40 protein-coding genes and 1 pseudogene (1 of these 41 cut by a window edge) are annotated in these 46,242 nt (G+C 60.4%); 23 read left to right on the top strand and 18 right to left on the bottom strand.

The features are described 5' to 3' along the window. The first annotated feature begins 69 nt into the window (after positions 1 to 69). A complete protein-coding gene (locus tag EOS_RS02185; RefSeq protein WP_047844949.1) occupies positions 70 to 522 on the top strand; it encodes a winged helix-turn-helix transcriptional regulator in 453 nt (150 codons plus the stop codon). A gap of 1,096 nt (positions 523 to 1,618) precedes the next feature. Here the strand turns inward: EOS_RS02185 and EOS_RS02180 are convergent. From EOS_RS02180 to EOS_RS47875, 3 genes are all read right to left on the bottom strand, one after another. Next, entirely contained in the window at positions 1,619 to 2,248 is a 630-nt protein-coding gene (locus EOS_RS02180) for an NAD(P)-dependent oxidoreductase (RefSeq protein ID WP_087881860.1), read from the bottom strand. Positions 2,249 to 2,388: 140 nt separating this feature from the next. After that, the gene (locus tag EOS_RS02175) at positions 2,389 to 3,261 is read right to left on the bottom strand and encodes an NmrA family NAD(P)-binding protein (RefSeq protein WP_047844947.1); all 873 of its coding nucleotides are present in this window, start codon (positions 3,259 to 3,261) and stop codon (positions 2,389 to 2,391) included. A gap of 45 nt (positions 3,262 to 3,306) precedes the next feature. Beyond that, positions 3,307 to 3,906 carry a DoxX family protein gene (locus EOS_RS47875; protein WP_235442674.1) on the bottom strand — a complete coding sequence of 200 codons (600 nt, stop codon included), beginning with the start codon at positions 3,904 to 3,906 and terminating at the stop codon, positions 3,307 to 3,309. Between EOS_RS47875 and EOS_RS02165 the strand changes: the two genes are divergently transcribed. The 4 genes and pseudogenes from EOS_RS02165 (at position 3,820) to EOS_RS02155 (ending at position 7,158) form a co-directional block, all read left to right on the top strand. Next, the gene (locus EOS_RS02165; protein ID WP_047844945.1) at positions 3,820 to 4,725 is read left to right on the top strand and encodes a LysR family transcriptional regulator; all 906 of its coding nucleotides are present in this window, start codon (positions 3,820 to 3,822) and stop codon (positions 4,723 to 4,725) included. The genes EOS_RS47875 and EOS_RS02165 overlap by 87 nt on opposite strands. A gap of 278 nt (positions 4,726 to 5,003) precedes the next feature. Then, positions 5,004 to 5,168: a phage integrase N-terminal SAM-like domain-containing protein gene (locus EOS_RS49110; protein ID WP_167348948.1), complete on the top strand. Its 165-nt coding sequence runs from the start codon at positions 5,004 to 5,006 to the stop codon at positions 5,166 to 5,168. 255 nt (positions 5,169 to 5,423) lie between these two features. Beyond that, a pseudogene (locus tag EOS_RS47420) lies at positions 5,424 to 5,735 on the top strand (transposase); the annotation flags it as partial. 640 nt (positions 5,736 to 6,375) lie between these two features. Continuing rightward, the gene (locus tag EOS_RS02155) at positions 6,376 to 7,158 is read left to right on the top strand and encodes a TMEM175 family protein (protein WP_160312456.1); all 783 of its coding nucleotides are present in this window, start codon (positions 6,376 to 6,378) and stop codon (positions 7,156 to 7,158) included. A 166-nt stretch (positions 7,159 to 7,324) separates the two neighbouring features. On the opposite strand, the gene EOS_RS02150 is transcribed toward EOS_RS02155, so the two are convergent. From EOS_RS02150 to EOS_RS43395, 11 genes are all read right to left on the bottom strand, one after another. After that, on the bottom strand, positions 7,325 to 8,098 hold the full coding sequence (locus EOS_RS02150; protein WP_063177453.1) for a 2OG-Fe(II) oxygenase: 774 nt from the start codon (positions 8,096 to 8,098) through the stop codon (positions 7,325 to 7,327). After that, positions 8,095 to 8,400 (bottom strand): Ada metal-binding domain-containing protein, encoded by a 306-nt coding sequence (locus EOS_RS02145; protein WP_047844944.1) that lies wholly within the window; start codon positions 8,398 to 8,400, stop codon positions 8,095 to 8,097. The genes EOS_RS02150 and EOS_RS02145 overlap by 4 nt, the downstream gene beginning before the upstream one ends. Before the next feature lie 21 nt (positions 8,401 to 8,421). Continuing rightward, positions 8,422 to 9,129 carry a 2OG-Fe(II) oxygenase gene (locus tag EOS_RS02140; protein ID WP_047844943.1) on the bottom strand — a complete coding sequence of 236 codons (708 nt, stop codon included), beginning with the start codon at positions 9,127 to 9,129 and terminating at the stop codon, positions 8,422 to 8,424. A 14-nt stretch (positions 9,130 to 9,143) separates the two neighbouring features. After that, positions 9,144 to 10,220, bottom strand: a complete 1,077-nt coding sequence (gene ada, locus EOS_RS02135; protein ID WP_047844942.1) for a bifunctional DNA-binding transcriptional regulator/O6-methylguanine-DNA methyltransferase Ada — start codon at positions 10,218 to 10,220, stop codon at positions 9,144 to 9,146. Positions 10,221 to 10,299: 79 nt separating this feature from the next. Further along, positions 10,300 to 10,944: a DNA-3-methyladenine glycosylase family protein gene (locus EOS_RS02130; protein WP_047844941.1), complete on the bottom strand. Its 645-nt coding sequence runs from the start codon at positions 10,942 to 10,944 to the stop codon at positions 10,300 to 10,302. Further along, a complete protein-coding gene (locus tag EOS_RS02125; protein ID WP_047844940.1) occupies positions 10,941 to 11,498 on the bottom strand; it encodes a methylated-DNA--[protein]-cysteine S-methyltransferase in 558 nt (185 codons plus the stop codon). The genes EOS_RS02130 and EOS_RS02125 overlap by 4 nt, the downstream gene beginning before the upstream one ends. Before the next feature lie 50 nt (positions 11,499 to 11,548). After that, complete coding sequence (locus EOS_RS47870; RefSeq protein ID WP_235442673.1) at positions 11,549 to 11,869, bottom strand: hypothetical protein; 321 nt, start codon at positions 11,867 to 11,869, stop codon at positions 11,549 to 11,551. A 194-nt stretch (positions 11,870 to 12,063) separates the two neighbouring features. Beyond that, the gene (alkB, locus tag EOS_RS02115) at positions 12,064 to 12,714 is read right to left on the bottom strand and encodes a DNA oxidative demethylase AlkB (protein ID WP_047844939.1); all 651 of its coding nucleotides are present in this window, start codon (positions 12,712 to 12,714) and stop codon (positions 12,064 to 12,066) included. A 14-nt stretch (positions 12,715 to 12,728) separates the two neighbouring features. Then, on the bottom strand, positions 12,729 to 13,454 hold the full coding sequence (locus EOS_RS02110; RefSeq protein WP_047844938.1) for a 2OG-Fe(II) oxygenase: 726 nt from the start codon (positions 13,452 to 13,454) through the stop codon (positions 12,729 to 12,731). Continuing rightward, complete coding sequence (locus EOS_RS02105; protein WP_063177452.1) at positions 13,451 to 14,011, bottom strand: methylated-DNA--[protein]-cysteine S-methyltransferase; 561 nt, start codon at positions 14,009 to 14,011, stop codon at positions 13,451 to 13,453. The genes EOS_RS02110 and EOS_RS02105 overlap by 4 nt, the downstream gene beginning before the upstream one ends. 102 nt (positions 14,012 to 14,113) lie before the next feature. Continuing rightward, positions 14,114 to 14,686, bottom strand: coding sequence for a hypothetical protein (locus EOS_RS43395; protein WP_053063724.1), 573 nt, complete (start codon positions 14,684 to 14,686; stop codon positions 14,114 to 14,116). A gap of 369 nt (positions 14,687 to 15,055) precedes the next feature. Between EOS_RS43395 and EOS_RS02095 the strand changes: the two genes are divergently transcribed. Together EOS_RS02095 and EOS_RS02090 are read left to right on the top strand one after the other, a co-directional pair. After that, positions 15,056 to 15,505 (top strand): ester cyclase, encoded by a 450-nt coding sequence (locus tag EOS_RS02095; protein ID WP_047844937.1) that lies wholly within the window; start codon positions 15,056 to 15,058, stop codon positions 15,503 to 15,505. 239 nt (positions 15,506 to 15,744) lie between these two features. After that, positions 15,745 to 16,269, top strand: a complete 525-nt coding sequence (locus EOS_RS02090; RefSeq protein ID WP_152693062.1) for a hypothetical protein — start codon at positions 15,745 to 15,747, stop codon at positions 16,267 to 16,269. 65 nt (positions 16,270 to 16,334) lie between these two features. On the opposite strand, the gene EOS_RS02085 is transcribed toward EOS_RS02090, so the two are convergent. Continuing rightward, positions 16,335 to 16,523, bottom strand: a complete 189-nt coding sequence (locus EOS_RS02085) for a hypothetical protein (RefSeq protein ID WP_047844935.1) — start codon at positions 16,521 to 16,523, stop codon at positions 16,335 to 16,337. 1,368 nt (positions 16,524 to 17,891) lie between these two features. Here EOS_RS02085 and EOS_RS02070 point away from each other — a divergent pair. After that, positions 17,892 to 18,950 (top strand): NHL repeat-containing protein, encoded by a 1,059-nt coding sequence (locus EOS_RS02070; RefSeq protein WP_047844933.1) that lies wholly within the window; start codon positions 17,892 to 17,894, stop codon positions 18,948 to 18,950. A 235-nt stretch (positions 18,951 to 19,185) separates the two neighbouring features. On the opposite strand, the gene EOS_RS02065 is transcribed toward EOS_RS02070, so the two are convergent. Next, positions 19,186 to 21,411 (bottom strand): hypothetical protein, encoded by a 2,226-nt coding sequence (locus EOS_RS02065; protein WP_235442672.1) that lies wholly within the window; start codon positions 21,409 to 21,411, stop codon positions 19,186 to 19,188. A gap of 1,385 nt (positions 21,412 to 22,796) precedes the next feature. Here EOS_RS02065 and EOS_RS02060 point away from each other — a divergent pair. The 9 genes from EOS_RS02060 to EOS_RS02020 all read left to right on the top strand — a co-directional run bounded on the left by EOS_RS02060 (position 22,797) and on the right by EOS_RS02020 (position 35,262). Then, complete coding sequence (locus EOS_RS02060; RefSeq protein WP_047844966.1) at positions 22,797 to 23,798, top strand: GlxA family transcriptional regulator; 1,002 nt, start codon at positions 22,797 to 22,799, stop codon at positions 23,796 to 23,798. A gap of 188 nt (positions 23,799 to 23,986) precedes the next feature. Then, positions 23,987 to 25,462: a mannose-1-phosphate guanylyltransferase/mannose-6-phosphate isomerase gene (locus EOS_RS02055; protein ID WP_047844965.1), complete on the top strand. Its 1,476-nt coding sequence runs from the start codon at positions 23,987 to 23,989 to the stop codon at positions 25,460 to 25,462. Positions 25,463 to 25,505: 43 nt separating this feature from the next. Continuing rightward, positions 25,506 to 26,882: an undecaprenyl-phosphate glucose phosphotransferase gene (locus EOS_RS02050; RefSeq protein ID WP_047844932.1), complete on the top strand. Its 1,377-nt coding sequence runs from the start codon at positions 25,506 to 25,508 to the stop codon at positions 26,880 to 26,882. A gap of 16 nt (positions 26,883 to 26,898) precedes the next feature. Next, entirely contained in the window at positions 26,899 to 28,080 is a 1,182-nt protein-coding gene (locus EOS_RS02045; protein WP_082163186.1) for a polysaccharide biosynthesis/export family protein, read from the top strand. 106 nt (positions 28,081 to 28,186) lie between these two features. Continuing rightward, positions 28,187 to 30,421, top strand: coding sequence for a polysaccharide biosynthesis tyrosine autokinase (locus tag EOS_RS02040; RefSeq protein ID WP_047844931.1), 2,235 nt, complete (start codon positions 28,187 to 28,189; stop codon positions 30,419 to 30,421). Between the two features lie 71 nt (positions 30,422 to 30,492). After that, the gene (gmd, locus tag EOS_RS02035; RefSeq protein ID WP_047844963.1) at positions 30,493 to 31,611 is read left to right on the top strand and encodes a GDP-mannose 4,6-dehydratase; all 1,119 of its coding nucleotides are present in this window, start codon (positions 30,493 to 30,495) and stop codon (positions 31,609 to 31,611) included. A gap of 5 nt (positions 31,612 to 31,616) precedes the next feature. After that, positions 31,617 to 32,573, top strand: a complete 957-nt coding sequence (locus tag EOS_RS02030) for a GDP-L-fucose synthase family protein (protein ID WP_047844930.1) — start codon at positions 31,617 to 31,619, stop codon at positions 32,571 to 32,573. A gap of 57 nt (positions 32,574 to 32,630) precedes the next feature. Next, positions 32,631 to 33,773: a glycosyltransferase family 4 protein gene (locus tag EOS_RS02025; RefSeq protein ID WP_047844929.1), complete on the top strand. Its 1,143-nt coding sequence runs from the start codon at positions 32,631 to 32,633 to the stop codon at positions 33,771 to 33,773. A gap of 151 nt (positions 33,774 to 33,924) precedes the next feature. Beyond that, on the top strand, positions 33,925 to 35,262 hold the full coding sequence (locus EOS_RS02020; protein ID WP_047844928.1) for a glycosyltransferase WbuB: 1,338 nt from the start codon (positions 33,925 to 33,927) through the stop codon (positions 35,260 to 35,262). A gap of 135 nt (positions 35,263 to 35,397) precedes the next feature. Here EOS_RS02020 and EOS_RS02015 read toward each other — a convergent pair whose 3' ends face one another. Beyond that, positions 35,398 to 35,892: a hypothetical protein gene (locus tag EOS_RS02015; RefSeq protein WP_047844927.1), complete on the bottom strand. Its 495-nt coding sequence runs from the start codon at positions 35,890 to 35,892 to the stop codon at positions 35,398 to 35,400. A 252-nt stretch (positions 35,893 to 36,144) separates the two neighbouring features. On the opposite strand from EOS_RS02015, the gene EOS_RS02010 reads away from it, so the two are divergent. Continuing rightward, the gene (locus tag EOS_RS02010; RefSeq protein WP_235442671.1) at positions 36,145 to 36,852 is read left to right on the top strand and encodes an LbetaH domain-containing protein; all 708 of its coding nucleotides are present in this window, start codon (positions 36,145 to 36,147) and stop codon (positions 36,850 to 36,852) included. A gap of 347 nt (positions 36,853 to 37,199) precedes the next feature. Continuing rightward, complete coding sequence (locus EOS_RS02005; protein WP_047844926.1) at positions 37,200 to 38,942, top strand: GMC oxidoreductase; 1,743 nt, start codon at positions 37,200 to 37,202, stop codon at positions 38,940 to 38,942. Between the two features lie 254 nt (positions 38,943 to 39,196). Here EOS_RS02005 and EOS_RS02000 read toward each other — a convergent pair whose 3' ends face one another. Further along, the gene (locus EOS_RS02000) at positions 39,197 to 39,853 is read right to left on the bottom strand and encodes a TetR/AcrR family transcriptional regulator (protein WP_047844925.1); all 657 of its coding nucleotides are present in this window, start codon (positions 39,851 to 39,853) and stop codon (positions 39,197 to 39,199) included. 168 nt (positions 39,854 to 40,021) lie between these two features. Between EOS_RS02000 and EOS_RS01995 the strand changes: the two genes are divergently transcribed. From EOS_RS01995 to EOS_RS01980, 4 genes are all read left to right on the top strand, one after another. Then, the gene (locus EOS_RS01995) at positions 40,022 to 41,149 is read left to right on the top strand and encodes an HlyD family secretion protein (RefSeq protein ID WP_053063722.1); all 1,128 of its coding nucleotides are present in this window, start codon (positions 40,022 to 40,024) and stop codon (positions 41,147 to 41,149) included. A gap of 2 nt (positions 41,150 to 41,151) precedes the next feature. After that, entirely contained in the window at positions 41,152 to 42,690 is a 1,539-nt protein-coding gene (locus EOS_RS01990; protein ID WP_047844923.1) for a DHA2 family efflux MFS transporter permease subunit, read from the top strand. Beyond that, positions 42,680 to 44,233 carry an efflux transporter outer membrane subunit gene (locus EOS_RS01985; RefSeq protein WP_047844922.1) on the top strand — a complete coding sequence of 518 codons (1,554 nt, stop codon included), beginning with the start codon at positions 42,680 to 42,682 and terminating at the stop codon, positions 44,231 to 44,233. The genes EOS_RS01990 and EOS_RS01985 overlap by 11 nt, the downstream gene beginning before the upstream one ends. Positions 44,234 to 44,973: 740 nt before the next feature. Beyond that, on the top strand, positions 44,974 to 46,242 hold the 5' portion of the coding sequence (locus EOS_RS01980) for a TonB-dependent siderophore receptor (RefSeq protein WP_235442670.1). 966 nt of this gene lie beyond the right edge of the window; 1,269 of the gene's 2,235 nt are visible here — the first part of the coding sequence; the start codon lies at positions 44,974 to 44,976; its stop codon lies beyond the right edge, outside the window.

Here is a 46,242-nt window from a genome sequence, read left to right as displayed (position 1 = left end):
TATTGCTTGCAAAAAACAAGTAAACAGCGCGATTTACTTGCGATATGCAAGCGATGTTAATATCTAGCCATGAAGACGACATCTAGAGAAGACATTCGGTCCCATTGCGCAGTGAACTACGGCGTGGAGGTCTTTGGCGACCGGTGGTCGCTCTTGATCATCCGCGACATCGTTTTTGCTGGCAAGAAGACGTATGGCGAGTTCCTGAAATCGGAAGAGGGAATCGCGACCAATGTCCTTGCTTCCCGCCTCGCGTTTCTTGAGGAGCAAGGCATTCTCTCGAGGACACCCAGCCCCGACGATGGGCGCCGTGACCTTTACACGCTGACCGAAAAGGGCCTGGATCTCATTCCCCTCGTGCTTAACATAGTCCTTTGGAGCGCGAAGCACGATTCGAAGTCGTACGTGCGGCGCAGTAAGGAATTCGTTGCTCGATTAAGTCAAAGTCCCTTGCAGGTGAGCGAAGAGGTGAAGGCGCTGGTCCGCAGTGGCGGATGTATGTTTCCTGAGAGCAAGGAATGAGCAAGACGGCAAGCGCGCCCTGTCACATCGCCCGAACGATATGCACACACCACCGGCTGCGAGGTGCAGCGAATAGCGGGGCCGATGTCCGAAACGGTCCTGGAAGCCGCCATTAATGTTTCGCCAACCCCAGCGGCGGTTCAGGGTCGACTTCTGCCCGACGCGGACCGATCAACGGCAGCTCCATGCGCCATTTCACATCGGACCGGGTCCGGCCAATACCTGCCCGTCGACTGCTTCAAATTGACGCCGCAAAGCGGACATTCGAGAACAACTGAAAACGGGTCGTCTTCCGACACACCCATCAATGTCGGCAGAGCCCGCACTCGCATGCTGTCAGGATGAGCGGGATTCACGACTAAGAGGACAGACGCCCTGTCAAGCCATGGCGACGGACGCTGCGGCACACCGCTGGTGTGGGATGGATCGCTCACGCTTCGGCCCGAGGTCGAGGCAGTTGTGCCCGTGCTGGCCGCCTAGGATTACGCCGCCGTGCCGAGCTGGCGACATGACGGCCGCTGGGAGCTGTGGACGCAGGAGGGCAACATCACCAGCGGGCCTAGTGAGGCCTTCGCTTCGCGCCAGGAAGCCCTCGCGGCGGGGCGCGTTTGGCGCGATGGCCTCAGGAAGTGATTTAACGTCCCCTGTACCGGATTGCGGTGGGTCGCAGGCCGAAACCGGGGTTTGGCTTCGAGCCAGTCACCCTGAAAGGTCGCGACCGTCAGCACGCGCGTTGTACGCAGGACCGCATACGGACCGAGCCATCAAGGGGCGGGCATCAAGCCCTGAAGCAACCGGGGGTCTTCGTCCGCGGTTGTTATGCTGGCGCGGATGAAAGGCATAGTCCTCTCCTCTGACCCAGCGCGCCATGACGCCGGGGCAAGTTTGATGAATCATGAGATGGCGCGACGGTCGCCGTCATTTGGGCGAATCCAAATCCAGAACGCTCGCGAATGCTGTTTGGCGCTGCCACCGGTTTCTACCGGCGGTATGCGCGCGACGGGCAGCGCAATCTTGCCTTCCAATCTGTTCATTCGTGACCTCTTGTATGCCTGACTACTAGGTGGTTGAAGAACGTGATCCACGAGACCCGTCCTCACCATAGGAGAACGGGGGTCCGCTTCAACCAGATGTTAGTCGCCAGTTGCTCCACAACGAACCGAGCGACATCGGTGCGTGCGATCTTCCCGCCGTTGACGCCGGCGAGGTCAACGATGGCCCTGACGCTTCCGCGAGCTGGGTCGTTGGTGAGCATCGCGGGCCGGACTATGACCCAATCGAGTGAGCTGGCGCGGATCGCGGCTTCCTGACGCCCCTTGTCTGTGTAGGCATGGCGAAGCAGCAAGGGCTGGAATAGCCGGTCGAATACGAAGCCGCCGTGGCCACGGCTGTCTCCTACCCCCAGGGCGGAGATGCAGATTAGACGGCGCACGCCGCTGCGGGCCATCGCCGGGAGGAGCGCGCGTGTCGCTTCGGTCAGAACGCTGACTTCGCTGAAAGGGCTAATGCCCGTGCCCAGCGAGCTGACGACGGCATCGCAGCCTTTCAAGGCGCGCATCAGGGCGCCTTCGTCGCAGGCATCCCCCTCAATGAGGTCTGCGCCTGGGAAGTCGGGCGCGCGCGCCTTCGAGCGAACCAACGCGACTACGGAATGACCCTTCTCCAAGGCGTCGTGGACGATCAGCCGTCCGGTTCCGCCCGTTGCACCCAAAACAAGAACCTTCATAGTCGATCTCGATAGTTGTTGGTATGAACGCCGCATTTCATAAGGAAATGGGCTCTTTTGGTTGCTCTGCCAGAATCACGATGGGGTGAGAATTTCCGGAGTAGATTTCCAAAGTCGTATCCCATCGCTGATCCGCTGACCTATTCTGTAGCGGCCTTCAGGGCCGCCGCGAAGACATCGCGGGCAGACGTCGCGCCCGGGACGTGCTCCGTACCCTCGACGCCGAGGTCCATCCAGCCTGAGTTGACGGCGTCATACATCGCTTCGGCCGGTCCCGTCTGGCCCTTCGGAACGCCGAGCTGCTCGAACGCTGCCGGCCACCCGGCCCGCGGTACAGCAAAAGCGTTGACGTCGACCTTCAGGACTTCACCCAATTGCGTCGCTATTTCATCCGCACTGACCATCGAACCGAGCTCGATGGCGCGATGCCCCGACCATTCCGGCCCGGTCAGAAGCGCTGCGACTTCGGCGCCGATGTCGTTGGTCGCGACCATGGTCGATTTCCGATCGGTCGGGTTGTAGTAGACGGGGAGCGTGCCACCTTTGGCAACATGCAAGCCGTAGAGGAAGTTTTCGAAAAATCCGCCGGCGCGCACATAAGCGATCGGCAATGTCAGTTCGCGAAATCCTTGCTCCAGAAGCAACAGCGCCGTGATCATCCCCAGCCCGCTGGTTCTGTTCGCCCCCATCGACGAAAGCGCAACCACTCGCGGCGGCGATGCCCTGGTGAGCGCCTCGACATAGTTTGCAATCACGCCCCTGGCTTCTTTGAAATCGGGCGAGGGCGCCCAGACAGCCGGCAACATGACGAACGCGCCTTCGACGCCTTTGAGCGCGTGCTCGATGGCTGCCGAATCATTCCAATCGCCGTCTACCAGTTCCACGCCCTGGTTCGCCCAGTGAGCCGCCTTCTCGCGATTGCGGACCAGCGCGCGTACTTTCTTGCCGTGCACCAACAGATGTTCTGCCGTTGCGCCGCCCACTTTTCCCGTGATGCCCGTTACTAAAAACATATGCTTTCTCCGGATATTGAGGGACAGATGACTGCCCCGGTTGGCTTAACGAATGAGCGGCAGAATGGCTCGGATACGGGAGTTGCGCGCGTAGAGGCCGCCCCATGTCAACGCGCCCAGAACCAGCGAAATGATTTCTGGCGGCGATCCCAACTCACCAATGCGGACATGGGCGCAGATGGCAGCTCCCAAATAGCCCGTCACCAGGATCGCGCCGAGGACGGCGGTAGCCGGGATGGCGTAAAGGATGGCGCAGGCAAGGACGATCGGACCCACCACACGGGTAACGTCCATCGCGAACCCGGTTTCCTGCAACATGCTCGCGATCTGTGCTGGCACGAAAAGCTGAATAATCCCGTCTGCCACCAGAGCGATAACGACAAACGCGCTCATTACCCGGCCGGCCCACAGGGCGCAATGCAAGGTCATAGTTTCAGTCACTTGTTGTTCTCCGATGTGGGTCTCAATTTCGAAGCTTATTGTGTTTCTCAAGTATGATAAACGCCGATAAAGTGAACTAACTGTTCTCTCTAAGATGAACAATACCGAGACGCGAAAATGCAGAATCTCGAACCCCTCCTCATATTCGTAACGGTCGCGGAAATGGGGAGCTTCACCCGCGCGGCCGACAGCTTGGGCATCCAAAAGGGGAGGGTCTCAACGGCTGTCCGGAAGCTGGAAGAAGATGTCGGTGTCAGACTCCTGCACCGGACGACGCGGAGCGTGCAGTTGACAGAGGACGGACGTGCGTTTCATGCGCGCGCCCGCGATCTGCTTGCTGAAGTCGATGACCTGCACTCGATGTTCGCAGGCGAGCACGTGGCACTTCGCGGGCGTCTAAGGGTGGATCTTCCGTCCGAAGTGGCGCGCACCACGATCGTGCCAGCCTTACCGGAGTTCATGGCGACTCACCCCGAGTTGGAGCTGGAGGTGTCGAGTACGGATCGGCAAGTCGATCTGGTTCAAGAGGGATTCGACTGTGTATTGCGGCTTGGACCGATACGGGACGAGACGCTGATTGCCCGCCCACTGGGCCTGCTGCGCATGGTCAACGCTGCCAGTCCCGCCTATCTGGCGCGCCATGGCGTCCCTCGATCGCTAGAGGATCTCCAGCGTCAGGAACATCGGGCGATTCATTTTTCGACGATGCTCGGCTCAAGACCTTATGGATGGGAATATCCGAACGGCGACAGCTACGCGACGCTTCAGTTGCCGGGTACGCTACACGTCAACAACGCGCAGATCTACGAAGCCGCTGCGCTCGCCGGCCTCGGCCTGATTCAGGCGCCACTCCTGGGGATTGGCCGATACATAGAAAGTGGGGCGCTTGTGGAGGTTATTCCCGACTCTCGTCGCCGAGCGCTCGCCGCGTCCCTCGTCGTAGCACATCGGAGCAATCTGTCGCGCCGAGTCCGCGCATTCATGAAATGGATCGAAGTTGTGCTGACGCCGTATCTGGAATGAGGGGTGGTGGATAAACGTTGATCGAGAGTGCCCTAAAATTGACTGCTCCGAAGCTGCCACTCGTCGGGGGCTGCAATGGGTCGGGTACGGAAGTTCGGTATTCGGCCGAGACCCGTGATATTCGGACTGGCCGTGTACTTCCGGGTTCGGCCAGAGGACTAAACCGCTCGCGCGGTATGCACTCCGTTTGAACGTGGTGGTTCTTCATAGGAAACCCGCTCGGTTTCCTATGTTGAGCAATGAGGCAATCCGCCTCGTTACTCGACAGGAGCCGAGCCATGACTACTCCCAGCCCAAGCATCAGTCCGCTACGCCAGCGCATGATGGACGACATGCGCATGCGCCGACTCGCGCCGAAGACTCAAGCCAACTATCTTCGCGTGGTGCGACAGTTCACTGTGTTTCTCGGCCGCTCGCCTGACACAGCCAGCGTCGAGGATTGACGGCGCTATCAATTGCATTTGGTTGACCACGGCGTTTCGCCGATTTCCCTGAACGCGGCAATCACGGGATTGAAGTTCTTCTTTGACGCCACGCTTGGTCGCGACGAGTTAATGGCAAAGATGCATCCGGTGTATTTACCCCGCACCTTGCCCGTCATACTCAGCCGCGATGAAGTGGGCCGACTGATCGCGGCGGCCACTAATCTCAAGCATCAGACAGCACTCGCAGTAGCGTACGGAACAGGATTACGCGCCAGCGAAGTGGTGGCGTTAAAGGTCGGTGAGTTCGTGCGCCGGTTCCTGCTGCACGTGCTACCTGGCGGCTTCCACCGCATCCGCCATTACGGTCTGCTGGCGAACCCCTCGCGGCGCGCGAATCTCGCGAAGATACGCGAGTTGCTGGGCGTCGTGTCTGCCAATATCGGCCGCAGTGCCAACGACGTAGCCACAGTCGCAGTGCCGCCAACCTTCGTTTGCCGGCACTGCGGTTCTCCGATGGTCATCATCGACATACTCCAACGCAGCAGACCTATCCGCGCACCACCGGTTGAGCGAGCCTACGCATGAACGCCATCGTGTCAGGATGCACACATCGACTGTCGGCTCTTCGGCAACGAGAGCCAATAGGAGACACCTGCGCCTATGATTCCAAACCGGCAGTTTGGTGCTGGCCGAGTCGGCGTGACAGCAACTCTCAGCAGCGTCGCTGCCACGATCGTGCCTATCTAGCCTCAGATTTACCCGCGTTTATATCCACCATGTCCCCAATGTGATCGAACAAATCGCCATAGCGCTGAAATGTTCAGACCATGTCGGAGCACTCCGCGGTTTCCTCCCTTGGGGCTTGTAGGACGCCTGCCCGCTGGCGTCTGGGCGAGTTGACGTGCCGACGGATCAGGGCAGGCTTCCTACAACCCTAAACAGAACCGGCCTCTCAACAAGCGTGACTGACCGGCCGCTCAAAACCCTCAAGCGGTCGTTGAAGCACTGCCCCGAAATCGAATTCCAAAGCAAGGAACGGAGCGTCTTGAATCGACGGTTGCGATACATTCTCAGCGACGAAATCCATCATCGAACTCAAGATGCCGCGTCAGTGGTTTAAGGAGTGGTTGAGATCGGCGACGACCATCCCTTTCCCATGCGCTGCTCCGGCCAGACGGGTATGCCTCGAAACGGCCTCAGAATAATTACGCGAAAGGAATTCACGATGCCAGCACTAGAGGAAAATAAACCCTTCATCGGACGTTGGTCGAAAGCCCTCTGGTGCAAGGCCCGCAATGTGTGCAACGCACTCGCCCAGAAGGCAGGTCCGTCGTTTCCGCTCGCACGGCCAAACGTGGAGGCGGCACAGGCCGCCGAGATAAAAAGCGTGTTTGGCCTCCCAGAGACACGCCGTGTGGAAAGCTTCACTGATGCGGCTTTCGCCATCATCATTACGCTACTTGTTCTGGAAATCCATCGCCCGGATGCTGCGCCAGGAAGATTGGGGGAAGAGCTTCTGACGGAATGGTCTTCCTACTTGGCCTATGCAGTTGCGTTCATCTATGTTGGAATCATCTGGCTCAACCATCACTACATGTTCGAGCGTCTCTGTAAGGTGGATCTGACACTCAACTGCATCAATCTCGGCATCATTGGCACCGCAGCCTTGATCCCGTTTCCGACTGGCGTGCTGGCAGGCGCATTCCGCAGCGGTAACCTCATGGATCAGAAGGCGGCGGTAGTGCTTTATGCCTTAATAGCCGGACTGATGTCGGCGTCATGGCTCCCTGCTTTTCGGCATTTGCATCGCCATCCTGAACTCTTGAAACCCCATTTGCCGGCGGCTGCTTTTGCGTCCCAGGTGCTTCGACCGGCGCTTGGCATCCTGCTTTACATCATGGCGGCGGCGCTAGGTTGGTTTGTTCACCCGCTTCTCGCGGTTGGGATCTTCATCTTCGTTGTCGGCTACTACGCCTTGACGAGCCAGGGCATCTATTCAAACCGGTGAATGCCGGGCGAGGTGATTGGAGAGCCATGCGAACCCGCGGGTACCGCGCAGGTGTGTGTGCAGGCGAGACCCGGTTCGTCATACTCGGCCGCCGCCGTCGATGGCGGACCGAGTGTTGGGGCGTACGACTTCGTTTCGTTCTGTGCGGTGGTTTTCCTGCCGAGGACTATCTGGCGTCGTGGAAGATGATGCCCAGTGTATGCCGTTGCCCACGATGCAGCTTGCTGACGCCATGGCGCAAGTTCGCGCGATAGAACCCACGCATGGAGCGCACGGGCCGATGGTTGACGGCGAAGACCGCCGCATCACCCTGCCGCAGCGGTACGACCTCGGCACGACCGGGTTTCTTCGGGTCACTCTCGGTTAGCAGCAGCTCACCACCTTCAAAATCACGCCCCGGTTCGTCGAGCAGGAACACAGCCTGGAACGGGAACACGTGTTCGCCGTACAGATCCTGGTGCAGGCAGCAATAATCGTTTGGCCGATAGCGCAAAAGTAGCGGCGTCGGCCGCTGCTGGCCAGCGCGATGGCAGACCTCGCGAAATTCGGAATGAGTGGCCGGAAAGCGTTCGTCAATGTGCATTGCGCTGTGCCATCGATTCGCGATGGGCGCCAAGTGCGGGTACAACGACTCTCGCAGTCGCCGCACCACGTCGGGCAGAGGATAGCCGAAATATTTATATTCGCCGCGTCCGAAAGCGTAGCGCTCCATCATGATGCGACTGCGGAAGCGCTCCTCCTGCGAGAAATAGCTCGCAACTTCCCGGCACTGACGAGGCGTAAGCAATGCGGGTAGCACAGCGTAGCCGTCGCGCGTGAGGGCATTCTCGAACGGGCTCCAGTCGGTCGCGGCGATCCTGGCCTCCAGCGAATCATGCGGCGTGCTCTCGTGAAGGTTGAAAGGCTCGGTCTGGGCGGGACATGCGGTTTGCGTGATCATGAACGTGTTCTTTCCCCGGTTTTTTCAGTTACTTGGACTGGCTGGCTTGCCTTCCAGGCGGCATATTTCTCCGGCAAGCAGACGGCGCACGGGCGGTAGCCGGCGGCGATGGCGGTGGCTTCATCGAGGAAGAACACGCGGTGCTTTATGTACCCGCCGCAGGCAATGGCATGCAGCGCGGCACGACAGTCGAGACGACCGTAGAGCTTGTTGCGCCGATGGCCGCCGAGGGTGCCCGGCATCAGACTCTGGTACGACTGGCCATTCCGTCCGATCAGCGTGAAGGTTCCAGATTGAGTCATCGTCGTCGCCCTCCCGTGACATCACTGCGTATCGTGGAACGACAACTCCACGCCGATGCGCTCGCCACCACGTACGCGGCTGATGGCATGCTTGAGATTCACTCTGTAAAAGCCTTTGGTTCCCTTGAACGGGCGCTGGGCCGTGCTGATGATGGCTGCGTCGCCGAGCTTGAGAGGTAGAACTATCGGGCGCGACTGCATGCGTGGGCGCTGCTCGGTCATCACGAACTCACCGCCCTGAAAGTCGCTGCCCGGTTCCGTCAGAAGTCCTACGATCTGCAGCGGGAACACGTGCTCGCCGTCATGGCGCTGATGCAAGGCCAGATAGTCATCCACACGTAGCCGGTTCAGATGGGACTGCGGTTCAGTCTGTCCCGCCTGCCGATTGAGTTCCAGAAACTCCTTCTGTTCCGGCGGGTAGCGGTAGCCGCTACCTAGGGTCTCGTTCCAGCGATTCGCGACAGGCGCCAAGTAGCGGTAGAACGTCGCGCGCCATGCCGACCACGGCGCCGGCAGGCCCGCATCGAAATAAAACAACTCACCTCGCCCGAGATCGGAGGAAGCCAGCGATACCCGACGAAGCGTTTTTAACATATCGGTGTGGCGTGCCAGGTCGCGTGCGTGCTCCGGGGCAAGGAGTCCTGGCAGTAGGGCATAGCCTTCGATGTCCAGTTGCGCGGTAATGTCCGGCCAATTCAGTTGGTCAATTGCGGTTGTAGAAGATCCCATGGGAAAAGTCCTGTTTAAGCCTCGGCTTCGCGCCGCAGCAGTTCGCGCTTGCGGTCGACGCCCCAGCGGTAGCCAGCAATATCGCCGTCGCGCCGTACGACGCGATGACAGGGAATGGCCACGGCGATGTGATTCGCGCTGCAGGCCTGCGCTACTGCGCGCACGGCCTTGGGCGCGCCGATGCGTTCGGCTATCTGTGTGTAGCTCGCGGTGGTGCCAGGCGAAATCTCGCGAAGCGCCTGCCACACGCGCTCCTGGAAGGCAGTGCCACGCACGTCCAAAGGCAAGTTCAGGCCCAGAGAGGGAACTTCGATGAACCCCACGACCTGGGCGATCAATTGCTCGAACTCCTCATCGCCACCGATGAGTTGGGCTTTGGGAAACTGGTCTTGCAGATTGCGCACCAACGCGTCCGGGTCATCGTCCAAGAGGATGGCGCAGATGCCTCGTTGGCTCTGTGCAACCAGAATGGCGCCAAGTGAGCATTGCCCCACGGCGAAGCGGATGACCGCCCCGGTACCTCCTGCCCGGTAATCGCGCGCACGCATGCCGAGCAACTGGTCGGAAGCTTCGTAAAACCGGCTGTTGGAATTGAAGCCGGCACCATAGATTGCATCGGTGACCGACGTGTTCGGAAAGACCAGTTCCGCCCGCAGCCTGCGTGCACGCGAGGCTGAAGCGTAGGCTTTTGGTGTCAAGCCGGTTTCGGCCTTGAACACCCGGTGAAAGTGAAAGGAGCTCATGCCGGCATGGGCGGCTAGATCGTCAAGGTTGAGTGCAGTCTCCGCGTCCTCGATGAGGCGGCAGGCCCGTGCCACGAGCGCAGTTCGTTCGGCTGCGGCACTGGTTTGGTCGCCTCGAGCACGGCGGCTCGCGCGATACCCCGCGGCTTCGGCCGCCCCGGAAGAATCGAAGAATTCCACGTTCTCACGTTTGGGGAGTCGTGCAGAGGCGCTGGGTCGGCAGTAGACGCCGGTAGTGCGCACCGCGTAGACGAAAACCCCGTCGGCGCGCGCGTCGCGCGCCTGCAGAGCTTGCCAGCGCTCGTCGTCTGTCACATAAGCTGAAATAGCTGGAGCGGTCGTGTTCATGGAAGTGTCCGGTTTCTCGGTTATGGCGTGAGAATAGGCCGGACTTTGTTCGCAAGAACTCCGATTCTTGCTCACCAATTCAGCGCGCAGGGATGCGCCACAAGTACCAGGCCGCCACGGTCCGCCACGGGCGCCAAGCTTCTCCGATCTCGCGCATTTGGCGGGGAGTGGGGGCTTTGTGCAGGCCTTTGAGGTGCCGGTAGCCCTCGCGTACGCCAAAGTCGTCGGCGGGCAGAATGTCGGAGCGCTGCAGCGTGTAAATGAGGAACATCTCGACGGTCCAGCGACCGACTCCGCGCAGGATCGTCAGGCGCTCGATGAGCGCCTCGTCAGACATGTTCAGCGCCTCGCCGCGGTTCGGTACGATGCCGTCGACGGTGGCTTGAGCAATGCCACGGATCGTGGCGAGCTTGGCAGCCGAGAAGCCGCAGACGCGTTGCAGCTCCGGGTCGGTGGCAAGCAGTTGCCCGGGCGAAGGGAAGGCCGCATCGGGATAAAGCGCCGACAGTCGCGTGAGAATAGCGTCACCGGCTTTCGCGTGCAGTTGCTGGTAGGCAATGGCACGCACCAGGGCTTCGTAGGGTTCGCGGGCAGGCTTGGCTTCATGTCGGCACGGGCCCACGGAAGCAATATGGCGGGTCCAATCAGCATCAAGGCCGGAGAGGAACCCCTCGGCCCGCCGATAGGCCCACGGCGACAGATCGGCGGCGATCGAGGTGGTCAAGATTCGAATCCAGGAAGAGTCGCAGTTTGCTGGGCGACGGGCCTGGGTGGGATCGCCTTCTCGTGTTCGAGCAGCCAGCGCTTTCGATGCAGGCCCCACGCATAGCCCTTGAGCGCGCCGTTGCTGGCGATCACGCGATGGCACGGCACGACGATGGCGATGGGGTTTGCACCATTGGCCGCGCCGATTTCAATGGCTGCGCGCGGGTCGTCGAAGCCCAGTTCCCTCGCGAGCTTGCCGTAGGTCGTGGTAGTGCCCGCCGGTATGCGGCGCAGCGCGGCCCAGACCTGGCGTTGCAGGTCGGAGCCTGCCGTGGCCGTCGGCAGGGCGTCGAGCGCATCCAGCTCGCCCGAGAAATAACGGGCGACGGCCTTTGCGATCTCGTCCGGTGCGGGGGCGTCGTTCAGTTCGACGCTTCCGTAGTGCTCGCGCAGGCCACGATGCAGGTGTGCCTTGTGATCTGCGAAATCGAGCGCACGGATGTGCTGCTGCGCATCGATGACGAGCAGGATGTCGCCGAGCGGCGACGCCAGGCGGCTTAGGAATAGTTGCATGATGTGATCCTCATTTCCTGAGGTGAGTGTCTATGGGTCTTCCTCACCCTTCACCGGATTCGGGTGATACCCAGCTCGCCGAAAAGGTACGATTCACCGCTATTCATGTGTAGTTCGGCATGTCCGGCATCGTTGATCCACCAACGAGCGGCGCCGTTGTCTACCAGCGACTGGCAGTAAGCCTCGACCCGGCACCGCACCTCGGGAAAGTCATTCATCGGACTGGCGGACATCCAGTTCACGGACATGTCCGGCTCCGGGCTCGCAAGTGGCGCAGCCTGCTTCGGTTCACCAACCCGCTCTTCCGGGAACAACGGTTGGGCGTCGGATACTTCGATTCTGGGAAAAAGCGCAACGGTGGCAGCGGTCATGACTGACTCTTAAGGACAATTTTTTGGAGTCCGGTCACTTTACTTCAGCGATCGAGAGAGAAAACTCCGTCTCTTGCTTTGTAATTCCACCCGCTACGACACAACCCCGGTCGAGGGACAACTGAGAGAAAGCCTTCCTGTCGCGCCCCGAACAAAGATTGTCGACGCGTTGATGCGAACCAGCACATGTGCATTCAACTCGCCCTGCGAAATGTGAAGTTGATGCGCTGGCTTCCGAGCAGGGAATGAGGCGCGTCCTTGAGCGGCATCACGCCGTGATAGCGCAGTCGGTCCTCACCGCCCCAAACTGCCACGTCGCCGTGGTGCAGCGGAACCCTGTCCGCCCTGTCCGAGCGCGCATCACCACCGAACAGAAAAGTGGCCGGCATGCCCAACGACACCGAAACAATCGGTGCATCCAAGTCGCGTTCGTTCCGGTCCTGGTGCAGCGATAGTCGGGAACCAGGCAGGTAGCGATTGACGAGGCAGGCGTCTGGGTCAAAATCTCTGAAGCCGGCAGCCGCCGCGGCTTCGCGCGCCAGTGCGGCAAACACATCCGGCATGGCCGGCCAAGGCTTGCCGCTGTCCGGGTCAAGAGCAGTGTAGCGATAGCCATGTCTGTCGGTGGTCCATCCCAGCGGACCGCAGTTGGTCAGCGCGACCGACATGGTGAAGCCACCCGGCGTCACCATGTTGCGAAACGGCGAACATGCCTCGATGTCCGCGAGAGCGGGGATCAGATCGTCCACATAAGGCAGCGCGAACCCGCGTAGTACAAAGGCGCACGGTCCGATCGACTCGCGCTGGTCCGAAGTTGGACTCTGAAAAAGATCGAGCGTTGTCATGGCAGTATTAGCCCCTAGCGTGAGTCGTGGAAAATTAGGCCGACGGTGTGACGAGTTCCGCTCCGGACGAGACTGACGCCATGCCGCATTGCCACTTTCCGCGTGCCGGCGCGTTTGCTCGCTGCCGGTCTCTGGTTGACGGCGAACACTACCGCGTCGCCCTGAATCAATGCGACGACACCAGCACGCTGGCCGTTCGGCGCGCTCTCCGTCATGACGAACTCTCCGCCCGTGAAGTCCTTGCCGGGTTCGGACAGCAGGATCGCCACCTGCAGCGGAAAAACATGCTTGCCATAGAGATCCTGATGCAGGCAGTTGTAGTCTCCGGGACCGTATTCGAGGATCAGCGGCGTCGGCCTCGTCTGGCCGGCCCGATGACATCGGGCAAGAAAAGGATCGAGTTCGTCCGGGTACTGCACTTCGATACCAAGTTGCCGATTCCAGCGATTGGCGATCGGCGCTAAGTGCGGGTAAAGCGTATGCCTCAGTTGCTCGAGCAGCCACGGCAGCGGATAGGCGAAATACTTGTATTCGCCACGTCCAAATCCGTGACGGGCCATTACGATCTGGGCTCGGTAGCCTTCCTCTTCGGCGTAGCGCGTCGCGATTTCTCCGCATTGCTTCGCATTTAGCAGGCCGGACAAGACGGCATTTCCGAGAGCATCGAGCGATTGTTCGATGCCCACCCAGTCGAAGGCCGCCGCCTTTGACTCTTCAGCGTTCCTCGCTCCAGCTTTCATTGCCCGCACTCCTCCACGAGCAATGCGCGCTTGCGATCGACGCCCCAGCGATAGCCTGAAATCGTGCCATCGCTGCGTACGACGCGGTGGCAGGGAATGGCAATCGCAAGCACGTTGGCGGCGCACGCACTGGCTACAGCTCGAACGGCCTCCGGCACCCCGAGATGCTGTGCAATCTCGCTATAGCTGCGCATCTGTCCGGCCGGAATGCCACACAATGCCTGCCAGACTTCCTGCTGGAAGGGGGTGCCGCCGATGTCCAGATTGATGACGCCCTCGGCAATATCCTTGTCGATGAAAGCGACGACCTGGCCCAGTTCGCCCAGCAGCGACTGCCGATCCGCTGTCAGTTCAACATCGGGAAAGGCGACCGCGAGCTGGTCGTACAGCTCCTGCGCGTTCTCGCCGAGGAATATGGCGCAGATGCCTTGTCGGCTCCTGCCAATCAAAACCATACCGCGGACCGTTTGTCCGACGGCATATCGGATTGGGCCTTCGACTTGGCGGCCAGGTGCGCGAAAGTTGTATTTGAACGGGGCGACGGGACGGGTTTTCATGATGTGTCACTCGGTAGTTGAAGGAGTGGTGACAGTCTAGAAATCTTCTTGTCCGTTGAAACTCCGCTCCTTGCGGTTGAATTTCCCTTTGAGCGATATGGCTTACCAGCCTGGATATCTTGCAACGAGGCTGAGCCACAGCGAGAGACATCCAGCGTCACGCATGTACTGCATCGCTTCACCTGCTCGCCAGGTACAGGGGACGCGGCGCAGCCATGTCGAATCGGGACCCGACTGATATAACCAGATGATCGTGGCTGCCATCATCTGCTGTTCTGGAGCCATACCTCGGAATTCCGCCCGCCATCGCGCCATCTCCTCTGGATGATGTTCACCCGTTCGTTCGTTGTAGGCAGCCGGGCAGATGCTTCGGTGGAATTCGCCTTCCTGGCTGGGACAGAACAGCTTGGCCAATTGAAGTTGCCGAATGACCTGCTGCAGGGCGTTGTTGAAGCTCGCAGGACTTCGGCTACCCAATTCCGCGGGCACGCCAAGTGCCTCCAGCTCCGTCGCTTCGTCATCGTCGAGGTCAAGCAGATGCTGCACTAGGCGATCCAGTCGCGTGTCGTTGGAGGGCGTCGATATATGGGCCTGCCGATGCAGCGCCTCGTTGATCGCCGCAGCACCGTTGATGAAGGATTGTTCGGCTGTAGCAGCGCAGGGGTATTTCAACATGAGAGACGTTCTCCGGAAAGCGTCGAAAGTAATATCTTTTGATAGGTAGGTCTCTCCGGTTCTTGCGGTATTCAACTCGACGTCAGTCTTTTGAAGTCACGAGTTCAACTACCCGTATGCAGATGAGACGGCCCAAGGCATGGCGCTTATAGCTTACTGAAGCGCCGGACGCATAGAACCAACCATACTTGTTGCAGCAAGTCCTTCTGCTCTGTTTCTTGCTCCCCGGTTCCGGATGAGCGGCGTGAAACGGATTGTCTGAATCGCACCGCAAGAAACGGGTAGTAGTAGGGAGGCGCGATGGATATTGTTCGTTCCAGGCGAAGCAAACCCGCTTCGCTGCCAATCAAGCTCAGTAAGGAGTCGAACATGTCAAAGGAAGAGGACAACAAGGCGGTCGTAGGTCGCTGGTTCACCAGTTTCTGGGGCGAGAAATGTGACCTCAGCATTATCGACGAGATCGCTGCGCCGGACATGCTGTTGAAATACTCGCTGCATGAGCCTCGTCGTGGTCGTGACGACATCAAAGCGTTCATGACCGCTTTCCGCGAAGCCTTTCCGGACCTCAATTTCTGGGGCGTCACGGACCTCATCGCTGAAGGCGATTACGTCGTTGGCCAATGGGAAGGTGGTGGTACGCATACGGGCCCGGCTTTTAGCGACTTTCTTGCAGGGTCTCTGCCGGCGGCAACTGGCCGCAAGATGCACTTCACCGGCACCACCGTGCTTCGTTTGAAGGAGGGCAAAATCGTCGAAGAGCTCGGTCTTGACGACGGTGTGTCGGCCCTCACGCAACTGGGGCTGATCAAGACGGTATGAGCCCCGGCTGTCGGTCATCGTCGGTGTGGACCCGTCGGCGCGGCGAGTGATCGGGAGCGCAGACCGGCGAGAGTCAGTCTGCGTTGTCCGGTCAGTCGACTCTTCACCCGCACAGCACGGGTCTGGCGCATCGGTCACGAATCATCACTCTCCTCGAAAATTGCCGCAAGGAACGGAGTGCTTCGGCGCTCACGTTCTCCAACCTCGTCAGCCTTCATTAGCCAATTGGGGTTCGTAATATGCGCATTGAGAATCGTCGCGCCCGCGATGAGCCGAATCTGGCTGCTAGCTTTAAAACCGCTGTTATGAGCGTCTCTGGCGCAGTGGTAAGTGTGTGCATCAAATACGCGATGTACGACCGAACCTTTCGGCTCTCTCACTGGTCAACAAAGCAGATCCTCGCGCTCTACAAGTGCCTCGAATATTACAGCGGCGTCCATTACTACGGCTCCGATGTACAGCGCATATCGGACGATCCTAGTCTTTCCGATCTACTGCCAGCCCGGCATCCGGTTCACACAATGGTCAACGAAAGACCGGATCTGACACAGGAAGACTATTCGGAGGCGAACAAAGAATTTTCCGTGAAGTCATTTATATTCGCTGATCACGGTGAAACATGCCGTATTTCTTGCGCTTTCAGCGACCACTTCCATCGCGCCGAGGTGCTACCCGCATATATCGCGATGAACCTGTACGGTTCTCTTAAAGCGGGCATCGATCTGTCGGGTCTCGTCACTGTGGAAGCGGGCGGCTCGGCTTGAGCTCTCGATTAGTCAAGCCCGAACGCGACATCATCAAGATGCACTGCCGCTCTGGCGGTCCGACATTATTCGGTGGTTGGATCGTCAAGGATGGGTTCAGCTCCCTCGCCCTTCTGGATCGACGCAGGTTGGTGGCTGACGTTCGCGGAAGGCATCTGAGGCTGGGCTTCGCGTTGAAGCAGGGCGAGAAGCTCCGGGCGTAATCCGTCCCCTCGATGCGCAACCAAGGCGTGAAAAGAAAGCAATGGCAACATGGTGGACTCCTGTTAATTATATTTACCGTCGTTGATCTTGATCTGTAGCGACTCGCTTGTCGCTTGACGGGATGCGTCCTCTGCAGAGACTTCAACCTATCGCCGCGCGCAGCTAAAAAAACTCCGTTTCTTGCGGTTCAATCTCGCCGTGCGTTGGACCGCGTCGTAATCGAACAGATCGTCCGTTTTAAACGCGAAGGCAGTTGTACTGGCAGCGGACCTTTGTGCGAGTAGCTGGCTCACCTTGCGGAATTGCAGCGCAAGAAACGGATTGTTGCGTCGACTCGCCGGCTCTACCGTACGGATGCAGCTCGGCCAGCTATCGCTCTCGGGCATGTAACGACTGCGCGAAGGTCTCTGGCGCACTTTCATTTTTCCGAAGAGGCAGACTCTCATGACCCACGATGCGCACCCGATGACTGACAACGCCGAGTACCTCGCTCTCGGGCGTGGCGCTTTTATCTTGCGCGGATTCGCGCTACGCTATGGGGACGAACTCCCGCGCCGCGTAACCGAGCTTCAAAAATCGCCACAGGATCGTCGCTCTGTGACGCCGAGTGGACTGAGCATGTCCAGCGAATCAACGACATGTTTTAGTCTCGGCTGGACGACGATCGCGCGAAGCCAAGACCGTCTTCCGACGGACCCGCCGTGCGCTGCAATGCCCGATGTATTGAGGAATTTGGGGCGGGACGCTGCCGCTACTGTCGGCTTCAATGATTTCGCCCCCGACGTCAGCCTGGTAAGCCGAGTTCCAGGTGCGCGCGTCTCTTTGCATCAGGAGATGAGCTGACCAAAAGGAGGCGCGCCAATCGTTGCTTTTACATTGGGAATGGCCAGCGCCGTCCTTTTTAAAAACCACGAATCCCTCGACACGCGCAGAATTACGCTTTGGCACGGAGACGTTCTCGTGTGGGATCAGCAGGCTCGTGACCCGTTTGGCATCGCTTGACTAAGTTCACTTTCGACGTTAGCCCCATCGCATCCGACGGCGCCTGTGATGAGGGCAAATGGGAGCTGCGACGACATTCCAAGTGCGGCAGTTCGAAATCGAAGCGCCAATGACCGCTTGTCGCTTACAACCGGCCATCCCGCGATTTGTGACGCTTGTCTATAAAGGGTCGAAGAACTGAGTCGACCGCATCAGGCAGAGGTCGGCAATTCCAGTCGCTCAGACAAATCGGTTTGGCATATGCGACAGGGGTGTCCCTGACACGCTAGCACGCCGCACTATCGTTCGATATCGGTGGGTGTTGCCTCACATCGCCCGCCAAAACACAGGTCCCAACTGGCGGAAATTTGTTCGGCCTCCGGCCGGCGTCTATGCTTAAACGGCGCATTCGCACACTATGACCCAGGAGGCGTGTCATGAAATCCGCGCTATGTGTCGCCGTCGTCAGCATGCTTTTCGGAGTCCAGCTGGCGCACGCCGCCTGCTCGCACGACGCCATCTTTCTCACGCTCGGTGATCAGATTCGCGGTTACTCCGCGCGCGCCAACGGAGCGACCGAACCCTGCCAGGTGCTGCAAGGGCCGCTCACTACCCTGATGACGGCCGGGGCGACGGTGATCGACAGGAAGGACGCCTTTCACGTTGCGCAGTTTGGCAATGACACCGTCGACATCTTTCCGCGGAAAGCGGAGGGCAATCAGGCGCCTGGTCGCTCGTTCATGCCGGGGATGACAAATGACCTGCCCGGCATCGCGGTGGACTCTCGCCTCAACGACTTCGTCCTGAGCGTTCGTCCCTCGACTGCGGGCGTGATGGTCGTTCCCGCCAATAGCTCCGGGCCGATACCCAATCCGGTCCGCATTACCGATCCAAATATCACCCAATACCAGAGCATCGCGATCGACGGCGACGACAATCTGCTGATCGCGGGTTATGACATACAGGGAACGGCGATCATCGACACGTTCGGCACGAGCCGAAGCGTGACCGCGCCACCGCTTCTGCGCAGCCTCACAGGTCCTAAAACCGACCTGTTTCCGGGCCGCGATGTTTTTTTCTCACAGATCGCCACGTCGATCGCTGTCGATCCTCGTACGGACGAATTATTCGTCTACAACACGACTGCGGATGCGAGCCAGACCCAGGTGAGCATTTTCGCCGCCAAGGCGAATGGCAACGTGCAACCGATACGGACAATCAGCGGTCCAGCCACGGGAATCATCGGCCAACGCTTGCTTCCGCCGGGTAACAGGATCGCCGTCTCGCCGGATGGACGGCTCTTCGTTGCCGAGCCGAACCTTCGCATTCTCGCGTTCGCGCCGGGAGCAAGGGGCAATGTGGCGCCGTCTCAAGTCATCGAGGACTCCACGCCCGGTCCAGCCAACCCCGGAGGGATCGCCTTCCGGTCGGGGCGAGGCGGGCAACAGGATGAAAACGAATGTTCGATGAAAACTGAAGAAGCCGATAGAAAATAATCTGGTCGGACTTGTACCTCTAGCGTCGAACGGTCGCTTTGGTTAAATCTGAAGATCTGTTTACAGGGTCGATCAGCGACAGTCGCGGACGGCCGAGTCCTCGCAGGAAGTGTCGGCCGCCCGGATTTTTTCACGAATTGTGTCAGTAGTTTTTCACTTACCTGGCACATATTGAACTACGAGCGCCCGGACTCATAGTGTCCGGGGCATGTCCACATCCTGCGCAGGCAGGACGTTACCGGAGCACGTACCCTTCGGGCGCGTTGACGTTCGCCTTCATCACGCCGGCATTCTGCGACACCACATACACCGGCGCCTCGGTCAGCGTGAGCGCAACTCGCCCGTTTGCATAAGGCAGCGTGGAAGGATTGCCCATCATGTCGAGGACGGTGACCGTTCCAGACGTTCCCGCCGCATCCACCTGCAACGTGTACCGCACGCCATGCGTCGCGCTGAATCCCGATGCCCCAGGCCATACCGCATTCTCATGCGTCCACAGCGCTGTGACGACCTTGCCGCCGTTCAGCCGCTGGAACGCATAGGCATAGACGCCGGCTGGCGTGCTCTTGAGGGGTCCAAGCGTATTGGTGCCGTCGATAATGCGCGTCATTGCCGCCACGCCCATGGCCGCGGGCTTCGGGCTGATCTGCGTCTGGCCGAAACCGCCTTCCTTGTTGAGGAGATCGAAGAAGATGCCATAACCCACTTCGGGCGGATCGGTCGCGTAGAAGATATAGCTCATGTCCGCACCCTCGCCGAGCAGGATCAGATGCAGCCGTGAGACCAACGCGCCTTGCGCATACAGCACGTTCGCCGACGGCGTCGAGGGTCCGTATTTCGTGCCGATGTCATAGCTGATCCCCGACTCCGTAATGAACAGTTTCGCGCCAGGCTTAAGCATCTGCGTCATGGTGTGGCGCAGCGCACGCATCATCGCGGGCAAGCTTTGTGCGGCCTTCTGCGGATCGCTGTTACCCGCCATGCGCTCCGGCGGATGCGATGGCGATGTTCCCACGTCGTAGTAGCCATGTGCGCTCACGCCGTCGAGATACTTGGCAATGCCGAGCGGCGCGAGCCGGTTCAGCCACTCGGTGTTTTTCCCCAGCGACGACAACGTCACCCCCATCAGCACCGCATGAGGATCGGTGGCGTGGATCGCTTCGTAAGTAGCCTTGTACATAGCGACGAGATTGGCGTCCGTATCGCGCCACGGCAGGCCGCCTTCATAGTCGGGCTCCCAGCTCACCTGATAGTAGTTATTCGATTGCTGCGCAAAGACGCTCGAGCGCACGCGATTCGATTCCTCGCCAACACGCTTCATATAGGCGCTGTAATCGCTAAGCGAGGCGGGCGCATAACTATGCGTGTCCTTGCCCGTGTGGTTCGCCCAACCGGGAATGCCATCGAGCTGGATCAGCCGCAGCAGATCGCCGGGCTTGAAGAAGGGCGCGAGGTGATCGCCGGCGGGATCGAACGTGTTCGGCGCTTTCGGCTCGGTGATGTACCAGTTGCGGTTGTCGTTGACCCAGCTCAGGCCGAGATCGGTATAGAGCGGGCGGTACCCATCGCCGGAACAGCACGTCTGACCAGGTCGCAGATACGCCGCGCCCTGACCACCGAAGCGATGCAGATCGAGGTTCTTATACGTGACGGCCGGCAGCACCGTGGCGAGCTCAGGCAGCACGCCGAACGTGGCGATGCCCGCCGGCCGCGTGCCGCGCGACGGCAGCGCGGCAGGGGCCGCATTGGCGCCTTCGAGCTGAGCCGCGACCGAAAAATAACCGGCGGCCTGCGACGTGCACTTGATAGTCGATGTATGCGCGCCGGGCGTCACGGCAAGACGGCCGCTCGCTTTCACTGTGTTCCAGGCGTCCTGTATCCGCCACGTGAGTGTGCCTGCCGACTTGGCACGCGTGGTCAGCGCGAGTTCGAACGGTTTATGAAGCGCGAACATGCGTGTGCCGTCGCTGCCGGGCGTGTCGGCTTCGACCGTATCGCCGGCAGCCGGGGCATCGACCGGGGCGGCAGCGGGGCTGCATTGCATCGCGAGCGGGGTGGATGGCGGCGGTGCGCTGGCGACGAACCGGGCCGCGGCGCTCTCTGCCACGGCTTCGACCCAGCAGCGCTTTGACTCACCCGGCGCGGGGTCGTCGAACACGCCGTTATCGCAACCCGTGCCGCCGGTGAAGGTCTTGATGACATGCTTGTCCGGCGTGCCGTAGAGCACCTTTTTCGCGCCGTCGAAGGAACAACGCTCGTATTCCGCCGCGCAAGGTGTCCACGCAGCGCCGTCGATCTTGACGGAATCCTCAGACGTTACCGGTGTTTCCTGAGCCGCCGCGGTTTCGCCCCGGCAAGCGCACACGGTCGCGACGACGGCGAAGACCAGCGCGATCCTGGCGCATTGGGCCAATACGCGCTGCGGACGCGGTGTCGCGCACGCGGAAAATCCTGCTGTCAATGACTTTTCCATTACACCCCGGGGTCGAGAGCCGGGTGGTTCGAGTCCGCAGCGACGGCGTTTTCCACCGAGGAAAGAGGTACTCACCACCTTTGTGCTACCTGAATGAAACGTTTTCTGATGCGCCGCCTCGCAGTGCCCAACCGCGCGGTAAACCTCCATAAGTTTCTATCTCGCGATGCAACATCCGGCACCGTTTTAAGGTGCCGCGAGCAGGCGCACGGCGATCGGCGCGTTGATTGATACCGCTTCCGATTGCGCAGAGGATAGGCGAGGCGCAACGAACGCGCCAGTCGCCGCGATGAACGTTGTCGGATGCTGACTGCATCGGGTCATCGGCGCTTATATGGGTGGCGGCATAGCGCGACTTTCTGGCTGATCCGGCGTTGTCCGGCGCTCCGTCGCGAGATGAACCCTTGGCGTAACTAATCTGTATCAAAACGCGCGACAGGTGCGCCCGGACCGTTTGCCGTGGCGTATGTGATCGATCCAACATAGCTCCGCGCGCGAATGTTTGTAGACAACTGGTATGCGAGTGGTTGCGTCGGCTCGTCATCAACCGCCAGTCCAGCGGATTTTTTTGCCTACCTTCGCGGCCGCTTGCGCTTGTCCGATCCTCATTCGAGGACCGTCCAAGGCCCCGCCAAATCGGGACTTAACGCCGGTGACCGCCTCACAAAATCATTTTCATCAGAGTTTTAAAGCTCTTTTATCAGATGAATTAATTTTGTTTCCATTGTGAAACATCATCTGCATTGATATTGGAAAACATTGAAAGTATGTGCGGCACCGCACGTTTCCAGATTATGTTGTTAATCGCTCGTAAGCTTTAAAGGCGTCATTTAACGCTTGTATTTCAATTGGAAGTGGTTTTTCAAAGCCGTCCGCGAGCTGTTAAATCGAGAAGTTCTCGTGAAGCGTGTTTTTAATCGCGTTAACTCATGTTTCACGCACGCAACGTTTACCGCTTCCCGGCGCTCCAGCCGTGGTGCCGCCGGACCCGGGAACGCTTGGGAAGCCTTGCCGCACGGGGCTTTATAAACGCCGGAGAAGGTTGATTTGTATGACGTTCAGGGCTTCCGGCAGCCCTGTCCGATATGTGCGGTCGAATTGGACTGGCATTCGTCTTGCAATGTGCCGTTTGAAATAAAAATCCCGGACATGGAGTTTTTTACCAGTTTAACGAACGGACGTATTGAAAATTACCGAATGATCGGCACCGCACGCATTGAAAGGATTTGAATGGCGATGTCTGAAGTTTTCCGCCAACATCTCGCTACTTTCAGTCACGACAACCTAATCAAACTTGAGGGTGTCTATGATGCACCGCAATGAGAACCCATTATCCAATCATGTTGGATTCAACAAGTTCGCAGGGGAACGCCATGCCGTACGCCAGTCTTGAACCCGCCGTTATGGGATGGCTACAGCCGGCCCCCCGCAGCACCCAGGCGGAAGTCCGCCGCATCGCGATCCTGCTGTTCGACGGCTTCTCGCTGCTGGGCGCGGGAATCGTCGCGGAGGTCTTCCATGTCGCGAACGAACTGGCGGTCCTGAAGGCACGCAACGACTGGACCTACGACGTGCGTTTCCTGTCCGTCGAAGGCGGCAACGTGGCGTGTTCGTCCTCGGTGCGCGTGTGGACCGACGGCCTCGATGCGCGCCACTACGGCGGCTTCGACGCATTGTTCGTGGCGGGCGGCAAGGGCGCGGACGGTGCGGCCGGTGACGAACGTATTGTGGAATGGCTGCGTCGCGTGCACTCCAAGACCACGGTGGTCAAGTCGATCGCGGAAGGGCGCAAGGTGCTCGATGCTGCCGGCATCGGCCACGCGGCCGAGTCGCAAATCCGCATCGGCCATTCGATGATGCACGCCGTGCGCGAAGAGCAGGCAAGCGAGGCGGGCGACCGCTACGAGTCCATGAAGGGCGCGTTGCTGATGATCAAGCGCGACCTCGGTGTGGACGTGGCGCGCGGAGTCGCGGAACGTCTCATGCCCGGTTCGGCGTCAAAGCTCGTACCGCTGCTCGGCGACAGTGGCACCGCATCCGCCGGCGACAAGATCCGCACTGCGGCGCGCTGGCTCCAGGACAACTGCGAGCGGCCGATCTCGGTCGTGGATGCCGCGCAAGTGGCGGCCATGAGCGAACGCAACTTCTTGCGCCGCTTCAAGATCGAGATGGGCATCACGCCTTCGGACTATCTGCTGCAAGCGCGCCTTGCTGTCACCTGCACGTTGCTCACCGATTCTGAACTGCCGGTCGACAAGATCGCGCGCCGCAGCGGCATGGGTAACGGCGACCGTCTTGCCAAGATCTTCCGCAAGCGTCTTCTTATTTCGCCAACCGAATACCGGATGCAAAGCCGCCGCGACGCCGGCGTCTGATTGAGGGTGAGTCCAGGTTTTTTTGACCGTAGTCACGGAGCGTTGAAACGTAAGCGGTTCGAATGAACCGGGGTTGGCGATCGGTGCAAATGGCGCGCGTAGCTCCGCCCGGGAAACGGGTTAAAGAATATAGGAATACTAAAATGGACAGCAAGATCAGGCAGGGAATCGAGGAAACCGCTGAGACGATGGTTGCTCCAGGAGTGGCTACGGAGTGCCGGCGTCTTGTGCAGGTGATCCTCGCGGGCGGTTCGGGCACGCGTCTGTGGCCGGTGTCACGTGAACAGTTTCCGAAACAGCTGATTGGCGTGATCGGAACCGAGTCGTTGTTGCAGGCAACCGTGCTGCGCATGAAGAACTTTCCGGCAGCGTGGGACGTCGCTGCCGAGCCGGTGATCGTGTGCGGTGAAGAACATCGCTTTGCGACCAGCGAGCAGGCCCGCGAAAGCGGCGTGACGGCGCGCATCGTGGTCGAGCCGGCTCGCCGCGATACCGCCCCCGCCCTGACGCTTGCCGCACTGACCGCCTGCGCCGGCGGCCAGGACGCCATCCTCGTGGCCATGCCGGCAGATCACGCTATCGCCGATCTTGCCGCGCTGCACGCATCGATTGAAATTGCCGCGCGTTTTGCGCAGGCCGGCGACATCGCCACGCTCGGCATTCCGCCCACGCGTCCCGACACCGGCTTCGGCTACATCCGCCTGGGCGACGAACTGCAGGACGGTGCGCATCGCATCGATCGCTTCGTCGAAAAGCCCGCGGCAGAACTTGCGGCGCAATACGTTGCAGCCGGCAATTACTGGTGGAACAGCGGCATCTTCGTGGTGCGTGCATCGGTATGGCTTGCCGTACTCGAACAGCTCCAGCCGGAGATGCACGCGGCATGTGTCTTGTCGTACGAACAATTGAATAAAGCAGACGGATACTTGCGTCCATGCGCTGCGGAGTTCGCGAAGTCACCGTCCGATTCGATCGACTACGCGGTGATGGAGCATCTCGGCAAGCCCGGATCGCCGTTCAAGGGCGTGGTTGTGCCGCTCGAAGCGGGCTGGTCCGATCTTGGTTCGTGGGACGCCGTGTGGGATGCGATGGAGAAGGACGAATCCGGCAACGTGGCAAGCGGCCGTGTGCTGTTCGAAGGGTCGACCGCCACTTATGCGCGCTCGGAAGGCGGCAGGCTCGTGGCGTGTGTGGGCACGACGAACCTGATCGTCGTCGAGACCGACGACGCGGTGCTGGTGGCCGATCGTTCGCGTGTGCAGGACATCAAGGGACTGGTGTCGCGCATCAAGCTGGAAAAGTCGCCGGAAGCCGACACGCATAGAAAGGTTCGCCGTCCTTGGGGTTTCTACGATTCCATCGATCACGGCGAGCGGTTCCAGGTGAAACGCATCGTGGTGAATCCGGGTGCGCGCCTGTCGCTGCAAATGCATCACCACCGCGCGGAGCACTGGGTCGTCGTGAGCGGCACAGCGCTTGTCACACGCGGCGAAGAAGAGTTTCTGCTAAGCGAAAACGAATCGACCTACATCCCGCTCGGCGTGCGTCACCGCCTTGAGAATCCCGGTCGCGTGCCGCTCGAAATCATCGAAGTGCAGTCTGGGACCTACCTCGGCGAAGACGACATCGTCAGATTCGACGACAAGTATGGCCGGTGTAGTTAAACAACCGTCAAGCAAAAAAGTGAGCGGTTCGGGGAGAATAAAAATGCGCGGAATAACAGACCTGCTGGCGCGAGTGTTCGATGTCACCATGATCGTGGCGGGTGCGATCGTGGCGTCGCAAATTCGTTTCGACGACATCTCGCAACGGAGCTTCTATCTGGCGTTCGTGGCTTTCGCAGCGGCGTTTTCGCTTGCTGTGTTTCCCGCGTTCGGCGTGTATCAGTCGTGGCGCGGCCGCTCCAAGGGTGCACTCGCGGGGCAGGTCGCGCTGAGCTGGCTCGTCGTGCAGGCATGCGCGATGGTGCTGATGTTCTCCCTGCACCGTATCGACTTCGTCTCGCGCCTCTGGTTCGTGTACTGGACCGGCATGGCGGGCGCTGCGATGATCGCCGGCCGCCTGGTTACGCATAGCGTGCTGGGGCGGGTCCGCCATGCAGGCCTGAATTTGCAGCAGGTCGCAGTAGCCGGTTGCGGAGAACATTGCGACGAGATCGTTCGCAAGATCGACACGGCGCCGGCCGCGGGCTTCCGTGCGACGGCTGCGTACAACGTGCAGGCCGGCACCAAGATGAATACGCGGGTGCCGGTGTTCGAAGATCATGAAGCCTTCGCCAATTACGTCCGCACGCAGCACGTCGGTGAAGTCTGGCTCGCGCTGCCGCTGACCGAAGAACGCACGATCCTCAAGCTCGTCGACGAGTTTCGCAACGACCTGATCAACATCCGTTTCATGCCCGACGTGCGCACGCTCGCGCTCTTCGAAGGCAGCGTGACGAACCTGCTCGGCGTGCCGACCATCAACCTGGCAGCGTCGCCGTTGCCGCCGAACGCGATGATGCAGAAGGAGATCTTCGATCGCTTCTTCGCGCTGGGTGCCTTGCTCGCGGTCTCGCCGATCCTGCTTGCCTGCGCGATTGCGGTGAAGCTCAGCTCGCGTGGCCCGGTGTTCTTCAAGCAACGCCGCAAAGGCGCGGATGGCCGTGTCTTCACTATCTACAAGTTCCGCACCATGCGCCTGCATGCGCAAAAAGCGGGCGTGCTCGAACAGGCGAAGCGGGGCGACCCGCGCATCACGCGTGTAGGCGGTTTCCTGCGCCGCACGAGCCTTGACGAACTGCCGCAATTCTTCAACGTGCTGCGCGGCGACATGTCGGTGGTCGGACCGCGCCCGCATGCACTCGAGCACGACGATCTTTATCAGAAGGTTGTATCGGGCTACATCCACCGCTACCGGATCAAACCCGGCATTACCGGGTGGGCTCAGGTGAACGGCTTTCGCGGCGAAACCGATCGCATCGAAAAAATGGAGGGACGCGTCGCACACGATTTGTATTACCTCGGAAACTGGTCGTTCGGACTTGATATGAAAATCATTTTCGCGACGATCTTCAAGGGTTTGCGCCATACCAACGCTTATTGAAGCAGGGGACGACAACATGAACAGCCAAAAACTATCCGGTGCCGCGGTGCCGAACAAAAACAGCCATGCCGTGCCTGGAACGCGTGTGGCTCTTTCCCTGGCGATCGCCGCCATGCTTTCCGCCTGTGCGCTTGCGCCGGGCCAGCACATGATCACGCCGGCTGCGTTGCCGGTCACAACGTCCGATAACGGCGATGTGACGAGCGACATGCAGATCCCGATCAAGCAGATCGACCTGACGCTGATCCGCCAGATCCGCGCGGATCAGAAGAACAGCGCGATGGCCCAGAACCAGCTCAACCTGTTTGCGAAGCCGACGGGCTACAAGCTCGGTTCGGGCGACGTGCTGCAGATCGTGGTTTGGGATCACCCGGAACTCGCGGCAGCGCTCGGCCAGCCGGCACAGAACACGAAGGCCAGCGACGCGGCGCCGGGCTTTGTCGTCGACAGCGACGGCAACATCCAGTTCCCGTACGTGACCCATCCGATCCACGCAACCGGCAAGACCGCGGAGCAGATCCAGCGCGAGATCTATACGGACCTGAGCAAGGTGTTCGTCAAGCCGCAAGTGACGGTTCGCGTGGCGTCGTTCCGTGCGTCTCAGGTGTATGTGGACGGCGACGTGCGTGCTCCGGGTGCGCAGACGATCAACGACATTCCCATGACGCTGACTGAAGCCGTCAGCCGCGCGGGCGGTTTTGCACCGACCGCGGATCAAAGCCGCGTGACGATCACGCGCAACGGCACGGCTTACCCCGTGAACGTCGCGCAGATGATGAAGCAGGGCAAGAACCCCGCCGACATCATGCTGCAGCCGGGCGACATGCTGCATGTGGATGCACGCGACGACAACACCGTCTACGTGATGGGCGAAGTGACCAAACCCACCGCCGTGTCGCCGTTGCGCGACGGCACGCTCACGCTGGGCGAAGCCATCGTGCAGGCAGGCCAGATAAACCAGGAAACCTCCAATGCGTCGCAGCTTTTCGTGGTCCGCCAGGCAACCAGCGACTCGCCGGTGATCTATCGCCTCGATGCGCGCTCGCCGGTTTCCATGTTGCTTGCGAACCAGTTTCCGCTGGAATCGAAGGACGTTGTCTATGTCGACAACAGCGGTCTCGTTCGTGCCAACCGTGTGTTGAACCTGTTGTTGCCGGCTATTAACGCGGGCCTGACCGCCGCGATCGTAACCAAGTAGTCCTGGAGCTGCGTCCGGTGCCGAACGTCATGAAGATCACGAATGTGACGAAGTTGACATCAGGTGCCGGCCCGTTTCGATTGATCGTTTGAGTGAGCGACAAAAAATGGCCATCAATTTTGAAAACCGCTATGCGGATGTGGTGTCGACAGGGGACGAGCTACGCTTGTCCGACTACCTGGCGGCCATCTTGGGGAGCTGGCGGATCATCGTTATGGTGACTCTGGCGGTGGTCGTGCTCGGCACGGCCTACGCTTTCCTCGCGCCGCCGGTTTATCGCGCCGATGCGATGATCCAGGTGACCGAAAGCAATCCGGCGAACAACGCCAATAACAACAACGCGAACGCCGTGCAGACCGTTTCGCAGATGTTCGACGCGAAGTCGACGACCGCTGCTGAGATCGAGTTGCTGCGTTCGCGCCTCGTGGTCGAGGACACGGTCAACAGGCTGCATCTGGATATCGCGGCCCGGCCGCGGTACTTCCCGATCGTGGGCGGCATGATCAGCGACATCCTGGGCACGCGCAACGGCCAGGCACCGGTGAGCTGGCTGTCGGGTTTCGCCTGGGGCAACGAAAGTATCTCCGTGCCGAAGTTCGACACGCCGAAGGAAGCCTACGACAAGACCTACATCCTGACCGCGGGCGAAAACGGCAGCTACGTCCTGAGCGATCCGGACGGCATTGCAATTCTCAACGGCAAGGTCGGCCAGGAAGCAAGCGGGACGAGCACGCTCGGTCCGGTCACGCTGCTGGTCGAGAACATGGTCGGTGAGCAGGGTGCGAAGTTCGAACTGTCGCGTGCGTCTACGCTCGGTACCGTCGATGCGTTGCAGAAGCGCCTGACGGTGGCTGAAACCACGCTGCAGTCCGGGATCATCGCGCTGAGCCTCGAAGGTCACGACAGCAAGCTGACGTCGCAGATCGTGAACAACATTGCGCGCCGCTTCATTCAACAGGATCTCGATACGCGTTCGGCGGAAGCCGGCAAGACGCTCGCGTTCCTCGAACAGCAGTTGCCGGAAGTCCGCGCGCAACTCGACCAGGCCGAGCAGAAGTACAACAGCTTCCGTAACAAGCAAGGCACGGTCGACCTGAGCGAAGAAAGCCGCCTGTTGCTGCAGCAAGTCGTCGACAACAAGTCGAAGCTGATGGACCTGCAACAGCAACGCGCCGAACTCTCGCAGCGTTTCACCGCGAACCATCCGTCGGTGGCCGCGCTCGACGCGCAGATCGGTGCATTGCAGGCCGCGCAAGGTTCGCTGACCAAGAATGTGTCGGTGCTGCCGGATACCGAGCAGACCGCGCTGCGCCTGCTGCGCGACGTGCGGGTGGACACGGAGCTCTATACGAACCTGCTTAACAGCGCGCAGCAATTGCGCGTGGCGAAGGCGGGCCAGGTAGGCAACGTGCGGGTGGTCGACTTCGCTGAGGCGGCTGACGATCCCGTGCGTCCGAAGCGCCTGCTCGTGATCCTGATCAGCCTGGGAACGGGTCTGGTGCTGGGCATTATCGTGGCGTTCATTCGCAAGGCATTGTATGGCGGCGTGGAGCGTCCGGAAGAAATCGAAAACCGTCTGGGTGTGCGTGTGTTCGCCATCGTGCCGCGCAGCAGCCAGCAACTGCGGCTGCAGCAGAAGGTCGGTTCGCGCAGCCAGGGTCTTCACGTCCTCGCCGCGACCTCGCCGGAAGACGCGGCAGTGGAAGGGATTCGCGGCCTGCGTACTTCGCTGCAACTGCAGATGGCCGATGCACGCAACAACGTGGTCATGCTGACGGGCTCGCGTCCGGACGCAGGCAAGTCGTTCCTCTCGGTCAACCTCGCGACCCTGGTGGCATCGACGAGAAAACGCGTTCTGCTGATCGACGGCGACATGCGCCGCGGCGATGTCCACTCGCACTTCGGCGTGCGTCATATGCCGGGCCTGTCCGACGTGTTGATGGGCTCGGATATCGAATCGGCGGTGCTGCATGACGTGCTGCCGGGCGTCGACCTGCTGACCAAGGGGTCGCTGCCGTCGCATCCGTCGGAACTGCTGATGAGCGATCGCATGCATGAAGTGCTGGAAGTGCTCAAGCACAAGTACGACCTCGTCATCATCGATACGCCGCCGGTGCTCGCGGTCACCGACGCAACCGTGATCGGCAAGCATGCCGGCACGAGCCTGCTGGTGGTGCGCCACGGCCGCAACCAGGTGGAAGAGATCGGCGAAACGATGAAGCGGCTGCACCACGGTGGCGTGAACATGAAGGGCGTGCTGCTGACCGATGTACCGCAGTCGAAACTGATGTCGGGCAGTTCATACACGAATTACTACGGCTACGAGAGCATCCCTGAGTGATGCCTGGGCACGAAGACCTTGCGGCGCGCGGGGCACGCGCCGCATCCAATCCGAAAGACGAGAGGCACACGATGAAACGCAAGGTCGCTTTGATCACCGGTATTACCGGGCAGGACGGCTCCTATCTGGCCGAGCTACTGCTTGCAAAAGGCTATGAAGTGCACGGCATCAAACGCCGTAGCTCGCTTTTCAACACGGACCGTATCGACCACCTGTACAGCGATCCGCACGAGTCGGACCGCAAGTTCGTCTTGCATCATGGCGACCTGACGGACACCTCGAGCATCATGCGCATCGTGCAGCGCACCGAGCCGGACGAGATCTATAACCTCGGCGCGCAAAGCCACGTGCAGGTGTCGTTCGAGGAGCCCGAATATACGGCCAATGCCGACGGTCTCGGAGCGCTGCGCATTCTCGAAGCGATTCGCATTCTTGGCATGGAGAAGAAAGCGCGTTTCTATCAGGCGTCGACGTCTGAACTCTACGGCCTCGTGCAAGAGTCGCCGCAGAAGGAAACCACGCCGTTCTATCCGCGCAGTCCGTATGCAGCGGCCAAGCTCTACGCGTACTGGATGACGGTGAACTATCGCGAGGCGTATGGCATGTACGCCTGCAACGGCATCCTGTTCAACCATGAGTCGCCGGTGCGCGGCGAGACCTTCGTCACGCGCAAGATCACGCGGGCACTGGCGCGTATCGCGGTGGGCATGCAGGACGAAATGTATCTCGGCAACCTGTCGGCCATGCGCGACTGGGGCCATGCGCGCGACTACGTCGAAATGCAATGGCTGATGTTGCAGCAGGAACAGCCGGAGGACTTCGTGATCGCCACGGGTGAGCAACACAGCGTGCGGGAGTTCGTGATCCAGGCCGCGGCCGAGCTCGGTGTTCACATGCGCTTCGAAGGTCAAGGCGCGGACGAAGTGGGCATTGTGGACCGGGTCGAGGGGCGCGAAACGAAGATGGCCAAGGGCGATGTGATCGTCCGCGTCGACCCGCGCTATTTCCGTCCGACCGAAGTGGAAACGCTGCTCGGCGACCCGTCGAAGGCGCACGCAAAACTGGGCTGGCGCCCGACCACGACGTTCTCCTCCCTGGTGAAGGAGATGGTCCGTTCCGATTTCCAGATAGCACGGCGTGACGCGCTCGTCACGATGGCCGGATTTAAAGCGCTTGAACACCACGAGTGAAAATCATGGATAAAAACGCACGCATTTTCGTAGCGGGTCACCGCGGCATGGTCGGCTCGGCGCTCGTCCGGCGCCTGGCCGGCGAGGGGTATCGCAACATCATCACGCGCACCAAGTCGCAACTCGACCTGACCGACCAGGTCGGGGTGAACATGTTCTTCGAGAAGGAGAGCATTGACGTGGTGTTGCTCGCCGCGGCAAAGGTCGGCGGCATTCTCGCGAACTCGACGCTGCCGGCGTCGTTCATCTACGAGAACCTCACGATCGAAACCAACGTGATTCATGCGGCGTGCCGCTGGAACGTGTCGAAGCTGGTGTTCTTCGGCTCTTCGTGTATCTATCCGAAGGCTTGCCCGCAGCCGATCAAGGAAGAGTATTTGCTGACCTCGGCGCTCGAGCCGACCAACGAGGCTTACGCGATCGCGAAGATCGCCGGGCTGAAGCTCTGCGAAGCTTATAACCGTCAATACGGCACCAAGTTCATCTCGCTGATGCCGACCAACCTCTACGGCCCGAACGACAACTACGACCTGAAGAGCAGCCACGTGCTGCCGGCGCTGATCCGCAAGGCGCATGAGGCGAAGCTGAACGGCGACAGCACGCTGACGGTATGGGGTTCGGGTACGCCGCGCCGCGAGTTCCTGCATGTGGACGATCTGGCCGGCGCCGCTGTGTTCCTGATGGAAAGCGGTCACAACGACGGCGTGTTCAACGTCGGCGTGGGTGAGGATCTGTCGATCCGCGAACTCGCGGAGACGGTCTGCCGCGTGGTCGGCTTCCAGGGCCAGCTCGTGTTCGACGCGAGCAAGCCGGACGGCACCATGAGGAAGCTGCTGGATGTGTCGAAGCTGGGCGAGATGGGCTGGGTTGCATCGACGGGGCTCGAGCAGGGCATCCGCGCAACGTACCAGGATTTCCTGCAGCGCTACGAGGCGCTGACGCAGCAACCGGCACACGCGTGAGTCCGAAGCCGATGATCGCTTCGCACACACGCGCTACCACTCAGGGATAACTACAAAATGAATGCAACGGTCACCATTTTTCATAACGTCGTCTGGTCGCGGCACAAAGGTGCAGTGCTGTCCGCGCTGCACAATATTTCGGGTTCCGGCTCGATCAAGTATTCGATGGTCCAGATCGCCGATACCGAGCACGACCGTATCGGCTTCTCGGACGTGGACTATTCGTTCCACAGCTATCCGATGCGCAAGCTCTACAACGGCTGCTACGAAGACGTGCCGACCTGGCGCATGACGGCGCGCCTCACGTGGGAGGTGCTGACCGCGAAAACGGATCTGGTGGTGTTGCCCGGTTATCACCGCCCCGAGTACTGGGCGATGATGGCCGCGTGCATCCTGACGGGCAAGCGTCGCGCGGTGTTCTGCGATTCCACAGCACGCGACCGGCCGCGCAAGATGCTGACCTCGATTCCGAAGCGCTTGTTTTTCGCCCTCTGCGATGGTTATTTCGGCTTCGGCGAACGCAGCCGCGAGTACCTGATGTCGCTTGGCGCGAAGCAGGAAAAGATCTTCATCCCGTGCCAGGCGGCTGCGCTGCCGCGCTCGTTTTCGCCGGAACGTGCGTTGTCCGACCGGCTGCATTACCGCGCCGGCAACAAGCCCGTTTTCGTGTATGTGGGACGCTTGTCGCCGGAGAAAGGCATTGGCACGCTGATCGATGCGTTCCGCGGTTTGAAGGAACGGATTCCGGACGCAGCGTTGCGGATTGTCGGCACCGGTCCGATGGGCGACGAACTCAAGGCCAAGGTGGCTGAAATGGGGCTCGCCGATTCCATCACGTTCCTCGGCAGCCTGCAGGACGAACCGCTGTCGCGCGAATATTTCAGTGCCACCTGCATGGTGTTGCCGAGCATGAGCGAACCCTGGGGCCTGGTCGTCAACGAAGCGCTTAGCCATGGCTGTCCGTCGGTGGTGAGCGAGAGCTGTGGCTGTGTACCGGAACTGGTGATCGATGGTGTGTCGGGTTATGCGTTTCCCGCTGGCGACGTGCCCGCGCTGCAGCGCACGATGCTCAAGTCGATGGAGGCTTTCGCGGACACAGCCGGGGCGGCGAAGCAATGCATGGACGTGATCCAGCGGTTCGATCCGCCTTCCGCTGCAGCGAACATTGCGCGGGGCTGCGCGATGATGCTCAGCGACTGACCGTGGATCTTTGCCACGGCCGGTTTATTACAGAACCAAGAGCGGCACGCATGGTCACCGAGGCGCGATTGCGCGGGTGTGGTCCCGTGAGTGATGTTTCGCAAAAGTCCTTTTCGACGGGGCGTGCTTGTCCGGCGGAAGTGGAGGCACGATGAGAATCCTTATCTACGGGCTCAACTACGCGCCCGAGTTGACGGGAACGGGCAAATACACCGCCGAGATGGCGGAGGCTTTGCAGCAGCAGGGGCACGACGTTCACGTGGTGTGCGCGCCGCCGTATTATCCGGAATGGAAGATCGCCAAGGACTATTCGGGCTGGCGCAGTTCGCGCGAAACGCGCAACCATGTGCGCGTCTGGCGCTCGCCGTTGTGGGTACCGGCGCAACCTAGCGGCCTCAAGCGCATGATCCATCTGGCGTCGTTTGCCGTGGCCTCGCTGCCGGCGCTTGTTGCGCAGGCGTGGTGGCGTCCCGACATCGTGATGTCGATTGCGCCGACCATGCTCAACGCGCCCGCCGCGCTGGTGCTTGCACGTCTGATGGGCGCACACTCGTGGCTGCATATTCAGGATTTCGAAGTAGATGCCGCATTTGATCTCGGCTTGCTCAAGAGTCCGCGCGCGGGACGCTTTGCGCGCGTGGTCGAGAGCGCGCTGCTGCGCCGGTTCAACGTTGTCTCCACGATCTCGGACAAGATGGTCGAGCGCGCCATTTCAAAAGGCGTCGCGCCTTCGAGCGTGTTTCGCTTGCCGAACTGGGTGGACATCAGCGCGATCTATCCGCTCGATCGCACCAACAAGTTTCGCGATGAACTGAAGATCGCGGAGAGCGCGAAGGTCGTGCTTTACTCCGGCAACATGGGTGCGAAGCAGGGCATTGAAGTGCTGGCGGGTGCAGCGAATGCTCTGGCTGAGCGCCAGGACATCGTGTTTGTTTTTTGCGGCAACGGTGCGACCAAGGCTGAGTTACAGAAGTGCTGCGAGCATTTGCCCAACTGCCGTTTTATTCCGCTGCAAGCAGCAGAGCGCCTGAACGAACTGCTCAACCTCGCTGACATCCACGTGCTCCCGCAACGGGGCGACGCCTCCGACCTCGTCATGCCCTCAAAACTCACGGGCATGTTCGCGAGCGGCCGCGTGGTGATCGCGATGGCGCGTCCGGGAACGGAGCTTCATAGCGTCGTGGCGCCGCGTGGCGTAGTCGTGCCGCCGGAAAATGTGAAGGCATTGTCCGACGCCATTGAGGCGCTCGTGGCCGATCCCGAGCTGCGCGCGATTCTGGGTGCCGACGGCCGTGCGTTTGCGGAGCTGAATTTGTCGCCGGCGTGGGTGCTTGGACGGCTGGACGAGAAGCTGCGGGTCCTCAGGGGCGAGCGCGTGACGAGACGTTTGGGCGAGCGCAAGGAAGTGAAGGCTGCGGCGAGCGCGGCAGGCGTGCCGTCCACGGGAGGTTCTGCGGTGAAACTGGTGGAGATCGAGAAGATCGATTGACCTGCAGATTGACCAGCAGCAGCCGGATGCGGGTTATGGTCCGGCGCAATCGACCTGATGAAGTCAGCCCGGCAAATTCAGCCGGGCAGCTTGTTTTCCAGGTCCTTCGAAGCAAAAAACTCAACGAAGCAACACTCAATACGGAGATCGATAGATCTCCGTAGTTTTTTTGCCGGTCGGCTTGAGGCCGGTTGGGCTGTATACGGATTGGCCAGCGGTGTCGGGCGTCGCTACGAGCTTGCCGGTCGCGTCCTTCACTCGTACGCGCGCACCGGGTTTCATCGCTACCGCGCCGGGCGCGACGAACGACGCGTTGGTCTGGGCCGGGTCTGCGTTGTTGGTCATCATCTTCTCGGCAGAGGTGGTGGCCGCCGCGGCCTTCGCGCCGTTCTGCCCGCCGTTCTTCGCGCCGTTCTTCCCGCCCTTGCCGGCGGGGTCTTGGCCATAGGGATCGGCATAACCGGCCCCATAGGTATCAGGGCCGCCCAGCAGCTTCTCTTCGGCCGCGAAGTCGCGCGTGCCGGTATCGCCAGCGGCTGCATGGGCGGAGGGCCACGCGGACCATGCGGCGCTCGCAATCAGCAAGGCTAATACGCGATGAAGCGAGGGTTGGCGATTGAATGATTTCATGATGCGCTCCGAAGAACCGGCGAGTATGAAGATTGATTGTTATCCCAAAGCCGGCGTGGTGTCGAGTGGCTGTCACTCCTTGTTTCAAGGTAGCAAATCCTCATGCGGACGCTCATGCAGATACCGCCAAAAGTCTTTCCCTTGCGGCCATTAGTGGGCTGGCGCACGAGGACGATAGAACCTATCGCAGATAATCGTTTCATGCGGCGTCGTTATTTCAATTCGCCGTGACGGGCTCGGGGGCCGGGAATCATGCTCAGAACAATCGAGGAACATTGCGTTCAGGACCAGGTGGCGACAGACCAGGCCACCACTAGTCGGCGTGCGCATCATTCAGCCCCGCGCGCGGACGAAGGCGCAGCGCGCTTCGACAGCACCAGAAACACAAACAGCAGTGACAGCAGCAACACCGGCAAGGTCATCGACCTCAGTCTCGCCGGCAAGGGCAACTACGTGGCTAAACGCGGCACATTGACGGAAATCGTGTGGTTCTTTATTGAAGCCGCCATCATCAACAACAAGTTCATACCGGTGTCGGCCGTGCGCGTCTGGCTGTTGCGCCGCTTTGGCGCGCGCATTGGCTCAGGTTGCCGGATGCCGCATCCCATTCGCGTGAAGGCGCCGTGGAACCTGGAAGTGGGCGACAACTGCTGGTTCGGCGTGAACGCATGGATCTACAACCAGGCGTTGATCCGGATCGGCTCGAATGTATGCATCTCGCAAGACGCTTTTCTCACCACCGGTTCACACGATCTTGCGACCAACATGGATTTGCGCGTTGCGCCGATCGTGATCGAGGACGGTGTGTGGATTACATCGAAATGCGTCGTACAAATGGGCGTGACCATCGGCCGCTCGACAGTGGTCACACCGCTGTCGGTGGTGCATCGGTCACTGGATGCAGAGGGCGTATATGGCGGTAATCCGGTGCGATTTATCAGAAAGCGGTTTGCCGCATAGCACCAGGATAGGGCGCCGTTAAAAGAAAGGGCTTGCACGGTGTGCCAAGCGCGTCGACCAGCGCGCTTTTGGCTGTCTGGGCCTTTATCTTGGCGGGTGACGAAGCACGGGTCCGACGATTATTACACGCAGGTAAGGCTGGCATGGCTTCCTGGCTGCAAGTAATTTCGACCGAACTCGCGCGGTGCTTCGTGGATGAAATAGGGACTGAAACCTGTCGGGTGCTGGCGGCATGTCAGCCGCATGAAGCAGCACCGGCAGCAAAACGTTTCGATAACGGGTGACGACAGCGGAGAGCCGAACACAACAAGTGGGCGAACCGCTGCACACGAGAGGGAGCACGGGGAATGTTCATTGACAGCCGGAATGTTGAGCAGCGCGCGGTAGTGGAGACCACGGTCTGCATCATCGGAGCAGGGGTTGCGGGGATCACGCTGGCGCTCGAAATGGATAAGCACGGGATCGATACCGTTCTGCTGGAGAGCGGCGGCTACAAGCCGGACGATGCCACGCGCGATCTGTATCGCGGCGAGAACGTCGGGATTCCTTACACTTACGCAGACGGCAGCCGCAGCCGCTTTCTGGGCGGCAGCAGTAACTGCTGGGGCGGCTGGTGCCGCCCGCTCGATTCGTGGGACTTCGAAAAGCGTGACTGGGTGAAGGATAGCGGCTGGCCTTTCGGGCTCGACGAGTTGCGTCCGTACTATGCCCGCACGCATGCTTTGCTCAAGCTCGGCGAAAACAATTTCGACCCGGCCTACTGGGAAGCCGCCATTGGCCGCGACGACGTCAGGCGTCATCCGCTGCCGAGCGGCACCATACGCGACACGATCTCGCAATTCAGCCCGCCGGTGCGTTTCGGCAAGGTGTATAAGGCCGTGCTCGAACAGTCGTCGCATGTGCGCGTGTTCCTCAACGCCAACGCGATGAACATCGACACCGATACCGATGCCCGCCACGTCTCGCGTATCGAGGTTGGCACGCTGAGCGGCCGGCACTTCACCGTGTCCGCGAAGATCTTCGTGCTGGCGACGGGCGGCATCGAAAACGCGCGGCTGCTGCTTGCATCGAACAAGGTGCAGGCCGCGGGACTTGGCAATGGCAACGACCTGGTGGGCCGCTATTTCATGGACCACCCGCGCACCATGCAGGGCAGCATCAAGTTCAAGAAGCCGTGGTCGCGCAACAAGCTCTACGACATCAAGTATCACTATCAGAACGCATCGGTGTCCGCGCACGGGCAGTTCATCTCGTCGCAGTTCGCGCTGACGCAGAAGGTGCTCGAGCGTGAACGTTTGCTCAATGCACGCGTGTGGTTCTACTCGGTGTTTCGCGGCGAGAACACGGAAGGCGCCGAAGCGCTGGTCCGATGCAAGCAGGCGGTGCTGCAGAAGGATCAGCCGGACTGGAACTTCTCGCAGGACCTGCTGACCATGGCCATGCATCCGGTGGACACGGCTTGCTTTGGCCTGGCGCGTCTGTTGCAGCCGCGACCGCTGATCACCGATGTCAAGTTCCAGACCATCGTGGAAGCGGAGCCGAATCGCGATAGCCGCGTGACGCTGTCGTTGCAGAAGGATGCGCTCGGCATGAACCGGGTCAAGGTGGACTGGCAGTTGACTGAACTGGCGAAGCGCACTTTCGACCGTACCGTGACCTTGCTGGCGGAGGAAATGGAGCGGACCGGTGTGGCGGATGTGCAACTCGACGAGCCGCTCGAAGGCAAGCCGTGGCCGGCGCAACTGGAAGGCACGTGGCATCACATGGGCACGACCCGCATGCACGACTCGCCCAAGCAAGGCGTGGTCGACCGCAACTGCCAGGTGCACGGCATGGGCAATCTGTATGTGGCGGGCAGCTCCGTATTTCCGACGGTCGGCGCGAATTTTCCGACCATCACGATCGCGGCAATGACGCTGCGGCTTTCCGAGCATGTGCTGAAGGTATTGCGGGGCGAGATTGCGCCGCTTGCATCGGTAACGTCGATCGGTGCGGGCACCGAGCGCCGGGCGTCGTCCGAAGACACCATGCCGTTTGCTGCATCCACATTGCGTCAGCCTTCGGATCTGGCCTTCATGGCGAAGAAGTAGGGCGGTTTGTTTTATCGGGCAGGTTCGGCGCCCGATATTCGTAGCCGATAAAAAGACCCGCCGGTGGGTGATTTCATTGGCGGGTCTTTTTCGCTCGCGCTCGGGGTTTTGGGTCGTGTTCGTAGGGTCGTAGTTGGGATTGGTGGCGGGGTGGCGGTTCACGCTTCGATCGCAAACGGCTGATGACCGATAATTTGCGGTCGAAGCGTTTAAAGAAACGAGGCACGCATGACAATGCGTTGCCCCCGCGACGCTTACAAGAAAGCGTCCAGTGCATTGGCCGCCACGAAGATGGCGATCGTCTGCTTCACATGCGAGCGGATGTCGCCGCGGACATCATCAAGATTTTCACCCATCAAGGCTCTCATGAGCATCGGCGAGATGATCGCATCGAGGAGCTGAGTCGCGAGAGTGCGCGAATGCCGCTTGGCTTGGGCGCGCGCTTGGGGCTCGAGGGTGCGCCCGGAGTGTTCGGCGATCATCGTCGCCACCGCTTCTATTGCGCGCGACCTGCCGGCGTCGCTCGTCAGTTTCGCAAGCGTTGGAAACCGCGGCGCATCCGCGACTACCATTCTGATCAGTCCAATCACCTCGTCGCTGAGCAATCGCGTGGCGAGCGTCTGCGTCACCGATACCAGCCGTTGCGCAAGCGCCGCTGAGTGCGGCGCTTCAAACACGAGACGCAGGCTGCGTTCGCAATTTCGTTTGACCACTTCTGAAAATAGCGCTTCCTTGCCGCTGTACCTGCTGTAGAGCGTCGCCTTGCCGGCGCCCGCCGCCTCGGCGATGCGTTCGAGCGACGCCCCGCCAAAGCCGTCTTGAAGGAACATGGCCGTGGCGGCATCGAGAATGCGCTCTTCGACCTCTCCCGCCATCGCGTTCGACGGCCGGCCTTTCTTGCGTGAAAACATCGACCTGATCGGGCAGGACGCCGTCTCTGCATCAATACTTTTCGGGGTACGTCTCACAACTGCTCCTTGCACGAAATCTCAAGGTCGGATTATCGCAGGCATTTTTAATAGAACGATACCGTTTCGTTCTATTGTAAAATGCATCTCGATATTATTTTGGAGAGTGCAATGGCCGGAAGTGAAAGCGAAAACAGCACGCCCGCCGGCGAAAATAAAGCCGATGGCGACCGCGCCGAAGCGGGCAAAGGGCCGGAACAGGAAACGTCCGAGCCGATGGACCCGCGGCGCAAGCGCCTGAACGCGATCATCGGCAGTGCGGTGCTGCTGGTCTGCGTGGCTGCGGGCGTTGCGTACTGGCTGCATAGCCGGCACTACGAAAGCACTGACGACGCATTCATCGATAGCAATCAAAGCCAGATCGCGTCGCAGGTGAACGGGCGTGTTGTCGAACTGCTGGTCGCCGATAACCAGCACGTCGAGAAAAACCAGCCGCTGCTGCGGATCGACCGGCGCGACTTTGAAGTAAAGCTCGAACAAGCCGAAGCGCAGGAGGCGAATGCGGTCGCGCAAGTCGCGCAGGCGCGCGCCGACCTGCTTTACCAGACGGCGAACCTCGCGCAGCAGACGGCGCAGGTGCGGGTTGCGCAAGCAGACCTGACGCAGGCTCAGCAGGATCTGGCCCGGTTCACGGGTACAGATCCTGCCGCGATCACGCGCCAACAGCTGGAACAAAGCCAGGCGACGACCAAGAGCGCGCTTGCCAAGCTCGATAGCGCGAAACAGGCGGTCCAGGCCGGCGAAGCCCAGGTTGCATCGCAGAGCACGAAGATCGACGCCGCGCAGGCGTCAGTGCGCCAGACCCATGCCGATGTCGACAATGCGAAGCTGCAACTGAGCTACACGGAAGTGCTCGCCCCGCAAGCGGGAAAGGTGACGCGCCGCACGGTGAACCTCGGCAACTACGTGACGCCCGGGCAGGCGCTGGTCGCGGTCGTTCCCGACGAGATGTGGGTCACCGCGAACTTTAAGGAAACGCAGCTCGTTCACATGAACGTGGGACAGCCGGTCGATGTCACCGTCGACGCCTATCCGGACAAGGTCCTTCATGCGCACATAGAGAGTCTGCAGCGCGGGACCGGGTCGGTCTTCAGCAGCCTGCCAGCAGAAAACGCGACAGGTAACTACGTGAAGGTCGTGCAGCGCCTGCCCGTGAAGATCGTCTTTGACGGCGACGACTGGCGCCACCTGCCGCTCGCGCCCGGCCTCTCGGTCAGCCCGCGCGTGACGGTGCGATAACCATGGCCGCTACTCACGCAGCCCACGCGCCATTGCCCCGGTCGGCGGCGGGGCCGTTCAACCCGTGGCTGATCGCGGTCATCGTGTCGATCGCGACGTTCATGGAAGTGCTCGACACCACCATCGCGAACGTAGCGCTCCGGCATATTGCCGGCGGCCTTGGCGCGAGCCTCGACCAGAGCACCTACATCACGACCAGCTATCTCGTGAGCAACGCGATCGTCCTGCCGATCAGCGGATGGCTCGCGAACGTGATTGGCCGCAAGCGGTTCTACATGATCTGCGTGTTGCTGTTCACGGTCAGTTCGGTGGCATGCGGGTTCGCGACGTCGCTGCCGATGATGATCGTCTTTCGCGTGTTTCAGGGCCTGGGCGGCGGCGGCCTGGCTCCTGTTGAGCAAAGCATCTTCGCCGATACGTTCACGCCCGAAAAACGCGCGATGGCGTTCGCGCTGTACGGCTTCACGGTCGTCACGGCGCCCGCCATTGGACCGATGCTGGGGGGCTGGATCACCGAGAACTATTCGTGGCACTGGGTGTTCCTGATCAACCTGCCGGTCGGAATAGTGTCGCTGGTGCTGACGTGGATGTTCGTGAGCGACAGCAAGCTGGTGCAGCAGGAACGGCGCGCCCTGCTCGATAAAGGGCTGCGGATCGACTACCTGGGCTTTTTTCTCGTTGCGGCCGGCTTCGGTAGCCTGCAGATCGTGCTCGACAAGTTCGAGCGCGAGGACGGATTTTCATCGAATTTCATCTGCACGTTCACGGCGATCGCGGGCGTTGCGCTCGTGGCGCTGGTCATTCGTGAACTGACCACCGAGCAGCCGATCGTGAACCTGCGGCTCTTCAAGTCGCGCGCTTTCGCCATCAGCTGCAGCGTGATGTTTGCGTTCGGCTTCATCATCAACAGCACGACGCAGATGCTGCCGCAATTCACGCAAGAACTGCTGGGCTATGACGCAACCAATGCCGGCCTGACGCTCGGCCTGGGCGGCCTCGTCACGCTGTTCATCATGCCGATAGCGGGCGTTGTGACCGGGCGCCTGTTCCAGCCCAAGTGGCTCGTCATGATGTCGCTCGCCGGCACCGGATTCGCGTTGCTTCATACCGCGGGACTCGACTTGAACATCGGCTTCTGGGATGTATCGTTGTCGCGGCTCTATCAGGTGATCTGGCTGCCGTTCCTCTTCATTCCGCTTTCGACCGTGCAGTTCATCGGCATCCCGCCGAAAGAGAACAACAATGCGTCGGCTCTGATCAACATGATGCGTAATCTCGGTGGCAGTTTCGGCGTGTCGCTGGTGACGACACAGCTCGCGTGGCGGGAACAGTTTCACCATGCGAGGCTCGCCGAGCACATCACGCCGTACAACGGCTTTGTCAGCTCGCTTGGATCGATCGCCGGGAGGGTCGAGCAGCAGGCGTCGGTCATGAGTTACCTCGACGTCTTCATCATGCTGGGCGTGATCTCGCTCGTGCTGTGTCCCATTTGTTTGTTGTTGCCGAAGCTGCCGAAGGGGGCACAGGTTAATGCGCATTGATTATCGATGGATTCCGTTTGTAGCCTTCTTGTCCGCCTGCACGATGGGCCCCGACTTCCAGCGTCCCGCATTGCAGACGCCGGCGCAATGGCCCGAGGCGCCGGCCACTACCGACGCCGCTCGTTCGGTCGCGGTGCCTGAACCCGTTGATCCGCTATGGTGGAACAGCTTCGGGGATCCGCTTCTGACAGAGCTGGTCACGCGCGCCATCGACAGCAATCTCGATCTCAAGGTCGCGGCGGCGCGGCTGGCCGAGTCGCGGGCGCAGTTCGGGCAAGCGAGAGCTGATGAGCTCCCTACGTTGAACGGCAACGCCTCCTACACGCGTGAGCTTCAGAGCGCCGATGGCGTCATCGGCCTGCTCGGGGGCAGCGGGTCACCGTCGGCAACCGATACGAACGGGTTGGGCGGACGACAGGGCGGCATACCGACGCAAAGCGCGACATCAGCCGCATTGCCCCCGTTCAACCTGTATCAATATGGCTTCGATGCATCGTGGGAACTCGATCTCTGGGGCCGCGTGAGGCGCACGGCAGAAAACGCGAGCGCCACAGTCGATGCTCAAAACGAAGCGCGGCACGACGCGATCGTGTCGACGGCTGCGGAAGTCGCCCGCGACTATCTCAATCTGCGTGGAACGCAGCAAAAGCTGCGTATCACGCGGGAAAACCTCGCGTTTGCCGAGCGCACCGTGCAGTTGACGAACGAGCGCGCCAAGCATGGACTCGCTACCGATCTCGATGTTGCCAATGCGCAAAGCCAGGCCGAGTCGAACGCCGCGGATATTCCGCAGGAAGAGCAGCAGGAGGCGAAGCTGATCAATGCCATTGGGGTGTTGCTTGGTGAGTATCCGCGAACGCTCGCGGAGAAGCTGAAGGAAACGCCGGACGTGCCCGTGGTACCGCCACGCGTGCCGATCGGGCTGTCATCGGAGCTCGCGAGGCGCAGGCCGGATATCCGCGAAGCGGAAGCGCAGCTTCATGCTGCGACGGCGAACATCGGCGCGGCGAAGGCGGATTTTTTCCCCAAGATCACGCTGTCGGGAAGCGTCGCCATTCAGGCGACGCAATTCACGAATCTCGGTAGCTGGGGTGCGCGCAGCTATAGCGCGGGGCCGAGCCTTTCGATTCCCATTTTCGAGGGTGGGCGCCTGCGCTCCACACTCGCCTTGAGGGAGGCGCAGCAGCAGGAGGCGGCGATCACGTACCGCAAGACGGTGCTCTCGGCGTTCCAGGAAGTCGATGACGCGCTGACAGGCTTTACCGCCGAACAGCGTCGCCGAGACCGGTTGGATGCAAGCGTGCAAGCGTCAAAACGCGCGTTGGACATCGCAAACAAGCGCTATGTCCGGGGTCTGTCGAATTACCTGGATGTATTGACGGCGCAAAAAACCTTGTTGACGAGCGAGCAACAATGGGTCGACAGCACAGCGACGGTATCGACGAACCTCGTCGCGCTGTATAAGGCGCTGGGCGGAGGGTGGGATGCGGAGGCCGGGCAATACGCCAGTCGCGGCGTAGTGTCCACGGTCGGACGAGAATGAAGCTGGACGATTGATGTTTTCGAAGTTGTCCAGCCGATCCGCCGGCAGCGCCCGAAAAAGGCACCACCGTGAGGAGACAAACGAGCTGCCTGCCGATGCTCAGCATCGCGACCCTACTGGTAGGCGCTCGGTATATTGATCATCGCCGCACGAATCTATTCGCCGTCGAAGTAGCGTAAAGCGAAATGGTGATCGTCAGTGATCGGCCACTTTCCGCCGTCCATGCACGTCGCTGCGCGGAGATTCGAACGTCGCTTGCATCTCCGACAGCGGTCGGCCGCCATTAGTCGAATAATCGTTCCGTAGCCGGTCATCGGTGTTGGGGAACACGTCGGCAGCGGGCGTCCGCAGTCGTAAACAGCCACTTAAGCACAGTTACCCTCCGCATTTCCGAGTCTTCGAGAAATCATCTTCCCGTCCCTTTGTACATGCCACAGCTCGCTTGGGAACTGAGCAAACCACCTGGCATCCGCTGCAGCCTTTTTGCGTTGGACCGGCTTGTTCGGCCTAGCCGGGCCATCGGTTTACCCACTGTGCCTCTCGCCAAAGCGAGCGCCCGTTTGAACGAGCGGCCTGCCTTTCCTCTCTACGGTTGCGGATTTACGTCCATCTAAGTCAAATTTGAGATTGTAGCGAGCACTTAATTAATGTATAAATGCGACTCATTTGCAATTAAGATGGCTCGCGTTTTAAAAGTCAATCCGAATGTTCCCGCCCTATTTATTGAGCGCGAAAGATCCATGAAATTTGTCACCCCCCGCCGCCGACGCTACTCCACAGCGGGTATGAAAAAATTCGAACTGCTACGTGCATTCTCCGCCGCAACAGTCCTGGTATCCACAGCCTGGCCGATTGCGAGTGGCGCGGCGACCAACCTTTCCGCCGATTCGATCCCTGCCTCGGAAACTGCCGTCCCTATTTCGACCGAGACCGACACCGCAGACGATGGCGTTGTAAGCGGCGGTACGCTCAAGGCCGTCACGGTCACCGGCACCAACCTGCAACGGGCAAGTACCTATGCGCCGAAGACCGTGAGCACCGGGCAGTATCGCGGGCTTGATGCACTTGACGTTCCCGCGACGGTGAACGTTGTGACCAGCGACGTGCTCACGGCACAGGCAGCGACGGGGCTTTATGATGCACTGCGCAACGTCGCGGGTGTCGTGCGTCAACAGTTGAGCGGCATCGCCTACGACCAGCTCTCGATACGCGGCATCGCCCTCGACAACCGCACGAGTTATTACCTGAACGGTGTGCTGCCGATCGACAACAACATCTGGATGCCGATGGAGGACAAGGATCGCGTCGAGGTATTGAAGGGCGCGTCCGCGCTCTATTACGGTTTCGCGGTCCCGGCGGGAATTGTCAACATGGTCACCAAACGAGCTGGCAACACGCCGGTCACGAGCGCGTCCTTGCTGGTGGACTCGAATGGTTCCGTCGGCGCGCATGCCGATGTCGCTAGACGCTTTGGCACGGACAACCAGTTCGGGATCCGCGTGAATGCGATGGATGAGCACCTCGAGACGCCCATAACGGGCGACCGCGGTTATCGCAAGTTCGAGAGCGTCGCGCTGGACTGGCGAGCAAACGATCGTCTGTCGTTCAAATACGATCTTGAACATATCGACGAACGCGTGGTGGAACAGGCCGGCATTACGCCGCTCGCGGCGGTCAACGGTGTGATAACGCTGCCCAAATTGCCCGATGCCTCCACGCTGCTCGTCCCCAACGACAAGAAAACAAACGCCACCGCCACAAGCCAGTTGCTGCGCGCAGACTATTTAATCTCGGATAATTGGAGTGCGAATGTGTCGGTCGGGCAATCGATTACTCAGCGCGATCGCTGGTTGTGGATTCTGCAAAAGTACAACGTCAACACCGGCAACGGCAGTTTGCAGGGAAGCAAACAGAACGGCCAGTTCTACGAGAGCAAAGTCGCGCGTGCCGAAGTGAATGGCCTGTTCCAGACAGGAAACATCAATCACGATGTTACGTTCGGCGCCTCC

The organism is Caballeronia mineralivorans PML1(12) (assembly GCF_001028175.1).
Classification (GTDB): Bacteria; Pseudomonadota; Gammaproteobacteria; order Burkholderiales; family Burkholderiaceae; genus Caballeronia; species Caballeronia mineralivorans.
This window is presented reverse-complemented; position numbering and strand designations above follow the sequence as displayed.

What these genes read in the sequence shown, in the direction of transcription:
- EOS_RS02185 (WP_047844949.1), top strand. Translation starts at nt 70, where the DNA reads ATGAAGACGACATCTAGAGAAGACATTCGGTCCCATTGCGCAGTGAAC.
- EOS_RS02180 (WP_087881860.1), bottom strand. Translation starts at nt 2,248, where the DNA reads ATGAAGGTTCTTGTTTTGGGTGCAACGGGCGGAACCGGACGGCTGATC.
- EOS_RS02175 (WP_047844947.1), bottom strand. Translation starts at nt 3,261, where the DNA reads ATGTTTTTAGTAACGGGCATCACGGGAAAAGTGGGCGGCGCAACGGCA.
- EOS_RS02165 (WP_047844945.1), top strand. Translation starts at nt 3,820, where the DNA reads ATGCAGAATCTCGAACCCCTCCTCATATTCGTAACGGTCGCGGAAATG.
- EOS_RS49110 (WP_167348948.1), top strand. Translation starts at nt 5,004, where the DNA reads ATGACTACTCCCAGCCCAAGCATCAGTCCGCTACGCCAGCGCATGATG.
- EOS_RS02155 (WP_160312456.1), top strand. Translation starts at nt 6,376, where the DNA reads ATGCCAGCACTAGAGGAAAATAAACCCTTCATCGGACGTTGGTCGAAA.
- EOS_RS02150 (WP_063177453.1), bottom strand. Translation starts at nt 8,098, where the DNA reads ATGATCACGCAAACCGCATGTCCCGCCCAGACCGAGCCTTTCAACCTT.
- EOS_RS02145 (WP_047844944.1), bottom strand. Translation starts at nt 8,400, where the DNA reads ATGACTCAATCTGGAACCTTCACGCTGATCGGACGGAATGGCCAGTCG.
- EOS_RS02140 (WP_047844943.1), bottom strand. Translation starts at nt 9,129, where the DNA reads ATGGGATCTTCTACAACCGCAATTGACCAACTGAATTGGCCGGACATT.
- ada (WP_047844942.1), bottom strand. Translation starts at nt 10,220, where the DNA reads ATGAACACGACCGCTCCAGCTATTTCAGCTTATGTGACAGACGACGAG.
- EOS_RS02125 (WP_047844940.1), bottom strand. Translation starts at nt 11,498, where the DNA reads ATGCAACTATTCCTAAGCCGCCTGGCGTCGCCGCTCGGCGACATCCTG.
- EOS_RS47870 (WP_235442673.1), bottom strand. Translation starts at nt 11,869, where the DNA reads ATGACCGCTGCCACCGTTGCGCTTTTTCCCAGAATCGAAGTATCCGAC.
- alkB (WP_047844939.1), bottom strand. Translation starts at nt 12,714, where the DNA reads ATGACAACGCTCGATCTTTTTCAGAGTCCAACTTCGGACCAGCGCGAG.
- EOS_RS02110 (WP_047844938.1), bottom strand. Translation starts at nt 13,454, where the DNA reads ATGAAAGCTGGAGCGAGGAACGCTGAAGAGTCAAAGGCGGCGGCCTTC.
- EOS_RS02105 (WP_063177452.1), bottom strand. Translation starts at nt 14,011, where the DNA reads ATGAAAACCCGTCCCGTCGCCCCGTTCAAATACAACTTTCGCGCACCT.
- EOS_RS43395 (WP_053063724.1), bottom strand. Translation starts at nt 14,686, where the DNA reads ATGTTGAAATACCCCTGCGCTGCTACAGCCGAACAATCCTTCATCAAC.
- EOS_RS02095 (WP_047844937.1), top strand. Translation starts at nt 15,056, where the DNA reads ATGTCAAAGGAAGAGGACAACAAGGCGGTCGTAGGTCGCTGGTTCACC.
- EOS_RS02090 (WP_152693062.1), top strand. Translation starts at nt 15,745, where the DNA reads ATGCGCATTGAGAATCGTCGCGCCCGCGATGAGCCGAATCTGGCTGCT.
- EOS_RS02085 (WP_047844935.1), bottom strand. Translation starts at nt 16,523, where the DNA reads ATGTTGCCATTGCTTTCTTTTCACGCCTTGGTTGCGCATCGAGGGGAC.
- EOS_RS02070 (WP_047844933.1), top strand. Translation starts at nt 17,892, where the DNA reads ATGAAATCCGCGCTATGTGTCGCCGTCGTCAGCATGCTTTTCGGAGTC.
- EOS_RS02060 (WP_047844966.1), top strand. Translation starts at nt 22,797, where the DNA reads ATGCCGTACGCCAGTCTTGAACCCGCCGTTATGGGATGGCTACAGCCG.
- EOS_RS02055 (WP_047844965.1), top strand. Translation starts at nt 23,987, where the DNA reads ATGGTTGCTCCAGGAGTGGCTACGGAGTGCCGGCGTCTTGTGCAGGTG.
- EOS_RS02050 (WP_047844932.1), top strand. Translation starts at nt 25,506, where the DNA reads ATGCGCGGAATAACAGACCTGCTGGCGCGAGTGTTCGATGTCACCATG.
- EOS_RS02045 (WP_082163186.1), top strand. Translation starts at nt 26,899, where the DNA reads ATGAACAGCCAAAAACTATCCGGTGCCGCGGTGCCGAACAAAAACAGC.
- EOS_RS02040 (WP_047844931.1), top strand. Translation starts at nt 28,187, where the DNA reads ATGGCCATCAATTTTGAAAACCGCTATGCGGATGTGGTGTCGACAGGG.
- gmd (WP_047844963.1), top strand. Translation starts at nt 30,493, where the DNA reads ATGAAACGCAAGGTCGCTTTGATCACCGGTATTACCGGGCAGGACGGC.
- EOS_RS02030 (WP_047844930.1), top strand. Translation starts at nt 31,617, where the DNA reads ATGGATAAAAACGCACGCATTTTCGTAGCGGGTCACCGCGGCATGGTC.
- EOS_RS02025 (WP_047844929.1), top strand. Translation starts at nt 32,631, where the DNA reads ATGAATGCAACGGTCACCATTTTTCATAACGTCGTCTGGTCGCGGCAC.
- EOS_RS02020 (WP_047844928.1), top strand. Translation starts at nt 33,925, where the DNA reads ATGAGAATCCTTATCTACGGGCTCAACTACGCGCCCGAGTTGACGGGA.
- EOS_RS02015 (WP_047844927.1), bottom strand. Translation starts at nt 35,892, where the DNA reads ATGAAATCATTCAATCGCCAACCCTCGCTTCATCGCGTATTAGCCTTG.
- EOS_RS02010 (WP_235442671.1), top strand. Translation starts at nt 36,145, where the DNA reads ATGCTCAGAACAATCGAGGAACATTGCGTTCAGGACCAGGTGGCGACA.
- EOS_RS02005 (WP_047844926.1), top strand. Translation starts at nt 37,200, where the DNA reads ATGTTCATTGACAGCCGGAATGTTGAGCAGCGCGCGGTAGTGGAGACC.
- EOS_RS02000 (WP_047844925.1), bottom strand. Translation starts at nt 39,853, where the DNA reads ATGTTTTCACGCAAGAAAGGCCGGCCGTCGAACGCGATGGCGGGAGAG.
- EOS_RS01995 (WP_053063722.1), top strand. Translation starts at nt 40,022, where the DNA reads ATGGCCGGAAGTGAAAGCGAAAACAGCACGCCCGCCGGCGAAAATAAA.
- EOS_RS01990 (WP_047844923.1), top strand. Translation starts at nt 41,152, where the DNA reads ATGGCCGCTACTCACGCAGCCCACGCGCCATTGCCCCGGTCGGCGGCG.
- EOS_RS01985 (WP_047844922.1), top strand. Translation starts at nt 42,680, where the DNA reads ATGCGCATTGATTATCGATGGATTCCGTTTGTAGCCTTCTTGTCCGCC.